The organism is Bacteroides sp. GM023 (assembly GCF_014750685.1).
Classification (GTDB): domain Bacteria; phylum Bacteroidota; class Bacteroidia; order Bacteroidales; family Bacteroidaceae; genus Bacteroides.
On the sequence record NZ_JAAXGE010000001.1, the window covers coordinates 403,699 to 461,369 of the forward strand.

Annotated in this window: 40 protein-coding genes and 1 pseudogene (2 of these 41 only partly in view); 24 read left to right on the forward strand and 17 right to left on the reverse strand. The window is 43.6% G+C overall.

The genetic code is table 11. The features are described from left to right. The 3 genes in view from HC965_RS01475 to HC965_RS01485 are tightly spaced (at most 33 nt apart) and all read right to left on the reverse strand, a layout consistent with a single transcriptional unit that may run on beyond the window. A protein-coding gene (locus HC965_RS01475; RefSeq protein WP_370539959.1) for a RagB/SusD family nutrient uptake outer membrane protein crosses the window boundary here: on the reverse strand, window positions 1-1,314 show its 5' portion. 21 nt of this gene lie to the left of the window's left edge; 1,314 of the gene's 1,335 nt are visible here — the first part of the coding sequence; the start codon lies at window positions 1,312-1,314; its stop codon lies beyond the left edge, outside the window. 21 nt (window positions 1,315-1,335) lie between these two features. Continuing rightward, entirely contained in the window at window positions 1,336-4,686 is a 3,351-nt protein-coding gene (locus HC965_RS01480; protein WP_191029761.1) for a SusC/RagA family TonB-linked outer membrane protein, read from the reverse strand. A gap of 33 nt (window positions 4,687-4,719) precedes the next feature. After that, window positions 4,720-7,353: a zinc-dependent metalloprotease gene (locus HC965_RS01485; protein ID WP_191029762.1), complete on the reverse strand. Its 2,634-nt coding sequence runs from the start codon at window positions 7,351-7,353 to the stop codon at window positions 4,720-4,722. Between the two features lie 196 nt (window positions 7,354-7,549). On the opposite strand from HC965_RS01485, the gene HC965_RS01490 reads away from it, so the two are divergent. The 3 genes from HC965_RS01490 (at window position 7,550) to HC965_RS01500 (ending at window position 12,778) form a co-directional block, all read left to right on the forward strand. Then, entirely contained in the window at window positions 7,550-9,205 is a 1,656-nt protein-coding gene (locus tag HC965_RS01490; RefSeq protein ID WP_191029763.1) for a M23 family metallopeptidase, read from the forward strand. Between the two features lie 24 nt (window positions 9,206-9,229). Continuing rightward, the gene (locus tag HC965_RS01495; protein WP_191029764.1) at window positions 9,230-10,867 is read left to right on the forward strand and encodes a C69 family dipeptidase; all 1,638 of its coding nucleotides are present in this window, start codon (window positions 9,230-9,232) and stop codon (window positions 10,865-10,867) included. Between the two features lie 165 nt (window positions 10,868-11,032). Beyond that, entirely contained in the window at window positions 11,033-12,778 is a 1,746-nt protein-coding gene (locus HC965_RS01500; RefSeq protein ID WP_191029765.1) for a phospho-sugar mutase, read from the forward strand. Between the two features lie 364 nt (window positions 12,779-13,142). Here HC965_RS01500 and HC965_RS01505 read toward each other — a convergent pair whose 3' ends face one another. The 7 genes from HC965_RS01505 to cdd form a co-directional block, all read right to left on the reverse strand. Then, window positions 13,143-14,318: a DUF418 domain-containing protein gene (locus HC965_RS01505; RefSeq protein ID WP_191029766.1), complete on the reverse strand. Its 1,176-nt coding sequence runs from the start codon at window positions 14,316-14,318 to the stop codon at window positions 13,143-13,145. An 80-nt stretch (window positions 14,319-14,398) separates the two neighbouring features. Beyond that, the gene (gene nudC / locus HC965_RS01510; RefSeq protein WP_191029767.1) at window positions 14,399-15,190 is read right to left on the reverse strand and encodes an NAD(+) diphosphatase; all 792 of its coding nucleotides are present in this window, start codon (window positions 15,188-15,190) and stop codon (window positions 14,399-14,401) included. An 86-nt stretch (window positions 15,191-15,276) separates the two neighbouring features. Continuing rightward, entirely contained in the window at window positions 15,277-16,887 is a 1,611-nt protein-coding gene (gene abc-f / locus HC965_RS01515; RefSeq protein WP_191029768.1) for a ribosomal protection-like ABC-F family protein, read from the reverse strand. 643 nt (window positions 16,888-17,530) lie between these two features. Next, window positions 17,531-18,904 carry an FAD-dependent oxidoreductase gene (locus tag HC965_RS01520; protein WP_191029769.1) on the reverse strand — a complete coding sequence of 458 codons (1,374 nt, stop codon included), beginning with the start codon at window positions 18,902-18,904 and terminating at the stop codon, window positions 17,531-17,533. 99 nt (window positions 18,905-19,003) lie between these two features. Further along, window positions 19,004-19,585, reverse strand: coding sequence for a DUF417 family protein (locus HC965_RS01525; RefSeq protein WP_191029770.1), 582 nt, complete (start codon window positions 19,583-19,585; stop codon window positions 19,004-19,006). A gap of 87 nt (window positions 19,586-19,672) precedes the next feature. Continuing rightward, window positions 19,673-20,512, reverse strand: a complete 840-nt coding sequence (locus HC965_RS01530) for an AraC family transcriptional regulator (RefSeq protein ID WP_191029771.1) — start codon at window positions 20,510-20,512, stop codon at window positions 19,673-19,675. A 3-nt stretch (window positions 20,513-20,515) separates the two neighbouring features. Further along, window positions 20,516-20,998: a cytidine deaminase gene (gene cdd / locus HC965_RS01535; protein WP_191029772.1), complete on the reverse strand. Its 483-nt coding sequence runs from the start codon at window positions 20,996-20,998 to the stop codon at window positions 20,516-20,518. Window positions 20,999-21,108: 110 nt separating this feature from the next. On the opposite strand from cdd, the gene HC965_RS01540 reads away from it, so the two are divergent. The 19 genes from HC965_RS01540 to HC965_RS01630 all read left to right on the forward strand — a co-directional run bounded on the left by HC965_RS01540 (window position 21,109) and on the right by HC965_RS01630 (window position 47,298). Beyond that, window positions 21,109-22,014 carry a glucosaminidase domain-containing protein gene (locus HC965_RS01540; RefSeq protein WP_191029773.1) on the forward strand — a complete coding sequence of 302 codons (906 nt, stop codon included), beginning with the start codon at window positions 21,109-21,111 and terminating at the stop codon, window positions 22,012-22,014. Between the two features lie 84 nt (window positions 22,015-22,098). After that, window positions 22,099-23,469 carry an NAD(P)/FAD-dependent oxidoreductase gene (locus HC965_RS01545; RefSeq protein ID WP_191029774.1) on the forward strand — a complete coding sequence of 457 codons (1,371 nt, stop codon included), beginning with the start codon at window positions 22,099-22,101 and terminating at the stop codon, window positions 23,467-23,469. Between the two features lie 166 nt (window positions 23,470-23,635). Continuing rightward, a complete protein-coding gene (locus HC965_RS01550) occupies window positions 23,636-24,883 on the forward strand; it encodes an efflux RND transporter periplasmic adaptor subunit (RefSeq protein WP_191029775.1) in 1,248 nt (415 codons plus the stop codon). Between the two features lie 17 nt (window positions 24,884-24,900). After that, window positions 24,901-25,566 carry an ABC transporter ATP-binding protein gene (locus HC965_RS01555; RefSeq protein ID WP_191029776.1) on the forward strand — a complete coding sequence of 222 codons (666 nt, stop codon included), beginning with the start codon at window positions 24,901-24,903 and terminating at the stop codon, window positions 25,564-25,566. 32 nt (window positions 25,567-25,598) lie between these two features. Next, window positions 25,599-26,888 (forward strand): ABC transporter permease, encoded by a 1,290-nt coding sequence (locus HC965_RS01560; RefSeq protein ID WP_191029777.1) that lies wholly within the window; start codon window positions 25,599-25,601, stop codon window positions 26,886-26,888. 32 nt (window positions 26,889-26,920) lie between these two features. Beyond that, window positions 26,921-28,174, forward strand: a complete 1,254-nt coding sequence (locus HC965_RS01565; protein ID WP_191029778.1) for an ABC transporter permease — start codon at window positions 26,921-26,923, stop codon at window positions 28,172-28,174. Between the two features lie 84 nt (window positions 28,175-28,258). Next, on the forward strand, window positions 28,259-30,871 hold the full coding sequence (locus HC965_RS01570) for an ABC transporter substrate binding protein (RefSeq protein WP_191029779.1): 2,613 nt from the start codon (window positions 28,259-28,261) through the stop codon (window positions 30,869-30,871). Window positions 30,872-31,002: 131 nt separating this feature from the next. Next, window positions 31,003-32,481: a TolC family protein gene (locus tag HC965_RS01575; protein WP_191029780.1), complete on the forward strand. Its 1,479-nt coding sequence runs from the start codon at window positions 31,003-31,005 to the stop codon at window positions 32,479-32,481. 96 nt (window positions 32,482-32,577) lie between these two features. Continuing rightward, a complete protein-coding gene (locus HC965_RS01580; RefSeq protein ID WP_191029781.1) occupies window positions 32,578-33,927 on the forward strand; it encodes a sigma-54 dependent transcriptional regulator in 1,350 nt (449 codons plus the stop codon). Between the two features lie 131 nt (window positions 33,928-34,058). After that, complete coding sequence (locus HC965_RS01585; RefSeq protein ID WP_191029782.1) at window positions 34,059-35,351, forward strand: ATP-binding protein; 1,293 nt, start codon at window positions 34,059-34,061, stop codon at window positions 35,349-35,351. Window positions 35,352-35,446: 95 nt separating this feature from the next. After that, the gene (locus HC965_RS01590; RefSeq protein ID WP_191029783.1) at window positions 35,447-37,999 is read left to right on the forward strand and encodes a DUF5686 and carboxypeptidase-like regulatory domain-containing protein; all 2,553 of its coding nucleotides are present in this window, start codon (window positions 35,447-35,449) and stop codon (window positions 37,997-37,999) included. A 108-nt stretch (window positions 38,000-38,107) separates the two neighbouring features. Beyond that, entirely contained in the window at window positions 38,108-39,397 is a 1,290-nt protein-coding gene (locus HC965_RS01595; RefSeq protein WP_191029784.1) for an inositol-3-phosphate synthase, read from the forward strand. A gap of 90 nt (window positions 39,398-39,487) precedes the next feature. Beyond that, complete coding sequence (locus HC965_RS01600; protein WP_191029785.1) at window positions 39,488-39,967, forward strand: phosphatidylglycerophosphatase A; 480 nt, start codon at window positions 39,488-39,490, stop codon at window positions 39,965-39,967. Window positions 39,968-39,981: 14 nt separating this feature from the next. Next, window positions 39,982-40,449: a GtrA family protein gene (locus tag HC965_RS01605; RefSeq protein WP_191030037.1), complete on the forward strand. Its 468-nt coding sequence runs from the start codon at window positions 39,982-39,984 to the stop codon at window positions 40,447-40,449. Between the two features lie 38 nt (window positions 40,450-40,487). Beyond that, window positions 40,488-41,156 carry a CDP-alcohol phosphatidyltransferase family protein gene (locus tag HC965_RS01610; RefSeq protein WP_191029786.1) on the forward strand — a complete coding sequence of 223 codons (669 nt, stop codon included), beginning with the start codon at window positions 40,488-40,490 and terminating at the stop codon, window positions 41,154-41,156. A 25-nt stretch (window positions 41,157-41,181) separates the two neighbouring features. Then, window positions 41,182-42,117: a phosphatase PAP2 family protein gene (locus HC965_RS01615; RefSeq protein ID WP_191029787.1), complete on the forward strand. Its 936-nt coding sequence runs from the start codon at window positions 41,182-41,184 to the stop codon at window positions 42,115-42,117. A 19-nt stretch (window positions 42,118-42,136) separates the two neighbouring features. Beyond that, window positions 42,137-43,123, forward strand: coding sequence for a lysylphosphatidylglycerol synthase transmembrane domain-containing protein (locus tag HC965_RS01620; protein WP_191029788.1), 987 nt, complete (start codon window positions 42,137-42,139; stop codon window positions 43,121-43,123). 183 nt (window positions 43,124-43,306) lie between these two features. Continuing rightward, on the forward strand, window positions 43,307-44,641 hold the full coding sequence (locus HC965_RS01625) for an ATP-binding protein (protein ID WP_191029789.1): 1,335 nt from the start codon (window positions 43,307-43,309) through the stop codon (window positions 44,639-44,641). A gap of 107 nt (window positions 44,642-44,748) precedes the next feature. After that, complete coding sequence (locus HC965_RS01630) at window positions 44,749-47,298, forward strand: zinc-dependent metalloprotease (RefSeq protein ID WP_191029790.1); 2,550 nt, start codon at window positions 44,749-44,751, stop codon at window positions 47,296-47,298. Window positions 47,299-47,519: 221 nt separating this feature from the next. Here the strand turns inward: HC965_RS01630 and HC965_RS01635 are convergent, their stop codons facing one another. The 6 genes from HC965_RS01635 to HC965_RS01660 form a co-directional block, all read right to left on the reverse strand. Beyond that, on the reverse strand, window positions 47,520-47,969 hold the full coding sequence (locus HC965_RS01635) for an N-acetylmuramoyl-L-alanine amidase (RefSeq protein WP_191030038.1): 450 nt from the start codon (window positions 47,967-47,969) through the stop codon (window positions 47,520-47,522). 11 nt (window positions 47,970-47,980) lie between these two features. Next, a complete protein-coding gene (locus HC965_RS01640; protein ID WP_191029791.1) occupies window positions 47,981-48,313 on the reverse strand; it encodes a hypothetical protein in 333 nt (110 codons plus the stop codon). A gap of 120 nt (window positions 48,314-48,433) precedes the next feature. Beyond that, complete coding sequence (locus HC965_RS01645) at window positions 48,434-48,952, reverse strand: HU family DNA-binding protein (RefSeq protein ID WP_191029792.1); 519 nt, start codon at window positions 48,950-48,952, stop codon at window positions 48,434-48,436. 227 nt (window positions 48,953-49,179) lie between these two features. Continuing rightward, complete coding sequence (gene dnaB, locus HC965_RS01650; protein WP_191030039.1) at window positions 49,180-50,583, reverse strand: replicative DNA helicase; 1,404 nt, start codon at window positions 50,581-50,583, stop codon at window positions 49,180-49,182. Window positions 50,584-50,645: 62 nt separating this feature from the next. Next, window positions 50,646-51,269, reverse strand: a complete 624-nt coding sequence (locus tag HC965_RS01655) for a hypothetical protein (RefSeq protein WP_191029793.1) — start codon at window positions 51,267-51,269, stop codon at window positions 50,646-50,648. A 418-nt stretch (window positions 51,270-51,687) separates the two neighbouring features. Then, the gene (locus tag HC965_RS01660; protein ID WP_191029794.1) at window positions 51,688-51,993 is read right to left on the reverse strand and encodes a DUF4248 domain-containing protein; all 306 of its coding nucleotides are present in this window, start codon (window positions 51,991-51,993) and stop codon (window positions 51,688-51,690) included. Window positions 51,994-52,196: 203 nt separating this feature from the next. On the opposite strand from HC965_RS01660, the gene HC965_RS01665 reads away from it, so the two are divergent. Beyond that, on the forward strand, window positions 52,197-53,138 hold the full coding sequence (locus tag HC965_RS01665) for a site-specific integrase (RefSeq protein WP_191029795.1): 942 nt from the start codon (window positions 52,197-52,199) through the stop codon (window positions 53,136-53,138). 376 nt (window positions 53,139-53,514) lie between these two features. Continuing rightward, window positions 53,515-56,391, forward strand: coding sequence for a hypothetical protein (locus HC965_RS01670; protein WP_191029796.1), 2,877 nt, complete (start codon window positions 53,515-53,517; stop codon window positions 56,389-56,391). 407 nt (window positions 56,392-56,798) lie between these two features. Here HC965_RS01670 and HC965_RS01675 read toward each other — a convergent pair. Next, window positions 56,799-57,671 (reverse strand): annotated as a pseudogene (locus tag HC965_RS01675) (AAA family ATPase) (it continues 875 nt past the right edge of the window).

The window sequence follows — 57,671 nt, forward strand, 5'->3', positions numbered from 1 at the left end:
AGCATCAATAGCTGCCTGAGGGATGCGTAATGTATAACGTGCATCGTCCTCTGCCAAGACATATGTGTTACCGTTCAGTTCTTTTTCAATACGTGGACGAGTAGTACGACGTAAATCAAACCATCGATGCCCTTCGAATGCAAGCTCACGTGCACGTTCTTTTAGAATCTCCGTAATTAATACATCCTGTGTCATAGAATTAATTACATTTTCTTTTTGTATATAGCCTGTTGGAGTATATCGGTTTTCCATAAGTTTTAGCAGCAGTTTACGAGCTTCAGGCAATTTGTTTAGATGCGCGGCAGCTTCAGCTGCATTTAGATAGATTTCTCCTGTGCGGAAAGTGCAGTTGAATTGTGCTGCGCCACTTTTGGAAGAGACGTAATCTCCATCATCATTTATTGTATAATATCTGCTTCGCCTCATATCCTTATTATCTTCATATTCTTTTAGGAAAAATGGTGATAACAAGGATGCCGAAGATGCGTCATCGGTATAAATATTCTCATAAGCTGTGATCATTTCTACTGAACTAAAGTTATTTGGGAGTTTGGACTCACTGTTGTTCAGATTCTCTAGTGTAGATTTTTCTGTTAATACACGCTTGGAAGCATCATAGGAATTTTCCCAATCACCCATATATAATCGTACGCGAGATTCCATTGCGTCTACGGACAATGTAGAGAAACGATAGGAATATTTAGTCTCCCATTCTTTTTGGTGTATGAGTCCACGAGCAGTTTGAATATCAGATAGAATAGCATCATATACTTCTTTTACAGTGTTTCGCGATGGAGTTTCCTCTAAGTCCAAATTCCATTTCAAGGGTATGGATTTGGTATCAGGTGCTCCGCTTTTTGTATATGGTTGTCCATAGAGGTTGACAAGTAGGAAATGTATATACCCTCTTAACAGGTAGGCTTCTCCTACAAGTTGGTCAATATCTTCTTGACTTCCTTCTGTTATTTCTTCCTTTTTGCTTATTACAGCATTGGCGTAATAAATGACGCTATAATAAGGGCCCCAAAAAAACTCTCGTGTACCATCTTTAGAATTTATATCATTCCATTGTTCAATATCCGCATAGTAGTTTTGTGCGGTAGCTCCTGAAGTGACTTTCGCAATGTCTGTGCGGAATTCAGTAACACCTCTATCGTTGAGCTTGGTGCCATATGCTGATGTAAGTAATGCCCTATATTCGGATAATGTATTTGGTATAACTTTTCCTACAGGCTGTATGTCCAGATAGCTATCGCAGGAGGATAACAAAATCCCCCCTGTTAAAGCACAAACTATATTTATTTTCTTTATTATATTCATACTCTTTCTTTATTTTTAAAAATTAAGGCTCAGGTTGAATGTCACAGACTTGGGAACTGGGGTTGAATACAGGTTACCCATTGATTCCGGGTCCATATAATTTTTGTAGCTGGAACCGAATACAAATAAGTTACGGGCTTCCAAGCCGACAGTAGCTCCACTAAGGCTTATTTTATGTAACCAATCGGAAGGTATGCGATAGGCAAGACGTATGTTTTGTAAACGTACATAACTTAACTTCTTTACCCATATATCCAGCGATTTATACACATCTCTTCGTGAATTAAACAGATAGTAATCTGCTGGATTGTAATTGGGAGTTGCTAATGCAGGGAATTTACCATTTGTATTGTTTGGTGTCCATCTATCCAAAATGTCTCTGTTCATGTTGCGTCCCGGATCCAAGTCGGTTATGTCGTATGTAGGCGAAGTACGCACATGCGCTCCTAAGTTGTAGGAGAAATTTATATTTAGTTCCCAATTCCGGTAGTTGAATGTGTTCATAAAACCGCCAGTGTAAGGAGCGTCTGACGTTCCGGCATAACTATAGAAATCTCTCTGTTCTTCTATACTTGGGCCGATACTATACGTACCTTCTCCGTCTTCTTTATCCTTCATTTGGAAAAGATCTTCTACTGTAACTTCTTTACCATCTTTATTTTCAAGATAAATCTGTCCTGTATCCTTATTTATTCCTTTGGTTTTTAGTGCAAAAATTGCGCCTACGGCATATCCTTCAAGACTGGGAGTTACTTGATCTTTATTGGTCATCACTTTCAATACTTTGTTTTGATTATAGGCAAAATTGAACGATGTATACCATGAGAAATTCTTGGTTGTTATGTTGCGTGTCTGCAAGTTTATTTCTATACCTTTATTTTCCATACTTGCCCAGTTGACAGTCATACTGGTAAATCCATTTTCTAATGGTAGCATTTTGTTTCCTATCAGGTCTGTTCCTTTTCTGTAGTAGTAATCTACGCCTAAGTTTATTGCTTGATTCAAAACTGAGAAATCCAATCCTATATTGTAGGACGTTGTTTTTTCCCAACGTAATTTGTTGTTTGGTGCACTATCAATGGAGATTATCTCTTCATTGAATCCAGGTAAAATACTTATATTTTTATAGGTGCCTACTAAAAAGGGTGAAGTATTCTTGTCAATATTTCCTTGTAAGCCATAAGAAAGGCGAAGGGCAAGATTATCTATCCATTTAAATTGGTTGACAAATGATTCATTGGAAAGACGCCACATTCCGCTAACAGAATAAATAGGCAGATAACGATATTTCTTGTCTACTCCGAAAAGATCTGAACCGTCCATACGAATACTTCCGCCCAAAGTATAGCGATTCATTAAGGTATATGAACCATTTGCAAAGAAAGATGCAAATGCATTTTCTTTGTAGCTTTTGCTCTTTAATTTATAACTTTCAGCTTGTTTTTCATCTCTAAATATTAGCTCTTTAAAAGTTAATGTTTTAGGGTCATATCCATATCCGGTGGATGATTGGTTCTCCAACCAGTTTTTACGGATTTCTGATCCTGCCATTATTTGTATATCATGTATATCATTGAATGTATTTTTATATTCTCCTTGAACTTTCCAAGTAATTTGTGAGGTTACGGAATTGGCGGTTTTCAGCATACCGCCTTCAGGAATAAGATATACATTCTTCTTTTGGCTTTCGCTCCAGTATTTTGATTCAACGCGTTGATGGCGCATGTTGAAAGTGTTGTTTCCCGCATACTCTTCTTGGGATAATTGGTCCCATTGTACACCTATTTGTGAAGTGATTTTCCATTGGTCATTAAAACGTAATTCGGCATCGAATATAGAGTTAATGGCAGTAGTAATTGATTCTTTACTGGTGTTCTCACGTTCTTCAAATATGTTAAAACCTTGATCTACATCAGTAACGCTTCCGGTGACAACGTCATAGTCATATAAATAATTGCCATCTTTATCGAATGGATCGAAATATGGATTGGCGATACGTGAATAGTATACGGGATTTGTAAGACCGTAGGCGTCAGTAACAAAAGTTTCGTTTTTACGTCGGTTGGCGAAGATAGAGATACCAATTTTAAGTAGTTTATTGATTTGGTAGGAAGTTTTGCTTGTCAGATTAAAACGGCTCATGCTTACTCCCGGTACATTTCCGTTTTCTTTTGTATAGCCAAGTGAATTGTAATAGGTCACCTTTTCGCCACCACCGGAAATACTGAAATTATATTCTTGTGTAAAAGCATCTCTAAATAATATATCATTCCAGTCTGTATTAATAGTTTTCAGTTGGTTGATTGCATTTTGAGCTTCAGGCGTTAATCCATCCCAACCTTTGTCTTTATATATGTCTACTAGATCATGTTTTTTTAAAATAGCGGCTACACTTCCTTTTTCAGCAAAAACAGGTACTGGATATATACCCCATTTATAGAATGGAGCTTCTTTCATAAGCTGAAGTTCCAAGTCTACCTTTTCTTCTGAATTCATCAGATTTAGCCGGGAAGTATCCAAATTGGGTGCATATGTCAATTTGGTATTGAAGTTGATAATAGGTTTTCCTGTTCTTCCTCTTTTTGTGGTTACTACAATTACTCCATTAGCAGCACGAGCACCGTAAATAGCAGTAGCTGCAGCATCTTTTAGGATTGTGATGCTTTCTATGTCATTTGGACTTAATCCGGCAATGGAAGATTGTCCGATATTGACAATGTCATTGTCCGAAGAGTTAGAATCCATCTTAGGGATATCAGTTCCTTCCAAAGGCATTCCATCCAATACCCATAGCGGGTCTTGTGTTCCATTTAGTGAGGCAGTACCACGAATACGAATACGTGCGGGAGCTCCCGGAGCACCCGAAGTATTGGTGACCGCTACGCCCGCAATTTGTCCGGTCAGTGCCTGATCGATACTTTTGGCAGCACCTACCATTGCGTCTGATAATTCAACTTTTGAAATAGCAGCAGTTAATTTTCTACGTTCCAATGTCTGATAACCCGTAACTACCACATCCGCTAGTGCATGTGCTGAAGGTTGAAGTACAATTCGATAACTCTTTTTATCTCCTTGCAATGCAATTGCTTGTTCTTCAAAACCGATATAGCTACAATGAATACGAGTTACTTTTTCCGGCACGGAAATAGAGAATTTACCATCAATGTCAGTGATAGTACCCAAAGAAGTTTGTGATGCTCCGGCTTTTTTCAAATCGTCCGCATGGACATAAACGGAAGCACCGATCAGAGGTTCATTATCTTCACCGGAAATAACAACTCCGGTAATAGTACGGTTAGCAGCACTGGCGAAAGCCAGTGCGTTCACAAATAAGCATATAATAATGCACAAAAATTTGATTCTCATTAATTGTAAGATAGTTTAATTAATAGGTTTGTTTTACTTGATTCCCAAAGCTGTATTAATACGTAAAATCATATCTTCATAGTGGTAGCGTGTAGCAGTGTCGGAAGTTCCAAGACGATTCTGCAACAACTTCTTGATGCGTAATAACTCACCACGTTTCACAGAAATGGCATCTGAAATACGGTTGAGCTGGCTGCCGTAGAAGTTGAGTACACGCGGAGCGCCCATCCGGTCTTCCTGACGAAGCGCACGTTGTTCGGCTGCATAGCAGCTACAGAAAGGAGTGGCATGGTCAAGCAAGAAATGCTCGTTTGCAATCTTCTTGTTGATTTTCACGGCTTCGGGTTCTGCGGCAGCGGTAAGTAATGCATCCAGGAAATTCTTTTGCAAAGAACGCTCCATCACATTGGGGATACCACCACGTTCGGTAACACCGAAGATATTTTTGTGAAGTCCGTCCATCAGTTCCACTACTGTAAAGGCTTTCTTTCCGTTGACAGATTCATTCTCTATCATACGTATCAGGCGGGTGTTGCCAAGCAAATCCCAAAGGATATAAGCCTGGGCATTCTTAAGTATTTGAGTAGGAGCGTTCTCCTGTTGACCGATTGGAGTATTGCGGAGCAAGTAAGTATATTCTCCTACTTCCGTATCAAACAACCATTTTGGATAAGTCAATACTTCATTCAGCAAGAATTTCAGTGAAGCCTGTTGCTTCTCTTTTTCTACGAATGTGTAAGTCTTGACGCCATCTCCCACGGTCGTATTTTCGATGTAGATACCACCGATGTTGGCAAGTACATGATATAGATAGTTATTCCACTGGTTGATAACAGCGTAGTAGAGGCGGGATGCTTCTTCGTAAGTCTGTCCCTTTTCTCCCGTTGTAGTCCATTGAAGAATTTGCGGAACAATACGTTTCAGGTTCTCGATACCAAATAAAGAAGAACGAACCGGATCGTCACCTAAGTCCTCATTCTGAGCACGCGGGTCTACAGCGTCACGTACATCCTGCGCTTCGCTGTATTTATAAAGACGGTCTGTATGTTTACTCAGGAAATCGAATAAGAGTTCTTTTTCTTCTTCGGGAGTGCTCTTACCATACCAACGATAACCATATTCAATAGCAAACATATCATAAGGACCGATATGCGGAGAAAGCACTTTCACACCGTCTCCCGGCTGGGCGATATAATTGAAACGCGCGTAATCCATAATGGACGAAGCAGTAGAATTCATTTTGCTGGTAAAAGCTTCAGAACGTAATGAATCTGTAGGGAAAGCCCATGACCCCATCATATTATGACGCAATCCTAAAGAGTGCCCCACTTCGTGGCAGGCTACGAAACGAATGGCATCACCCATCAAAGCATCGGGCAACTGCACATTGCGGGCTTCCGGACAAACAGTTCCGGTCTGCACTGTAATCCATTCGCGTACCATGGACAGTACATTGTGCCACCACATAATATCCGCTTCCAGTATTTCGCCCGAACGCGGATCTAATAAGGAAGGCCCCATAGCATTCTTCTTTTCCGAAGCAGCATAAGTCAGCACGGAGTAATTGACATCATCCATGTCTACATGCATACTGTCAATGATTTCTTTTGCGATAATTGCATTCTTGAAACCGGCTTTTTCGAAAGCGGCTTGCCAGTCCTCGATTCCTTTCTTGATGTACGAACGCCATTGATAAGGAGTCGAATTATCAATGTAGAAAATGATAGGTTTGGCAGGTTCCACAATCTGACCTTTCAGGTAAGCTTCCCGGTCTTCCGGTTTAGGCTCCATGCGCCAACGCGTGATATACTGCGTTTTATCCGTTCTTTGTTGTGCATCGCTGAAAGTCAATAGCGGATTGGTGAAGTATCCGACTTTCTGATTGTCGAAACGTCCCATCATAGGTGTTTCAGGCAATAGAAGGATAGAAGAACTGACTTCCACCGTCACGTACACAGTTGTAGTTCCTTCTGTCACCCTGGTAGTCAGCTCGGAAGTTGCCACGACGTTGTTTGAGAAAGATTTGATAGACAAGATACGTGATAAGTTCTTGATGGCCGAAGTACCCAGGTTAATATTGGTAAATACATTGTTGATACTGGTTTCCGTTCCATCATAAATATCATTCACCTTGATTACCAATGCAGTAGAATCTGCGTTGATCGCTTCGATTTTGAATGCGGCAATCAGTGGAGAGATAAAGTTATCCTTTACTGAGCGGAAGATAGCATCATTTTGGGGAGCCAACGGCAATGGACGTTGTTGGCGGAACATCAGTTTGCCGCTTGCCTTGTCCCATTCCATGCAAACCATCTGATTTTCATAATTTACTCCACGGTTTACACCTGCATCATTCAGTTCGGCAGGAACTCTTTGCAGCTTATTGACAACTAATAAATCGCGTCCTAAAAGTGATGTGGGAACTTCAAAATAATAATCATTCTTCTTTTGATGTACGGCAAACATACCTTTCGTTGTTTTGCTGTCTTCCACTAATTTTTCGTAGTCGCTTTTACTCTTCTCTTCTTTTTCTTCTGGTTTCTTCTTTTTCTTTTTAAACCAACTCAGATTTTCTGTAGCGGGGGCAGTTGCAAATGCCGAGTGCGCTTCACCACCCAGCAATATACATGCAATGACCGCTGCCATTACTTTTACATACATTCTCATTGAGTCCTATATATTTAATTATATTTAAAAAACGGACACAAAAGTACCAATATAAATAACATAATGGATACATATTTGCAATGAATCTAATAATTAAAAGAAATATTAACTAGATTCTTCGGACATCATTCTCCTCGGATATTTCGTAATTTAGTTGGAATAGTGTACATTTGCGGGGAGTAAAAAAGTGAATGGAATGATAAAACAATATATCACTGCTTTGATGCTGGCTTGCTGTGTCGGAGTTTATGGACAAGAAAAAAAGCAAGCGTCCTTTGTCCCCCCTTTTGATTTTCCTCTTACATTGAGCGGAAATTTCGGAGAAATCCGTTCCAACCACTTTCACGGTGGGCTGGATTTTAAAACCGGCGGAGTGATAGGCAAGCCTGTACGCGCTCTTGCTGACGGGTATATTTCACGTATCCGTGTCACCAATGGCTCGGGATATGTACTCGATGTTTGTTATCATAATGGCTATTCTACTATCAACCGCCACTTGAACGGTTTTACTTCTCCCATTGCCGAAAGAGTGGAAAAACTTCAATACGAGAATGAAAACTGGGAAGTGGAAATTATTCCCGAACCGGATGAATATCCGGTGAAAAGCGGTCAACAGATTGCATGGAGCGGAAATACCGGATATTCATTCGGTCCGCATCTTCACCTGGATGTATTCGAAACAGAATCGGGAGATTATATCGATCCAATGCCTTTCTTTCAGTCAAAGATAAAAGATACTCGTGCTCCAAAAGCCGATGGCATTCTATTTTTTCCGCAACCGGGCAAAGGTGTAGTGGATGGGAAACAGCAGACTAAGACTATACTTCCGAACAGTGAACATCCGGTGGAAGCATGGGGTGTGATAGGCACAGGCATCAAGGCATATGATTACATGGATGGAGTCAACAATCATTATGGAGTATATTCGGTTGTCCTCACAGTAGACGGAAATGAAGTATTCCGCAGCACGGTAGATCGTTTTTCTCAGGAAGAAAACCGGATGATAAACTCATGGACGTACGGGCAATATATGAAATCTTTCATTGATCCCGGAAATACTTTACGTCTGTTGAAAGCATCGAATGATAATCGTGGTTTGGTGACGATTGATGAAGAACGGGATTATCAGTTCCTGTATACCTTAAAAGATGCCTTCGGAAATACTTCCAAATATAACTTTACCGTGCGTGGACGGAAGCAGCCGATTGAACCTTTGAACCATCGGGAGAAATATTTCTTTGCCTGGGATAAGACGAATTATCTGCAAGAGCCGGGATTGAGCCTGATCATTCCGAAAGGAATGTTATATGACGATGTTCCTCTTAATTATCAGGTGAAAGCCGACAGTGGAGCAGTGGCATTTACTTATCAGATAAATGATAAATCCATTCCGCTTCATTCAGGTTGCGAGCTTCGTATCGGTCTGCGTAGAAAGCCGGTAGCTGATACTACAAAATATTATATAGCCCGCGTGACTCCGAAAGGTGGAAAATATAGCGTAGGCGGAAAGTACGAAGACGGCTACATGAAAGCATCTGTCCGTGAATTGGGAACTTTCACTGTCGCTATTGATACGATACCGCCCGAAATTATCCCTGTCAATAAGAATCTGTGGGGAAAGAATGGAAAGATTGTCTATCGGTTGAAAGACGAGGGAGCGGGTATTGCTTCTTATCGGGGAACGATTGACGGAAAATACGCGCTCTTCGGGCGTCCTAATATCGTGAAATCCTATTGGGAATGTAAACTTGACCCGAAACATGTAAAGAAAGGTGGTAAGCATACCGTTGAATTTACAGTAACCGATCATTGCGGGAATGAAACGGTAGCTCGTGAGACTTTTATTTGGTAATTATTAAAAGTGAATCATATATTTATGAAGAGAAGAATTTTTCTGTGTGCTGCCATACTGGTGGCGGCTGTGGCGAATACTTTCGCCTGTACGAATCTGATAGTCGGTAAGAACGCTTCCACCGATGGCTCGACCATCGTTTCCTATTCTGCCGACTCGTACGGCTTGTTTGGAGAACTGTATCATTATCCGGCAGCTACTTATCCGAAAGGAACCATGCTGAAAGTGTATGAATGGGATACCGGTAAGTACTTGGGAGAAATCGAACAGGCACGTCAGACTTACAATGTGACCGGGAATATGAATGAATATCAGGTTACAATTGGTGAAACAACTTTCGGCGGACGTCCCGAACTGGCGGATTCTACTGGAATTATTGATTACGGTAGTTTGATTTATATCGGCTTGCAACGTTCGCGTACTGCCCGTGAAGCCATTAAAATAATGACTGAACTGGTGCAGCAATACGGTTATTATAGCGGAGGAGAATCTTTCACCATTGCCGATCCGAACGAAATATGGATTATGGAAATGATTGGTAAAGGTCCCGGTATCCGCGGAGCTGTCTGGGTAGCCGTACGTGTACCGGATGATTGTATTTCGGCTCACGCCAACCAGTCCCGTATTCATCATTTTGATATGAACGACAAGGAAAATTGTATGTATTCTCCCGATGTTGTCTCTTTTGCGCGTGAGAAAGGTTACTTCAACGGAGTGAACAAGGATTTTAGTTTTTCGCTTGCTTACGCTCCCCTTGATTTTGGTGCACGCCGCTTCTGTGAAGCCCGTGTATGGAGCTATTTCAATAAATACACGGACAACGGAAATGAGTATCTTCCTTATATTGAAGGAAAAACAGATACCCCTATGCCTCTTTTCGTAAAACCGAAACATAAGCTGTCTGTGCAAGATGTAAAAGATATGATGCGCGACCATTATGAAGGAACTCCGCTTGACATCTCCAATGATTTCGGAGCAGGCCCTTATAAAATACCGTACCGTCTTTCTCCTTTGAATTTCAAGGTCGACGGACAGGAATATTTCAATGAACGTCCTATTTCTACTCAACAAAGCGGTTTTGTATTTGTTGCACAAATGCGGGCTAATATGCCGGACCCGATAGGCGGTGTACTTTGGTTTTGTGTGGACGATGCGAATATGGCGGTATTTACTCCTGTTTATTGTTGTGCCACTAAAGCGCCGGTATGTTACACACGTGTGGACGGAGCCGATTATATTACTTTCTCATGGAATTCAGCTTTCTGGATTTTCAACTGGGTGTCTAATATGGTTTATCCGCGTTATGACTTGATGATCGGTGATGTGCGTGAAGCGCAGAAGGAAATGGAAACTACCTTTAACAATGCGCAGCAAGGTATTGAAGATATGGCGGCCAAACTGTTGGAAAAAGATAAAAATGCTGCAATTGATTTCCTGACCAACTATACCAACATGACTGCCCAAAGCACCTTCGATACATGGAAACAATTAGGCACTTTCCTGATTGTGAAGTATAACGACGGAGTAGTGAAACGTGTGAAAGACGGACAGTTTGAGCGTAATTCTATCGGACAACCTGCCGGAGTGCTTCGTCCCGGTTATCCGAAGGAATTCTTGCAGGAATATGTCAAACAGACCGGAGACAGATATTTGGTAAAATAAGAATTGAGAATTGAAAATTGAGAAATAACGGCAATCAATTATTTTTTAATTTTCAATTCTCAATTTTCAATTGAATAACTAGGAATTATAAACTTATTATTTTACATTTGTGTGCTCAAGAAAATGGCAATAAATAATTCATTAACCATATAAATAACAATCGAAATGGAAAATCAGGAACTAATCAAACAGGTCACTGAAAAAGCCGAAAAATGGCTGACCCCGGCTTACGATGCTGAAACTCAGGCTGAAGTGAAACGCATGTTGGAAAACGATGATAAAACCGAATTAATTGAAGCTTTCTACAAAGATCTCGAATTTGGTACAGGCGGTTTGCGTGGTATCATGGGTGTAGGTAGCAATCGTATGAATATCTATACGGTAGGTGCTGCCACTCAGGGACTTTCCAACTATCTGAAAAAGAACTTCAAAGACCTGCCGCAGATTTCTGTAGTAGTGGGTCACGACTGTCGTAACAACAGCCGTCTGTTTGCAGAATCTTCTGCTAATATCTTCTCGGCTAACGGCATCAAGGTATATCTGTTCGATGATATGCGTCCGACTCCGGAAATATCTTTCGCTATCCGCCATCTCGGTTGCCAAAGCGGTATTATCCTGACTGCTTCCCACAATCCGAAAGAATATAACGGTTACAAGGCATATTGGGATGATGGCGCACAGGTATTGGCGCCGCATGATAAAGGTATCATCGACGAAGTAAACGCTATTGCTTCTGCTGCCGACATCAAATTCCAGGGTAATCCTGATTTGATTCAGATTATCGGTGAAGACATCGACAAGATTTATCTGGATATGGTGAAAACAGTTTCTATCGATCCGGAAGCTATCGCACGTCACAAGGATATGAAGATTGTTTATACTCCGATTCACGGAACAGGTATGATGTTGATTCCTCGTGCATTGAAGATGTGGGGATTTGAAAACGTATTCACTGTGCCCGAACAGATGGTTAAAGATGGTAACTTCCCGACTGTTGTATCTCCGAATCCAGAAAACGCGGAAGCGCTTTCTATGGCTGTGAACCTGGCCAAGGAAATTGATGCCGAACTGGTAATGGCTTCCGACCCGGATGCTGACCGTGTAGGTATCGCTTGCAAGGATGATAAGGGCGAATGGGTACTTATCAACGGTAACCAGACTTGTATGATGTACCTTTACTATATCCTGACTCAATATAAACAACTGGGTAAGATTAAAGGCAATGAGTTCTGTGTGAAGACAATCGTTACTACTGAACTTATCAAGAAGATTGCTGATAAGAATAACATCGAAATGCTCGACTGCTATACCGGATTCAAATGGATTGCACGTGAAATCCGTCTGCGTGAAGGTCAGAAGAAGTATATCGGTGGCGGTGAAGAAAGCTACGGATTCCTTGCCGAAGACTTCGTTCGTGATAAAGATGCCGTATCAGCTTGCTGCTTGATTGCTGAAGTTGCTGCATGGGCAAAAGATAACGGTAAGTCACTGTATCAACTACTGCTCGATATCTATGTAGAATACGGATTCTCTAAGGAATTCACAGTCAACGTAGTGAAACCGGGTAAGAGCGGTGCCGAAGAAATCAAAGCGATGATGGAAAACTTCCGCGCTAACCCGCCGAAAGAATTAGGTGGCTCTAAAGTAATCTTGAGCAAAGACTATCAAACTCTGAAACAAACAGATGACAAGGGAAATGTAACTGCAATTGATATGCCTGAACCGTCTAATGTTCTTCAGTATTTCACAGAAGATGGCAGCAAAGTTTCAGTTCGTCCTTCAGGAACAGAGCCTAAGATTAAGTTCTATATGGAAGTTCAGGGTGAAATGGGTTGCCGCAACTGTTTTGCTTCTGCCGAGTCTGCTGCAATGGAAAAGATTGAAGCAGTGAAGAAGTCATTGGGTATCTGATTCAGTTTCTTCTGATAGTTTCAGAATAGAACGATAATAAAATAGCGCCTCTATAATCTTTTTGAAGAGTATAGAGGCGCTTCTTTTTATCTGTGTATCGCCTTGATTTCCCCTGTTTTTGGGCATTTAGCCCGGTTTAGTACAGAACTTTCGATTCCTTTGCATTCTTTAAGTACACTTTCTAATCATTCTTAGGGAAATCTTGTTGTATTGGCATCATCTCAATTTCAACAGGCAGGCTACGGATACACATGTTTTGTTGATGCTTTAGAGTGATACGTTCAGTTTCATATTCATAAGTTGTTCGTTTGTAGTTTGAGTGTATTTCGTAGCCTGCTTTCTTTATTTGATAAGTACCTTTCCGTTATTTCTTGCTTCCTATCCAAGTCCATTTATGCCATATCGTTTCCAGTGGTCCTTGTTTGTGTTTGGACAACCACCATTTACAGAACTGCACTTGCAATATGAGAAGGATGATACCGATTAATAAACTAAGACTGTATCCACAATAAGGGGCCAGGTAGAATCCGAACGGGAAATAGATGATAGCTCCCAAGATAGACTGGGAGATGTAGTTTGTCAAACTCATCTTTCCGTAAAAGCGTAAATTGGAAACAGCTTTCTTGAACTTGTCTTTCTGATAAAGCAGGATGAAAGAAGCCACCAATACAATAGTAAATGCAAATTTTTGCCACATATCAAAAGCTGTACCTACTGTGTTCTGAATCAGGCTACTGTCACTTTGCATAATCTGTTCTTTCAGCGAGTAGAGCGGAGCGAAACTGATAGCTGCAATGATAAGTGCTTTTATCCAAAATTTCAGATGAGATTCGGTAGTAACGAATAATTCTTTGCGTCCGATATATAAACCAACCAGGAATAGTCCGGCTGTTTGTAAGAAACGTCCGGCACCAACAGCCCAAAGCAGACTGGCTTTCTGTCCTAATGTGATATTACCTATAAAGAAGTCCCAAAAGTTTCCACCTTTCGTGTATTCGGCTACTTCGGCATACATGGCTCCGACTTGCAAGTCGGGTAGCGTATAGGCAGGATTGAAAAGACTCGCAATGTAGTGATACCATTCAATAGGTTGCAACAGGAATATGATAGCGGTAATCAAAATGGCCTTGTCGCTCCATTTGCGTACGATAAACAATACGAGGGCGACTATTGCAAATAGAAGAAGTACATCTCCTGCCGGGAAAAAGGCTGCGTTCAGTGTTGCGAATCCAACCAGTAAAACCATTCTCCATAAAAAACGATAACCGAAATCTTTTCCTTTCAGCTTCTGATTATGCGATTGAATATAGAAAGTAAATCCAAAGAGCAGAGCGAATATGGCATAAGATTTTCCCGCAAACAGAGAGAATACTGCATTGAGCACTCCATTGTCTAAAATGGTTAGCCATTCGGGAGAATTCTCCGGATAAACCGGGAAAATAAAATGCTCCAGGTTGTGTACCAGGAGGATTGCCATAACGGCAAAACCTCTAAGAGCGTCTACTACCTCAATTCGTGGTGTTTTCGTTGATAATTCCATGGTGTTATTAATATTTGGATAATTCGCTTTTAGTGAATTTATTATGTACTAAGGACACTGTTTCCATGTACATATGAAATCTAAACATATACAGGATTATCTATCCACCAGTCAATCATCTTCCGTGCAAGACTTAACTTCCGGGGAAGCTCCGGTAAATTATCTCTTGTATAAAAGTCGCCCGAACTTAATTCTTCATCCTGAAGTTCTATTTCCCCACCGGCATAATCAGCAATAAATCCGACCATCAATCCGCTAGGATAAGGCCAGGGCTGGTTGCCGAAATAAGTAATATTGTTCACATCCAGTCCGGTTTCCTCTTTTACTTCGCGGGCAACACATTCTTCCAGTGTTTCACCAGTTTCGAGGAATCCGGCAACGAGACTGTTGAATGTTCCTTTGAAGTTGCGGGCATGGACAAGAAGCAAAGAATCTTCTTTCCGTACTAATACAAGAATGGCGGTAGAAATGGCGGGATATACTTCCCGTCCACACTTCGGACAGCGCTTCATTATAGACTCTTTCTGCTCCATAGGTGTACCGCAGGCGGAACAGAAACGGCTGTTTCTGTCCCAGTGCAGAATCTCATGTGCTTTCCCTGCTGTCTGATAATGAGACAGCGGGAGATACTCATAAGAAGCACGAAGCCCGATCATCACATATTGCTCTGATTCTTCGAAGGGTGAAGACAGAGAGAAAGACTTGCAATTCTTTCCCTCCAATGTTGTGACAGTATGTATCGTAGTTTTTTCTTTGATAACGATAGGCGGAATTTCTCCGCAGGGAAGGGCAAATGTACCGTTCCCTTTCTTTTCAAGAAGCAGTTGGTCTTTATAAAATATAAACCACCATGATTGCGCTGTTTGACTCATTTTATTTTTATTCTTTTACTTCGCGCTGCGAAGTTATAAAAAACTGTATTGATATTTGAGACTTTATCGGATAAAATAACAATAGATTAACTTAATACAATACGTTGGTCGACACCAATCTCACGGATGAAATAATTATCGTGAGAAATAGCGATGACAGTACCTGTATAATTTTTGATGGTATTGGTGATGATTTCAATACTTTGTATATCCAGGTTATTGGTCGGTTCGTCCAGGATAAACATATCCGGGGTATTGTTGCTAATCATCAGGCAACAGAAAGCGAGACGCATCTTTTCTCCGCCGCTGAGTTTCCGGCAGGACTTATCCCATTCGGAAGCCGGGAAAAGATAACGGTTCAGGATAATCTTGATTTCATGTTCCGGTAGGTTACGGGTATTGAAAGCATAAGCCTGCTCCAATATCGTGTGCCGATCATCAATAATAGAATATTCCTGATTGAGATACACAGAAGTGAAATCTGCCCGGATCAGAGTTCCTTCCGCGGGTTGGAGTTGTCCGGTGATTAATTTTAGGAGTGTTGTCTTTCCGCTGCCATTGGCTCCTTCGATACGGAGACGATCTCCGCTTTTTAATTGGAAGTTGAGAGGAGTCTGCCAAAGCGGTTGCTCCGGCGGATTCTGTTCGGAATGATAGCTGAAGTTGATATCCTTTGCTGTCACCAATATCTTTCCGCTATGAAGGGATGAACTGTTGAAATCTGTTTTCAATGCGGCGGTCGGTGAAAGCGAACCTCGAAGTAGGTTACGTTCATCGGTCAGCTTCTCGGCTTTTTCCTGATGAACGCTGTTCAGCTTACTGGTACTTTTTTCCGATTTCCCCTGCAATGCGTTTAATACGATCCGTGGAACCCCTTTTTTCATATTGGCTTTTTCACCGCGTACATTCTGTTTATCTCTTCGCTCGGCAGTCTCACGGGCTACTTTGCGGGCCATCCGCAAGGCTTTCTCTTTTTCTTCAATGCGCTGTTGTAAAGCCTGTTGCAGAATGGCTTTTTGCTCTTTGTAAAATTCGTAATTTCCACCATAATAGTTGATTTGGTGCTTTTCCAGTTCACATATCTCGGGGAGAATATTAAGCAATGTACGGTCATGGCTCACTACTAACAGGGTAGAACGGTATTTCTCCACCCAGTCATACAAACGTTGCCTGCCCGAAACATCAAGATGATTCGTCGGTTCATCCATAAGAATGACAGATGGATTATGAATATCCATGCCTGCTAAAAAAACACGAGTCTTTTCTCCGCCACTAAGCAAATGCATCGGGTGGGATAGGGGAAACTGCCCTAATCCCCACAAGTCAAGGGCGGCGACGGAACGTTCTTCGATATTCCAGTCGTCGTCCAGTAACGTGAAATTCTCTGTTGAGGCATCTCCTGCGAGAATAGCGTGCAGAGCTTGTTGCTTGCTGTCTATATGCAAGACTTGTGCGATAGTTAATGAATCATATTGTCCGAAATGTTGCGGAATGTAATAAAGGTCGTCCGGTCGGACAATGACACCTGAAGAAGGCGATAATTGTCCGGCAATAATTTGTAGCAGAGTGGACTTGCCACAGCCATTGTTACCGACTAATCCCAATTTCTGTCCCTTACTGATGGAGAAATTGAGATCACTGAATAATACTTCTTTATCCGGGTGGATATAGCTGATTTGTTGAATACTTATAGGCATAATTGACCATTGGGTTTGAGGTTGAAAACTAGTGAAGATAATCACGGGATAGGGGAACGACAAACACAATACAGGCTAAACAACACGAAATTCGTGATGCTTAACATTATAGAAAAAGCATATAAGAAAAGTGATGTTTACTAGAAGTGTTGTCTTACTCAGTAATTCTCATTGTGGTAGGTATATAGTTTAACTTGTCGGCAAAGATAATACTTTCCGGCAGACTTCCTTCTATTTTATGGCAAAAAAAGATTTTGTAGAACAATCCCCTGAGTTCAAGTTATCATTTAATTCGTTTCCGTATGGGTTTTGAATTAACTTGAGTTCACGTGTATTTATATTAGCACACAGACATTAAGATGCAATATTCAGATTGTTAAGACATAGCAATCGGAGTATATAGGGATGACATATTAATGATTATAAGATTGAATGTACGAGATGCTCATCTCGTCATGTATGACATGCTCATCTGGTACTGCACGAGATGCTCATCTGGTACTGCATGAGATGCTCATCTCGTACATTCAATCTAACTGAGATTTATATGCTATCTATTAATGAAACACACGTTATCCTTTAATGAACAGCGAGATAGCTACAAATGGCTGACAAGTTAACAATTACTTCCTTTCCGTACCGGTTATACATCAAATAATTGGTTTAATCCTTCGCTCATACTAGGATGCGTAAAGATGAAATCGCGCAGGAAAGTGGCATCCTGCCCTGTCTTCATCGCCATGGCTACGATATTTATAATCTCCGAAGCATCAGCGCAGAATAGGGTACATCCCATAATCTTCCCATTATGATTGTTAATGATAGCTTTCAGCATACCATCCGTCTGTTGCATTGTACGTGAACGGACAACGGAAGTTGCCGGCAGTCGGGAGACTTTAAACGAATATCCTTTTTTCAGCGCTTCTTCTTCGGTAATGCCGATATGTGCCAATGGCGGATCAATAAATACAGCATACTGAACAGGATCACGGTCGCCAATATCACGTTTCTTGTCTCCGAAGAGTTGGTCGCGGATAATCCGGAAATCGTCCAGTGAAAGATAAGTAAATTGCGGCCCGCCTTTCACATCTCCCATAGCCCATACATGAGGAACGGTAGTGCGTAACTGGTCGTTTACTACGATAGCTCCGTGAGCATCCACCTCTATTCCCGCAGCTTGCAGATTTAATCCTTCAATCATCGGTTTCCGTCCGGTTGCGATAAGGATAGCATCTCCGTCTACAAAGTATGGAGTACCGTCGGATACATCCGAGTATGCCAGCGTCACTCCATCATTCGTATCATGGATAGACTGCGCACGTGCATTCAGATGGATTTCTATACCTCTCTTTTCCATCACCTCTTTGGCACTCTTGGCAATATCCTGATCGTTGTGGGGCATAAACCGATTGCCGCCTTCGAGAATAGTCACTTTACTGCCGAATCCGGCATACATCGAAGCAAATTCCAGTCCGATATATCCGCCGCCGACAATAATCAAATGTTTGGGCAGGACATTCATATCCAGAAGCGTGGCACTGGTGTATACATGCTGGCTTTGCTGAATGCCGTCGATTGCCGGAACAATAGGAGTAGAACCAGTATTAATGAAAATTTCTTTTCCTTGCAGTTCGATGTCTCCGTCAGGGAGCGTTACCTTGACAGCACCGGGAGATATGAAAGAAGCCGAACCTGTATAAATAGTCACATTCGGACGCTTGCTCAGTCTCTCATAATTGTTCCCTCTAAGAAAAGAAGTAAGGCGATTTTTACGGGCAACAGCCTGTTTGTACATATTTGCCTGTTTCGGAAAATCCCCGTGATAGAGCAGGGACGAAATCTCTGCTTCGTGTATCAGCGTCTTTGTCGGGATACAGGCAATGTTCGGACAAGAACCTCCATACATCATGTTGGAGCGTTCAACGATGGCAACTTGCCATCCACGGTTTGAAAGTTCGGCAGCCAGGGTCTTTCCCGCCTTGCCGAACCCTATTATAATTGCATCATATTGTTTCATAACCTCTTTGATTAACGATTTGTATTAGACTATATAACAGTCTGAAAATACGATTTGTTCCGTAGTACAAAGAAGTCAGAACCCTCTACAGTAGTTTGATTAGTCTTTTTTAAGTGTTTTCAGTACGCGTTGTGACGAGTCGGACAGAAGTACTACGGCACCGGCTAAGATAACAATATCTTTAATCACCAACCGCCCCGCGCCGGACAATAGCGGAAAGCCGAATTCTCCACTTCCCAGGTTAGGAACCCAGACTTCGGGAGTCGTGACGAGGAAGGAGAGCGTGCCGAGCGTCATTATGATAGCCAGGGTATCACCTATCAATCCCGCTTTCGAGGAGAAGATTCCCAAAAACACAAGAATACCGATGCTCATGATAAGAGCTCCCAGCCCATAAGAGAAAACATACGTATTGTTCGCTTCATGCCATGCACGATTTTCCGGGACGAAAGCACCTTCCGGATTTTTATGTTCTTTGTATTCGGGAGCCCCTTTAGCATAGAAGAAACTCATGAATGGACTATTGGCAACAAACGGAACAATCCCGTCGGCTTCATAATGGAAATACTTCAATCCGCCTATCCATACGAATACCACCAGGATAGCTACACGAATAAACTTGATACCGAAACTTTTCAGACTTGAAGTGAAGGTCAGTAAAGCGATAAATTTCTCTTTCATTTTGTTGGGTTTTAATTGGTTTAACTTACACCGCAAAGGTCGTGCATTTCCAATAACCCCCAAATGGCAATACTTCCGTATCGCTTATCAATTCTTCCCTTCCTGCGTATTTCTGAACTGTACGGCACTCTGCCCGGTCATATTTTTAAAGAAACGGCTGAAAGAAGCCTGATCTTCAAAACCCAGGATGTCGGCAATCTCCTTGGCACTTTTGTTACTGTAAAGCAAGAGCCGTTTGGCTTCCGCTTCCACCCGTTCGTGAATTACCCGGAGTGGGGAAGGCAATTTGCAAGTCGAAAAGATGTTCGACAGAGTCTTGGGAGACTTATGCAACATATCAGCATAGTCCTGTACCTGCTTCTTCGTCCGGTAATGCTCGTCAACCAAATTATAATACTGGCGTACAATCTCGAAACCGGATTCTTTTTCGCGGGTAATGTTCATTCGATGACGCGCGATGCGGGTGCACTGGATGATAAAACGTTTCAGCAATATACGTAACATCTCTTCCTGCAAACTGTCGGAGACGGTGAACTCGTTTTCCAATGCTGCGGTGATAGTGTCCAGTTCCTTGCGCTCCTTCTCATTCAGCGTAAAACGGATAAGATGGGATGAACCGTTGAACAGGAAGCCACTGCATGATACTTCATGGTCGTTGCCGTAAATACAGTAGAAGTTACTGTTGAACAGTAAAGTCAGGTAATCTCCGTCGATTGATTTGAATTCGAGATGTTGCAGGTGAGTCAGTGAAATCACCTCATCTTTGGTAAGCACCATTTCTTGATGGTCTATCTCTACTGTGATACTTCCGTTGCGTATCCATATGAACTTATAAAGTCCTTTTTCCTTTTGTAATGCTTTCTCTGCCAGATAAGAATCCGTAAGTGCGAGAGTCCCTTTTAGTTTTGTGTGATATTGCTGTAACATAGTTTAATCCTCCATTGCTGATGCGTCAAATGATAGTGGCAATAAATCGCCTATACTTTTTATTTCGTAAATACACTCTTTGCCATAAAGTAAGATACGTATGGGTTGACCATATCGCTTTTCCGTTTCCAGGATTACTTGCCGGCAAGCGCCGCAAGGGGGAATCGGATTGTCTATAAAGTCCTTTTCCGTTCTTGCCGCAATGGCAAGAGTAACGACTGGTTGGTCGGGATACTGGGAATTGGCGTAGAATAGAGTCGTACGTTCCGCGCAAAGTCCTGATGGATAAGCGGCATTTTCCTGGTTCGTTCCCGTTACGACGGTTCCGTTGCCCAATAGTGCAGCGGCACCCACCGAGAAGTGGGAATAAGGAGCATAACTGCGTGCAGTTGCATCCATGGCAGTTTTCATAAGTGCCTGGTCGGCCTCATTCAATTCATTATATTGATATACTTTAATAACTGCGGTAATTATGAGGTCTTTCATACGCGTTGAGGTATTGGTTTCTACAATTAATGTTACAAAGTTAGGAAAGAGATTGATAATCCCAATTATTTTTCAGATTTTTGTGTCCTGTAATCCACATCTGAATTAAAATGGCGAACAAATTGTATAGACTTGTCTTTTTAACTACCGTATTCTTTTTTGCCGTAGGAGCGCAGGCACAGAAACGGAATGCCCGATATATAGAATATATAAATAAGTATAGTGACCTGGCTGTCGAACAAATGAAACTTCATAAGATTCCGGCGAGTATCACGTTGGCGCAGGGGCTGTTGGAAAGCGGTGCCGGATACAGCCAGTTGGCACGAAAGAGCAACAACCATTTTGGTATCAAATGTGGCAGCAGTTGGCGGGGACGTACAGTGCGCCACGACGATGACGCACGCAACGAATGTTTCCGCGCCTATAAGCATCCGCGTGAATCTTACGAAGACCATTCCGATTTCCTTAGGAGAGGTGCCCGCTATGCATTTCTTTTCAAGCTCGATATTACCGACTATAAAGGATGGGCACGCGGATTGAAAAAGGCAGGATATGCTACCGACCCTTCCTATGCTAACCGTCTGATTACGATTATCGAAGATTACGACCTGTACAAATATGACCGCAAAGGCGTATATTCTGAGCGCAAGTTGCAAAAGAATCCGTGGCTGATGAGCCCTCATCCGGTATATATTGCCAATGACATAGCCTATATCATTGCCCGCAACGGCGATACCTTTAAAGATTTAGGCAAAGAATTTGATATTAGCTGGAAGAAACTCGTGAACTACAATGACTTGCAGCGTGACTATACTTTGGTGGACGGAGACATCATCTACTTGAAGAGTAAGAAGAAAAAAGCATCCAAACCTCATACTGTATATATCGTAAAAGATGGAGATTCCATGCATGGCATTTCACAGAAATATGGTATCCGTCTTAAAAACCTGTATAAGATGAATCGCAAAGACGGCGAATACGTTCCTGAAGTGGGGGATCGTCTGCGCCTGCGATAAGCCGCTCGTTTCATAAAAGTTGATTATTGCAAAAACTTATTGACCCGTTCCGATGTTATTATTTAGATAAAACATGATTGGAATATGAGTCTTAACATTGCAAAAACTAATAAGAAGCGTGTCGTCATAGTAGGCGGTGGTTTCGGTGGTCTGAAGTTGGCTAACAAGTTGAAAAAGTCAGACTTTCAAGTCGTCTTGATAGATAAGAACAACTATCATCAGTTTCCCCCTTTGATATATCAGGTGGCTTCGGCGGGTATGGAACCAACTTCCATCTCCTTCCCCTTCCGCAAGATTTTCCAGCATCGGAAAGATTTCTACTTCCGTATGGCGGAAGTGCGTGCCATTTTCCCGGAAAAGAACATGATACAGACTTCCATTGGAAAAGCTGAATACGACTATTTGATTTTGGCGGCAGGTACTACCACCAATTTCTTTGGTAATAAGCATATCGAAGAAGAAGCCATGCCGATGAAGAACGTTTCTGAAGCAATGGGACTGCGAAATGCTCTCTTGGCTAATTTGGAACGTGCGCTCACTTGCTCCACAAAACAGGAACAGCAGGAATTACTGAATATTGTTATCGTCGGCGGTGGTGCCACCGGAATAGAAGTGGCAGGAATACTTTCTGAAATGAAACGGTTTGTACTGCCGAACGATTATCCTGATATGCCCAGCAGCCTGATGCACATCTATTTGATTGAAGCAGGGCCGAGATTGCTAGCCGGAATGTCGGAAGAATCATCGGCACATGCAGAGAAGTTTCTTCGCGAAATGGGCGTGAATGTATTCTTGAATAAACGGGTAACTGATTATCGCGACCATAAAGTCATACTCGAAGACGGAACAGAGATTGCTACACGTACCTTTATTTGGGTGAGCGGTGTTATCGGAGTAACTATCGGAAATATGGATGCCTCGTTGATAGGTCGCGGCGGACGTATCAAGGTAGACCAGTTCAATCGCGTAGAAGGAATGGAGAATGTATTTGCTATCGGCGACCAATGTATTCAGTCGGCCGACGAAAACTATCCGAACGGACATCCCCAATTGGCGCAGGTTGCTATCCAACAAGGCGAACTGTTGGCAAAGAACCTGATACGACTTCAGAAAGGGAAGGAGATGAAACCTTTCCATTACCGTAATTTGGGTTCGATGGCGACAGTGGGACGTAACCGTGCCGTTGCAGAATTTAGTAAAGTAAAGATGCAAGGCTGGTTTGCCTGGGTGATGTGGCTGGTAGTCCATCTGCGTTCTATCCTTGGAGTGCGTAATAAGGTAGTCGTTCTTCTCAACTGGATATGGAATTATTTCACTTACGACCAGTCCATGCGTATGATTGTCTACGCCCGTAAAGCAAAAGAAATCCGTGACCGTGAAACGGTGGAAGCAACTACCCATTTGGGTAAAGACCTGATTCAAGAGAAGCAGGCTCCTCCACAGGAGACGAAATAATAATGATATTACCATTTTCTGAACGGTAAATTCGTACAGGGTGTTCGATTTCGGACACCCTTTCTTTTTCTCTATTCTCTACTAATCAATGACTTACGGTTTTGGCACGGATTTGGTATATGAGATGCCGGATTAATACATGATTAAAAATCGTAAAAGATAAGATATGGACAGAGAAATTCCCAAAGAGGTGCGTAAGAAAGAACGCAATAAAAAAATAATTCGTTATTCATCCATAGGGGTGGCAGGCGTTATTGTGATTAGTGTACTTATATCCGTATTGAGGGCAGGGGTGGAGAAGAAAGACCTCGTCCTTTCCACGGTCGATAAAGGAGTCATCGAAGTGAGTGTCAGTGCTTCGGGAAAAGTAGTCCCGGCATTTGAAGAAATCATCAATTCCCCTATCAACAGCCGTATTGTCGAAGTTTACAAGAAAGGCGGCGATAGTGTAGATGTAGGCACACCGATTTTAAAGCTCGACCTGCAAAGCACAGAGACAGAATATAAGAAACTGTTGGATGAAGAACAAATGCGTCAATATAAACTCGACCAACTTCGTGTCAACAATCAGACCAAACTCTCCGATATGGCAATGCAAATTAAAGTTTCGGCTATGAAGTTGAGCCGGATGAAAGTGGAACTAAGAAATGAACACTATTTGGATAGCCTGGGAGCCGGGACTACGGATAAGGTACGTCAGGCGGAATTGAGCTATAATGTTGCCCAACTGGAATACGAGCAACTTCAACAACAATATAAGAACGAGAAAGAAGTAGCCGCCGCCGAATTGAAAGTGCAGGAACTGGATTTTAATATTTTCCGCAAGAGCCTTTCCGAAAAGAAACGTACTTTGGATGATGCGCAAATCCGCTCTCCGCGCAAAGCCATCCTTACCTATATTAATAATCAGATTGGCGCTCAGATTTCAGACGGCGAACAGGTAGCTATTATTTCCGATTTGAGCCACTTTAAAGTTGAAGGCGAGATTGCAGATACATATGGTGACCGAGTAGCTGCCGGTGGAAAAGCGGTAGTCAAGATAGGAAGCGATAAACTGGAAGGAACAGTCAGCAGTGTGACACCTCTTTCTAAGAATGGGGTTATCTCTTTCACTGTACAGTTGAAAGAGGACAATCATCGCCGCTTGCGTTCAGGGTTGAAAACAGATGTTTATGTGATGAATGCCGTAAAGGAAGATGTGATGCGTGTGGCTAACGGCTCTTATTACGTGGGACGTGGCGAATATGAACTTTTCATCTGTACCTCGGAGAATGAGATGGTCAAGCGTAAAGTGCAGTTAGGCGATTCCAACTTTGAATATGTAGAAGTGATGAGCGGTCTGCAACCGGGTGATAAAGTGGTTGTCAACGACATGAGCGCATATAAGAACAAGAATAAATTGAAGATTAAATAAATTAAATACTAGAAGTTATGATAACATTGAACTCTCTTTCCAAGATTTACCGTACGGATGAGATTGAAACGGTGGCATTGGAAAATGTGAATCTGACGGTGGAACGTGGGGAATTCCTAAGTATAATGGGGCCTTCAGGATGCGGAAAATCCACTCTGCTGAATATTATGGGATTACTTGACGCACCTACCGTGGGAACGGTGGAAATCAACGGAACCCGTACCGAAGGGATGAAGGACAAGGAACTGGCAGCCTTCCGTAACAAGACGCTTGGTTTCGTATTCCAGTCTTTCCATCTGATTAATTCACTGAGTGTGATGGATAATGTGGAACTGCCGTTGCTCTACCGCCGTGTCAGTAACAGTGAACGCAGACGACTGGCACAGGAAGTCCTGGAAAAAGTGGGATTGAGCCATCGTATGAATCATTTCCCGACACAGCTTTCCGGCGGTCAGTGCCAGCGTGTAGCTATCGCGCGTGCGATTATCGGTAATCCGGAAATAATCCTTGCCGATGAGCCGACAGGTAACCTGGACTCCAGGATGGGAGCCGAAGTAATGGAGCTTCTTCATCGTCTGAACAAAGAAGACGGACGTACCATCGTAATGGTAACTCACAATGAAGAACAGGCGAAGCAAACCTCACGAACTATCCGTTTCTTCGACGGACGACAAGTACGATAAATTCTTGTGAAATATAATACAACGATATAATAATGATAAGACTTTACTTCAAACAAGCATTCAAACTGTTGGGGGAAAATAAGTTACTTTCTTCCATTTCCATCATAGGTACGGCATTGGCTATCGCTATGATTATGGTGATTGTAATCACTTTGCGTTCGACGATTGCTCCTTTTGCACCGGAATCTCATCGTGACCGTATACTCATTTTCCGTTATGCCGGACTTCAGAATAAATCGAATGCAAACTGGCAGAGCAACGGCCCTGTCGGATATAACACGGCAAAGGCTTGTTTCAAAGAAATGACTGTCCCCGAAGCAGTCAGCATCACCAGTGCTTTTCAGGAAACGATGCTGGCAGCCAAGCCGGCAGGCGAAATGGAAAGTTGCAGCGTACTGCAAACGGACGATGCCTTTTGGAAAGTATTCGAATTTGATTTTGTATCCGGCAAACCGTATGATAACGCCGATTTTGATGCCGGAGCAGCGAAAGCTGTCATATCCGAAGACATGGCGCGGCGGCTGTTTGGGACATCTGAAGTCGTAGGAAAAACATTCCTTCTGAATCACACGGCCTATCTTATTAGCGGCGTAGTACATCCTGTGTCCAAATTGGCACGATACGCTTATGCGCAAGTTTGGATTCCTCTAAGTTCGACGGATGCTTTCACGGCAACCTGGGGTGATGAAGGTATCATGGGGATGGTTGCTGTATTCATCCTGGCCAAATCAGAAAAAGATTTCCCCGCCATTCATAACGAAGCAGACCGCTTGCGGGCTGTGTATATGGCAGGACACCCTAATTTCGATTTGCTCTATCGCGGTCAACCCGATACATACTTTGTAGCTGCCCAACGACATTCTGCCAATAACCCTCCGGCAGTGAAACAAGCCGTACGACAATACATCTTGACGTTGCTCGTCCTCCTGATTGTTCCTGCGGTCAACCTGTCCGGTCTTACTTTGTCACGTATGCGCAAGCGTCTCTCCGAAATAGGAGTGCGGAAAGCCTTTGGTGCTCCAAGAAGAGAATTAATGATGCAGGTACTTTCTGAAAATATGCTTTACTCACTTTTCGGTGGTGTTCTCGGATTAATATTAAGTTATATTGCCGCTTTCCTTCTCGGAGGAATGCTATTCTCCGTAGATTTCATGTCTAATGGAGTGAGTGATTTACGGACAATGTGCGTCGACCTCTTGTTCGACCCTGTTGTATTCCTGTTGGCATTCCTTGCCTGCTTCCTGCTCAATCTGTTGAGTGCGGCTATCCCGGCATGGAGAATCACCCGTACCAATATTGTAGATGCCATAAATGAAAGATAACCCGAACAGTCAACTTATTAATTCAAAAGAAGATGCAACTATTAAAACAAGTATGGAATGAACGCCGGTCGAACGGATGGTTGTGGGCAGAGTTATTAATTGTTTTTGTGGTCCTGTGGTTTGTGGTCGACTGGACTTATGTGACGGCACGTACTTATTACGAACCGGTGGGGTTTGACATAACCGATACCTACTACCTGGAACTGAGCCTGAAAAACAATAAAAGCGACTCATATATTCCGAAAGATAAAAAGAATACGACGCTGGGGCAGGACATTACCGAACTGACAAACCGTCTTCGTCGGTTACCGGAAGTGGAAGCTGTTTCCGTATCCTCCAATGCACGTCCTTATATCGGAAGCAATTCGGGTATGATGCTACGCATTGACACCATCGTCCGTAATCCGTTGCGGCGTCCGATGACTCCCGACTTTTTCCAGGTATTCCGTTATCAGAGTGCGGATGGCCGTGGCTACCAGCCGTTGGTACAGGCTTTGAAGAATGGAAATGTGGTGGTTAGTGAAAATTTATGGCCCGATGATTTTAAGGGTGACCGCACCTTATTGGGCAGGGAAGTGGTAAATGTGGATGATTCTACCGAAGTATTCAAGATAGGCGGTGTCTCGACCAAGGTACGTTATAACGATTTTTGGCCTAATTATAGTGACCGTTATATAGCTATCGCTTTCCCCGAAAAGGAAATGTCCGGACTGAACGGTGAGTTTTATCCTTCAAATATAGAAGTCTGCCTGCGGGTGAAACCGGGAACTGCCAAAGATTTCTCGGAGCATCTGATGAACCTGTCGGCCAGTCAGTTAAGTGTTGGCAATCTGTTTATTCTGAAAGTACACGACTATGAGAATATACGCAATGACTTCCAGCAGGGAAGTTACAATCAGGTGCAGGTTCGTTTTTGGATGATGGGTTTTCTGTTGATGAATATCCTGTTAGGTATTGTCGGTACGTTTTGGTTTCGCACGCAACACCGTCGTTCTGAACTGGCGCTTCGGGTTGCAGTCGGTTCCAGCCGGATGCAACTTTGGAATCGTCTGAATAGTGAAGGATTGATGTTACTCTCGTTGGCTGCTTTGCCAGCCGCTATCATTTGCTATAATATAGGGTATCTTGATTTGATGGATGGATATATGGAGTGGGGAATTGTCCGTTTCCTTATAACGTTTGCCATTAGCTACTTCCTTATGGCTTTGATGATACTGGCCGGTATTTGGTTCCCTGCACGCCAGGCAATCCGTATTCAGCCGGCAGAAGCATTGCGCGAGGAATAAAAATCTAAGGCTATTTGCATTGTTTTCAATATAATAACTTATCTTTGTCCGCATAATACTGAAAACAATGCAGGCCTTTTGCTTATGAATCGACGATATTACTGTTTGTTTGTAGTCCTCTTTTTGGCTGTCTTTGCTCGGGCGGCAGCTTCGGAAGGTACATTCAATATACTCTTCATCCAGTCTTATACTTCGCAGACTCCTTGGCATAGCGACCTTAATCAAGGTCTTGTGAAAGGATTCAAGGAGAATGGGGTGAAGGTGAATATTACGACAGAATATCTGGATGCCGATTTTTGGGCATTCAGCTCAGAGAAAGTTATCATGCGCCGTTTTTGCGAACGTGCCCGTGAGCGGAAGACCGATTTGATTGTAACTGCGAGTGATGAGGCTTTCTACACTCTCTTTGCTTGTGGAGATTCGCTGCCCTTACAGATTCCCGTTGTCTTTTTCGGTATCAAATACCCCGACGAGAAACTACTCACTACCCATCCCAACGTCTGCGGATTTACAGCCAATCCAGATTTTGATGTCATCCTGCGTCATGCACAAAAGATATTTCCCCGGAGGAAAGAAGTCATTTGCGTGATAGATAATAGTTTTCTGAGTAATAAAGGTCTTGAAGACTTTACTGAAGAATGGGAAATCTTTCAAAAAGATAACCCTGATTATGAAATGAAAGTCTATAATACTCAGAATCATACTACCAGTCACATCATTTCGGCAATCTGTTATCCGCGCAATAGTTACGGACGTGTCGTTGTCGCTCCTAAATGGTCGCCTTTCCTTTCGTTTGTAGGTAAGAACTCCAAGGCTCCGGTATTTGCCAGTCAAAATGTAGGATTGACCAACGGTGTCTTTTGTGCCTATGACAGCGATGCCTATGCCGCCGCCATGATGGCAGGTCAAAGAGCCTCGCAGGTGTTGAAAGGAACATCTCCCCGGGATCTCGGAGTGACAGAAGCCGATCAAGGATTTATATACGACTACAAACAACTGGAATATTTCCATGTCGATCCTGATAAAGCGCTTGCTGCCGGAGGAACGATTGTTAACGAACCCTATTGGGAGAAATATAAATTTCTTTTCATACTTCTTTATCCGTCTATCCTTGCTTTGTTGATAGCATCTATCGTATGGCTGATGCGTGCCAACCGCCGTGAGTCCAAACGACGGATGCAAGCTCAAACCCGCCTGTTGGTACAAAACAAACTGGTAGAGCAGCGCAATGAATTCGATAATGTCTTTCATTCCATCCGTGATGGCGTGATCACCTATGATACGGATCTGCATATCCATTTCACAAACCGTTCCCTGTTGAAAATGCTCCATCTACCCAGCGAATCGGGAGGACGTTTTTATGAAGGAATGATGGCAGGCAGTATTTTCACTATCTATAATGAAGGTAAGGACATTCTCCATACTATGCTGAAGCGGGTAGCCCGTACGGGAGAAAGCATACAAATACCCCAAGGTTCCTTCATGAAAGAAGTACACAGCGATAATTATTTCCCGGTTTCCGGGGAAATCGTTCCGATTCATTCAAAAGGAGGAATTACGGGTATGGCTCTTTCTGCACGCAACATCTCGGACGAAGAAATGCAGAAACGTTTCTTTGACATGGCATTGGACGAAAGTTCCATCTATCCCTGGCAGTTTGATATGAAAGCCAACTGCTTTGTTTTCCCGCAAGGTTTCCTTGTGCGGATGGGATATGACGAATCGGTTACTACCATCTCCCGTGAAGAGATGGATCGTACCATCCATCCTGACGATTTGAAAGAAATACGCCCGCTCTTTAATAAAGCATTGACAGGAGAAAATCAAAGTCCCCGCCTGAATTTCCGTCAGCGTAATGCTAACGGCGAATACGAGTGGTGGGAATATCGTTCTTCCGCTATCAGCGGTTTGACACAAGATTCACTGTATGGTATATTAGGCGTGTGTCAAAGCATCCAGCGATATAAGACTGCCGAACAGGAAATGAGAGAAGCGCGTGATAAAGCTCTCCAGGCAGACAAACTGAAATCTGCCTTCCTTGCCAATATGAGCCACGAAATCCGTACTCCATTGAATGCTATCGTAGGATTCTCCGATTTGTTGAGTGACACAAGCGGATTCACGGAAGAAGAAGTCGTCCAGTTTATCGCGACTATTAATAAGAATTGCAGTCTGCTGCTGGCGTTGATTAACGACATTCTTGACCTGTCACGTATCGAATCGGGCACCATGGAATTCGCGTTTGCGGAACACAACCTGCCTTTACTGCTGAAGACCGTTCACGATTCACAACGACTGAATATGCCTTCGGGAGTAGAACTGGTGGTACGTATGCCTGAAGGTGATAAGAAATATCTGCGGACAGACAATGTCCGCTTGCAACAGGTAGTAAACAACCTGATTAATAATGCTGCTAAATTTACGAGCAGCGGATTCATTACCTTCGGCTATGAAGAAGATGAAGCACCCGGATACACCCGTATCTTTGTGGAAGATACCGGAGTCGGCATCTCGGAAGAAGGCATCCGCCATATCTTCGAACGGTTCTATAAAGTCGATAACTTTACTCAAGGGGCAGGACTGGGATTGAGCATCTGTCAGACTATTATCGAACGTTTGAGAGGAAGCATCTCCGTGACTTCCGAAGTGGGCAAAGGCACTCGTTTCACCGTGCGCCTTCCTAATTACTGCGAATAGAAGCGAACGTTCGCTTTTGCGTATAGTGTCCGAAAATGAACACCCGCCTTATTCTATAACCGATTGATAATAAATACTTTATTCTTTTGGCACATCGTTTGATTCTCCTTAGGTGGAAAATACTGTGCATAATGAAAAAGAAAAGTATATTATTAGCTCTTGCCGCTGCTTGCCTTCCATGGGCACTGTCGGCACAGAAAGAAAGGGAGATAACCTTAAATGAAGCCATCGCAATGGCACGTTCACAATCCGTCGATGCGGCTGTTGCCCTGAATGAACTGAAAACCGCCTATTGGGAGTACCGCACCTTCCGTGCCGACCTTCTGCCGGAAGTCAACCTAACCGGTACTTTGCCCAATTACAATAAATCATACAGTTCTTATCAGAATTCAGACGGTTCCTATGGTTTTGTCCGCAACAACACATTAGGACTTACCGGAGACATCTCCATCGACCAAAACATTTGGCTGACAGGCGGTAAACTCTCGCTGACCTCTTCTCTCGACTACATCACCCAGTTAGGCGGAGACAACGACCGTCATTTCATGTCTATCCCCATAGCCCTGAAACTTACGCAACCCATCTTCGGAGTGAACAACATCAAGTGGAACCGGCGCATTGAGCCGGTACGTTACGCAGAAGCGAAAGCCGCCTTCATCACTGCTACCGAAGAAGTGACGATGCGTGCCATTACCTATTACTTTAATCTCCTGCTGGCAAGAGAAAATTTAGGCACTGCCAAACAAAACCGGATGAACGCCGACCACCTCTACGAAGTAGCCCTTGCCAAACGTAAAATGGGGCAGATTTCCGAAAACGAACTTCTGCAACTCAAACTTTCCGCGCTGAACGCAAAGGCAGCTCTGACAGAAGCGGAAAGCGACCTCAACGCCAAAATGTTCCAACTTCGTGCCTTCCTGGGTGTCGGAGAAGATGAAATACTCAGCCCTGTCATTCCCGAAGCCGTAGATGGTTCAAAGATGGAATACAATATGGTACTGAACAAAGCGCTGGAACGCAACTCATTTGCACAGAATATCCGTCGCCGTCAGTTGGAAGCCGACTATGAAGTAGCTACGGCACGTGGCAACCTGCGTAGCATCGACCTCTTTGCCAGTGTAGGATATACCGGAGAAAACCGTAATTTCTCTGCTGTTTACAGAAACCTGCAAGATAACCAAATAGTACAGGTCGGCGTCAAAATACCCATTTTGGATTGGGGAAAGCGACGCGGCAAGGTGCGTGTAGCCAAGAGCAACCGCGATGTAGTGCTTTCGAAGATTCGTCAGGAAGAGATAAATTTCAATCAGGACATCTTCTTGCTGGTGGAGCATTTTAATAACCAGGCACAACAGTTATCCATTGCCAAGGAAGCTGACACCATCGCCCAGCAACGTTATAAAACCAGTATTGAAACCTTCCTGATAGGCAAAATCAATACCCTCGACCTGAACGACGCACAAAACTCCAAAGACGCGGCCAGGCAAAAACACATTTCCGAACTTTATTATTACTGGTATTATTTTTATCAGATTCGTAGCCTGACGCTTTGGGATTTCCGTACCAACACCGAACTGGAAGCCGATTTTGATGAAATCATACGACAATAAAAGTGATGAGAACGATGCCGGTTGGTATTTTTTTGTAGCTTTGCATGATCGTAAACAGTAAGACGATCCCTTTTGATAAATAAAGAAACATGAACCATGATTCTGATAATTGACGACGACAGCGCAGTGCGCTCTTCACTCAGCTTCATGCTGAAGCGTGCAGGATATGAGGCACAAGCAGTTCCCGGCCCCCGGGAAGCTATGGATGTAGTACGTTCCGTGGCTCCTGACTTAATCCTGATGGATATGAACTTCACCCTTTCTACAACGGGTGAAGAAGGGTTGACCCTGCTCAGGCAAGTAAAGATATTCCGCCCCGAAACTCCGGTAATATTGATGACCGCCTGGGGAAGTATTCAACTCGCCGTACAGGGAATGCAGGCGGGAGCTTTTGACTTCATCACAAAACCATGGAACAATGCCGCCCTGTTGCAGCGTATCGAAACAGCTTTGGAACTCTCCGCCACTCCCAAGGAAGCCACGCAAGAACAAAGCGACTCTTTCGACCGCAGCCACATCATCGGGCGCAGCCAGGGACTGACAGACGTATTGAATACCATTGCCCGCATCGCAAAGACCAACGCTTCCGTATTGATTACAGGCGAGAGCGGCACAGGTAAGGAACTTATAGCCGAAGCAATCCATATCAACAGCCAGCGTGCAAAGCACCCGTTTGTAAAAGTGAATTTGGGTGGAATCTCCCAAAGCCTGTTCGAAAGTGAAATGTTCGGGCATAAGAAAGGATCTTTTACCGACGCTTCCGCCGACCGTATCGGACGTTTCGAGATGGCGAACAAAGGAACTATCTTCCTGGATGAAATCGGTGACCTCGACCCATCCTGCCAGGTGAAACTGTTGCGAGTCTTGCAAGATCAAACCTTTGAAGTGCTCGGCGACAGCCGTCCCCGTAAGACCGACATCCGCGTAGTCTCCGCCACCAATGCCGACCTGCGTAAAATGGTGGGCGAACGTTCTTTCCGCGAAGACCTGTTCTACCGTATCAACCTGATAACAGTAAGACTGCCCGCCTTGCGCGAACGCCGCGAAGATATCCCGCTACTGGCACGTCACTTTGCCGACCGCCAGGCAGCAGCCAACGGATTACCTCACACCGACTTCTCCGCTGACGCCATGCAATTCTTGAGCCGTCTGCCTTTCCCCGGGAACATTCGCGAATTGAAAAACCTGGTAGAGCGTACCATACTGGTAAGCGGTAAACCCATCCTCGACGCTTCCGATTTCGATGCCCAATATATCCGTCACGATGATGCAAGGGCAGCCGAAGGCACGTCTTTGGCTGGCATGACCCTGGATGAAATAGAACGTCAAACCATTCTTCAGGCTTTGGAACGTTATAAAGGAAATTTGAGCCAGGTAGCTACGGCATTGGGTATCAGCCGCGCCGCCCTCTACCGCCGTCTCGAGAAATATAATATAGCTGTATAAAATATGTATAAATTTAGGCACGGATTACGCGGATTACACGGTTTTTTTTATATGGTTGCGTAAAAACAACCGTGAAATCCGTGTAATCCGTGCCTAACAATATAAAAACCAATTATTAAACACAGATAAACGTGCGTATAAAAGGACTCTTTTACATACTTGTCTTTCTGTTACTTGCATTGGGTGGAGTGCTGCTCTACCTTTCCAGTCAACTGAACACAGTCTTCTTCTACATAGGAGAGGGGTTGATTCTTTTCATCCTGATTTATCTGACGTTTTTCTATCGTAAGCTCGTAAAGCCATTGAATACCATCGGCAGTGGTATGGAACTGCTGCGCGAGCAAGACTTCAGCAGCCGCCTTAGTCCGGTGGGACAATATGAAGCTGACCGTGTCGTGAATATCTTCAACCGCATGATGGAGCAACTCAAGAACGAACGTCTCCGCCTGCGCGAACAGAATAACTTTCTCGATTTGCTGATTAAAGCCTCTCCGATGGGAGTCATCCTTACTACCCTCGACGACGACCTCTCCGAACTGAACCCGATGGCACTGAAAATGCTGGGTGTCCGCCTGAAAGACATACAAGGCAAGAAGATGGAAGAAGTCGACTCGCCATTGGCAAGAGAACTGGTGAACATTCCGAAAGGCGAGACAGTAACCGTCCGCCTGAACGACTCGAATATCTACCGCTGCACCCATTCTTCCTTTATCGACCGTGGATTCCAGCATCCTTTCTTCCTGATAGAAAGCCTGACGGACGAAGTGATGAAAGCCGAAAAGAAAGCCTACGAGAAAGTAATCCGCATGATAGCCCATGAAGTGAACAACACGACCGCCGGCATCACCTCGACACTGGACACCGTAGAACAAGCACTTTCCTGCGAAGAAGGAATGGACGACATCTGCGACGTGATGCGCGTATGCACCGAACGCTGCTTCTCCATGAGCCGTTTTATCACCCGCTTTGCCGACGTTGTGAAAATCCCCGAACCCACCGTCTCTCCCGTCAATCTGAACGACCTCGTCTTTACCTGCAAACGCTTCATGGAAGGAATGTGCAACGACCGCCGTATCAAACTCTGCATGGAAATAGACGAAACTCTGAAAGACACAATGCTTGACGCCGCCCTGTTCGAACAAGTACTCGTAAATATCATCAAGAACGCTGCCGAAAGCATTGAAACCGACGGTGAAATCAAGATTCGCACCCTGTCTCCCGCCACTATTGAAGTGGCAGACAATGGAGCGGGAATCAGCAAGGAAACGGAAGCGAAACTATTCAGCCCCTTCTTCTCAACCAAACCGAACGGGCAGGGCATCGGACTCATCTTTATTCGCGAAGTCCTGATGCGCCACGGGTGTACCTTCTCTTTGCGAACTTATGCCGACGGATTGACCAAATTTCGGATTGTTTTTCCTTAATTGTGTCAAATAAGAACAGTTCTTCCGTCAAATAGACCTTTTTTTGTCCTCAAATACACGTACCTTTGCCCCGCTCAATTCAATAGGATATAGGTATGAGACTAATGGTGAAAGGTATATCGACGCTCTTTCTTTTATTGACTATCAGTATTCCGCTTAGTGCACAATATGTGATACAAGGCGTGGTAACTGATTCTCTGACAAAAGAACCCCTGCCTTATGCATCTGTACGTCTGAAAGACACGACCGAAGGAACTACTACCGGAAGCGACGGACGCTTTTATTTCAAAACCAACCGTTCCGAAGCAGTACTTGTGATTTCTGTTATCGGCTATAATGACGATAGCCGGAACGTTCGTCCTGCCCGTAATGCATCCTACAAAGTAGCGCTTTCTCCTACTTCGTATGACCTCTCCGAAGTGGTGGTGAAACCCAAGCGCGAACACTACCGGAAGAAAGACAATCCCGCCGTGGAGTTTGTCCGACGGATGATTGAAAGCCGCGACAACCATTCCCCTTACGAGAAAGACTTTTGGCAGCGCGAACGTTACGAAAAGACCACCTTCGCATTGAACAACTTCGACGAAGAGAAGCAGAAGAAATGGCTGTACCGCAAATTTGACTTCCTCACCGACTATGTAGACACCTCTGCCGTCACCGGAAAACCGATTCTGACCGTATCAGCCCGCGAACTGCTCGCGACGGACTATTACCGCAAATCCCCCCGTTCAGAAAAACAATGGGTGAAAGGACGCAAACAGGCGGGTGTGGACGAATTTCTCTCCAAACAGGGAATGCAGGCTGCCATCAACGAAGTCTTCAAGGACGTGGATATTTACGAAAACAATATCTCCCTGTTCACAAATAAGTTTGTCAGCCCCCTATCCCGTATCGGTACAGGATTCTATAAATACTACCTGATGGATACGTTGCAGATTGCCGGTGAGCCTTGTGTAGACCTTGCCTTCACTCCCTTTAATTCCGAATCCTTCGGCTTTAACGGGCATCTCTATGTCACGCTCGACTCTACCTACTTTGTCAAACGTGCCGTATTCAACTTCCCGAAAAAGATAAACCTGAACTTTGTAGATTATATGTTGCTCGAACAGGAATTTAAACGTGCCGAAGACGGTACGCGCCTGCTCGACCACGAAAGCATCACAGTTGAATTTAAACTGACCGAAGGACAAGACGGTATCTTTGCCCGTCGCGTGGCGGATTACAGCAACTATACTTTCACGCCCACCGCCGAAGCGGACAAAGCCTTCACCAAGCCCGAACGTATCATCGAAGAGACGGAAGCCCTGGCACGTCCTGAATCCTTTTGGGCGGAGAACCGTCCGCAAGCTGCCATCTCCCAGCAGGAGAACTCCGTAGACCGGCTGATGGCACAACTACGCGGCTATCCGGTGTACTACTGGACGGAGAAAGTACTTTCCATTCTCTTTACCGGATATATCCCCACGTCCAAGGAAGCCCCTCTATTCTATATCGGGCCGATGAATGCCACCGTCAGCGGCAACACACTGGAAGGCGTCCGTATCCGTGCCGGAGGTATGACCACCGCCTGGCTCAATCCGCACCTGTTTGCCAAAGGCTATGTCGCCTATGGTTTCAAGGACGAAAGGGTGAAAGGACTCGCAGAACTGGAATACTCCTTCAAGAAAAAGAAAGAATACGCCAACGAGTTCCCCATTCATTCACTGAAATTGCGTTACGAATCCGATGTGAACCAGTACGGGCAAAACTATCTGTACACAAGCAAAGACAACGTATTCCTCGCCCTGAAACGTGAGAAAGACGACCGTATCGGCTATACGCAACAAGCAGCGCTCACCTATACCAATGAGTTCTACTCAGGTTTCTCTTTCCAAGTGACGGCACGCAGACAAACGGATGAATCCACCTATCTCATCCCTTTCCTGCTGAAACAGGGCGATACCTATACTCCGGTAAAAGATTTTTCTACCAGTGCCGCAGAACTGAAACTTCGCTACGCCCCGAACGAGAAATTCTTTCAGACCCAATGGAACCGTTTCCCCGTCTCCCTGGATGCCCCTGTGTTTACACTGTCGCATACCATCGCCGGGAAAGGAATCCTGGGTAGTGACTATACATACAATCATACCGAAGCCGGTATCCAAAAACGATTTTGGTTCTCCGCCTTCGGCTATACGGATGTGATATTGAAAGCAGGCAAAGTGTGGGATAAAGTACCGTTTCCGTTACTTATCATGCCCAATGCCAATCTTTCCTATACCATCCAGCCCGAATCCTACTCATTAATGAACGCAATGGAGTTTATGAACGATGAGTACTTCTCATGGGATGTTACCTACTTCCTCAACGGATGGCTGTTCAACCGCGTCCCGTTGTTGAAAAAACTGAAATGGAGGGAAATAGTTTCCTGTCGTGGACTGTACGGACATTTGAGCGACAAGAACAATCCTGCTTTTAGTGATGATTTGTTCGCTTTTCCGATAGCAGACACCCGGACAATGGGAAAAACGCCTTACGTAGAAGCGGGAGTAGGTATTGAAAACATTTTCAAGGTGTTACGTTTGGACTACGTGTGGCGGCTTACTTATCGCGACTCGCCCGGAATTGACAAGTCCGGTTTGAGAATAAGTCTCCACATGACCTTTTAAAAGTTAAATCCTGCTAATTGCAATGTTTATATGGCAAATAAAGCTCGTTTTAGTAATTAATTAATCTTATTTTTGCATCAATTTTAGTTTAATTTTAATAGAATAGAAATGAAACAAGAAATTAAACCCGCTACCGGACGTCTTGGCGTGTTGGTAGTCGGAGTGGGTGGTGCGGTAGCAACCACAATGATTGTAGGTACACTAGCCTCTCGCAAGGGACTGGCAAAACCGATAGGATCTATTACCCAGTTAGCCACAATGCGCATGGAAAACAACGAAGAAAAACTCATCAAGGACGTTGTGCCCTTGACAGGTTTGGAAGATATTGTTTTCGGTGGATGGGATATTTTCCCGGACAACGCATATGAGGCTTCTATGTACGCTGAGGTTTTGAAAGAAAAAGACCTGAACGGAGTAAAAGACGAATTGGAAGCTATCAAGCCGATGCCGGCTGCTTTCGACCACAACTGGGCAAAACGTCTGAACGGAACACACGTCAAGAAAGCTGCTACCCGCTGGGAAATGGTGGAACAACTTCGCCAGGACATCCGCGATTTCAAGGCTGCCAACAACTGCGAACGTGTTGTCGTGCTTTGGGCTGCAAGTACTGAAATTTACATTCCATTGTCTGACGAACACATGTCACTCGCTGCTTTGGAAAAAGCAATGAAGGAAAACAACACTGACGTTATTTCTCCGAGTATGTGTTACGCATATGCTGCTATCGCAGAAGGTGCTCCGTTCGTAATGGGTGCTCCAAACTTGTGTGTGGATACTCCTGCTATGTGGGAATTCTCCAAGCAGAAGAATGTACCTATCTCAGGTAAAGACTTCAAGAGCGGTCAGACATTGATGAAAACCGTATTGGCTCCGATGTTCAAAACCCGTATGCTGGGTGTGAACGGTTGGTTCTCTACCAATATCCTCGGCAACCGTGACGGTGAAGTGCTCGATGATCCGGACAACTTCAAGACAAAAGAAGTCAGCAAACTGTCTGTAATCGACACTATCTTCGAACCTGAAAAATATCCTGATCTCTACGGAGATGTTTATCATAAAGTACGTATCAACTACTATCCGCCCCGCAAGGACAACAAAGAAGCATGGGACAACATCGACATCTTCGGATGGATGGGTTACCCGATGGAAATCAAGGTAAACTTCCTTTGCCGCGACTCTATCCTTGCTGCTCCTATCGCACTCGACCTTGTATTGTTCAGTGACCTGGCAATGCGCGCAGGAATGTGTGGTATCCAGACTTGGTTGTCATTCTTCTGCAAGAGCCCGATGCACGATTTCGAGCACCAGCCCGAACATGACTTGTTCACTCAATGGAGAATGGTAAAACAGACATTGCGTAACATGATCGGTGAAAAAGAACCTGATTATTTGGCTTAATTCGGGAAGATGTTCCTGAAAAATATATAAACTTTCCCCTTCTTCAGTAAGGGGAAAGTTTTGTTATTCTTATACACTCTATTGTAAGAAATGAAAAGACCACCCTTTTTACCTGTTATTATAGGCACGGGCTTTGGCTCCGGTTTTTCTCCTTTTGCTCCCGGCACGGCTGGGGCGTTGCTGGCTTCTATCATTTGGATTGCACTTTATTTCCTGTTTCCCTTTTCTACCGTTTTATGGATTACTGCCGCTTTGGTGATTGTATTCACGTTCGCCGGCATTTGGGCTGCCGATAAGTTGGAGGCTTATTGGGGTGAAGACCCTTCGCGTGTGGTAGTGGACGAGATGGTGGGAGTGTGGATACCGCTGTTGGCAGTTCCCAATGATGAAAATTGGTATTGGTACGTGATTGCGGCATTTGCGCTGTTTCGCATCCTGGATATAACCAAGCCGTTGGGCGTGCGCCGCATGGAGAGCCTGAAGGGCGGAGTAGGGGTAATGATGGACGATGTCCTGGCAGGAGTGTATAGTTTCATTTTGTTAGCGGGAGCGAGATGGGTGATTGGCTAAAAAAGATTGCGCGGATGATTTCGCAGAAAGGTGGCATCTTCATGTTCTTGAGGGCGCAACTTTCGGCTCAGATGGCAACTATCGCAGACTTTCTCGTAACGATTCTTCTGGTAAGGCTGTTTGATGTCTACTATGTATATGCTACCCTGGCGGGAGCTATCTACGGGGGAATTGTCAATTGCATCATTAATTATAAATGGACTTTTAAATCTAAAGGCAAAAAAACGAATGTAGCTGCCAAGTTCATCATCGTATGGGTTTGCAGCGTTTGGCTGAACACATGGGGGACATATGCGCTGACGGAGTCTTTGGCGAAGATTCCCTGGGTGCGGGATACGCTCAGCCTGTATTTCGGTGATTTTTTCATTATACCGAAGGTGGTAGTGGCAGTAATCGTTGCGCTGTTTTGGAATTATAATATGCAGCGTCTTTTTGTTTACCGGAATATAGATGTAAGGAGTTTATTCGGAAAAAGAAATTGAAATAAACAGAAGATTTAGATATAAACAGATTTAGACACATGAATTACAGAGATTATTTACAACAGCTGATTTATAAGATTATCAATCCTTTGATACATGGAATGATTAAAATAGGAATAACTCCTAACTTTATCACCACTACCGGATTTATCCTGAATATAGTAGCGGCGGGTATGTTCGTATACGCCGGAGTCTATGGAGAGCAGAACGATCTCGCCATTATCGGATGGGCAGGCGGTGTGATTCTGTTTGCCGGACTGTTTGATATGATGGACGGACGCGTAGCCCGCCTGGGTAATATGAGTTCCAAGTTCGGCGCGCTTTACGACTCGGTGCTCGACCGTTACAGTGAATTGATAACATTCTTCGGCATCTGTTATTACTTGTCAATGAAAGATTATTATCTCTATGCTCTTATCGCTTTCGCGGCCCTTATCGGTTCGCTGATGGTGAGCTACGTCCGTGCACGTGCAGAAGGGTTGGGGATAGAGTGTAAAGTAGGATTTATGCAGCGTCCCGAACGCGTGGTGTTGACAGCTCTCGGTGCTTTATTCTGTGGCATATTCAAGGATATCACCGCTTTCGAACCGATTCTGATTTTAATCGTCCCATTGGCTTTTGTTGCCCTTTTTGCCAATATCACGGCCTTTGTGCGTGTGAGACATTGCTACAAAGTGATGACGGCGAACGAACAGAAGCAAGCGTAAACCTCTCTCCAAAATATAAAACAGAATGATAAAGAACAATCAAAAGCCAACAAAGAAAGAGACTTTGACTGTAATCATATGTATGGCTCTTTTTCTTGTGCTGACAAGTATCTTCATTGGATTTCGCTCCGAACATCTGATGATAGCGGTATTCTACCTGGTCTTGTTTTTTTCGGGACTGCCCGGACGCAAACTGGCAGTAGCCCTGCTACCTTTCGCCCTTTTTGGAATCTCGTATGATTGGATGCGCATTTGCCCCAACTACGAAGTGAATCCGATTGATGTAGCCGGACTCTATAATTTGGAAAAATCCCTCTTTGGAGTGATGGATAACGGTGTCCTGATTACTCCCTGTGAGTACTTTGCCGTGCACAACTGGCCGATAGCCGATGTCTTTGCCGGAATATTCTACCTCTGCTGGGTTCCTGTTCCTATCTTATTCGGTCTTTGCCTGTACTTCAAGAAAGAAAGAAAAACTTACCTTCGCTTTGCGATGGTATTCCTTTTCGTCAACCTGATTGGCTTTGCGGGTTATTACATTCACCCGGCCGCTCCACCCTGGTATGCCATCAATTACGGCTTCGAACCGATACTGAACACTCCGGGCAATGTAGCGGGATTGGGACGCTTCGATGCTTTCTTTGGAGTATCTATCTTCGATTCCATCTACGGACGCAATGCGAATGTTTTTGCGGCAGTGCCTTCACTGCACGCGGCTTATATGGTCGTAGCCCTGGTGTATGCTATCGTCGGCAAATGCAAATGGTATGTGATTACCCTTTTCTCCATCATTATGGTGGGTATCTGGGGAACAGCCGTTTATTCTTGCCATCACTACATCATTGATGTATTGCTCGGTATCGCCTGCGCACTAATCGGCTGGCTGGTATTCGAATATGTATTGATGAAAATCCCCGGATTCAAAAGATTCTTCGACAGATACTATACCTATATAAAGTAAATATACAGGCAGCGACATAGTGAAGAACAAATACCGTAATATATTCCTCGCCTTCGGCATCATCGCCGTCCTTGTCATGATATTCACTTTCGATATGGATTATCACGAACTTTGGGCGAATCTGAAGCGTGCAGGGATATATTTACCTTTGATACTATTGCTATGGCTGTTTGTCTACCTGATTAATACCACATCCTGGTATATCATCATCCGCAGTGGCGGCAAGATTGGTTTCTCATTCGCCCGGCTCTATAAATTCACCGTAACAGGCTTTGCGCTTAATTATGTGACACCGGTCGGGTTGATGGGCGGTGAGCCCTATCGCATCATGGAGCTGAAACCTTACATAGGTATAGAAAGGGCCACTTCCTCCGTGATTCTCTATGTGATGATGCATATTTTTTCTCATTTCTGCTTTTGGTTAAGCTCCGTGCTGCTCTACGTCTGCCTGTATCCGGTAGGGTGGGTGATGGGGATTATCTTGGGAACTATTACCCTATTCTGCCTGCTGATTACTATCCTTTTTATAAAAGGTTACCGGCATGGAATGGCAGTAGCCTGCGTCCGCATGGGCAGCCGTATTCCTTTTCTGAAAAAGAAAGTACTTCACTTTGCCGAAACCCACAAAGAGAAACTGGAGAATATAGACCGGCAAATCGCCCTTCTCCATCAACAGAAGAAACGTACCTTTTATGCGGCTCTCTCCTTAGAATATACAGCCCGTGTCGTCAGTTGTCTGGAGATTTGGTTGATTCTGAATGTGCTCACTACCAACGTCAGCTTTGCCGACTGTTGTCTGATTGCCGCTTTCTCCTCTCTGCTCGCCAACCTTCTGTTCTTTTTGCCGATGCAGTTGGGCGGACGTGAAGGCGGCTTTGCCCTTGCCGTGGGCGGTCTTTCCCTTTCCGGTGCTTACGGAGTCTATGCTGCACTGATAACTCGTGTACGCGAGATGATTTGGATTGTTATAGGACTGGCCCTGATGAAAATAGGGAACAAAAGATGATTATTTGACAAAAAGAACTTCCGTGATTTGTACGTGCGAAGCGGATGACGGAACACTTGCCCCATATTTGAAACAAAATAGCATCTGTTTTGCCCCATTTTTGGAACAAAATCAGATGAATTTTGCCCCATATTTGAAACAATTTTATATCTTTGTTGTTGTAAATCAATAAGTTTATAGTAAATGTTTAAAAGGGATATATTAGTTCATTTGGAAAGTTGGAAGGCCGATACACATAGAAAGCCTTTAATACTGCGTGGGGCAAGACAGGTTGGCAAGACAACAGTCGTTAATGAATTTGGAAAACAGTTTGATAATTATCTTTCTTTGAATTTGGAAAAGAAAGAGGCTTCTGCTTTGTTTGAACTGACTATACCTTTGAAAGACTTGATGCCATTGATTTTTGCTCATTGCGGTAAAATCAGGAAAGAAGGAAATATACTACTTTTTATTGATGAAATTCAAAACTCGGCGAAAGCAATAGCATTATTGCGTTATTTTTATGAAGAACTGCCGGATATTTATGTCATTGCTGCCGGTTCATTATTGGAGAATCTGATAGATGTACGTGTTTCTTTTCCGGTAGGGAGAGTGCAATATATGGCGTTGCGTCCTTGTTCATTCCGTGAATTTTTAGGAGCTATTGGAGAAAACGCTTTGTTGCCTGTTTTAGATAAGCCTGAAGTCACGATTGCCTTTCATGAACGTTTGATTGTATTGTTTAATATCTATACATTAATAGGAGGAATGCCGGAAGCGGTGCAACTCTATGCGGAACGGCGGGATATTTTATCTTTAGAATCTATATACGAGACTTTATTGCAAGGCTACCGTGATGATGTAGAGAAGTATGCACAAGGAAAACAGCTTCCGGAAGTTATTCGTTTTATTTTAAAAGAGGGATGGCATAAGGCGGGGCAAGCTGTGACTTTAGGAGGGTTTGCAGGTTCGTCATATAATGCACGTGAAGTTGGAGAAGCTTTTCGTTTGTTGGAAAAAGCTATGTTATTAGAACTGGTCTATCCCACTACGTCAACTGAAGTTCCTGCTACGCCGGAAATGAAGCGTATGCCTAAGCTGATATGGTTGGACACAGGTTTGGTAAATTATGCTGCACAGGTGCAAAAGGAAGTTCTAGGAGCAAAAGATATAATGGATGCTTGGCGTGGTATGGTAGCAGAGCAAGTTGTAGCGCAGGAACTTTTGACATTGACGGATAAAGTGAGTCAGAAACGTAGTTTTTGGATACGGAATAAAAGTGGCTCTAATGCGGAAGTTGATTTTGTTTGGGTACAGAACTCAATGATTTACCCTATTGAAGTAAAATCCGGACATAACGCGCATCTACGTTCTTTACATTCATTTATGGAGCGTTCCTCACAAACTGTTGCAGTCAGGGTCTGGTCACAATCTTATTCGGTAGACGAAGTAAGGACTGTGAATGGAAAAGAATTTAAATTATTGAATATTCCATTTTATCTCGTTGGTAAATTAGATGCTATATTGCGGCAACTTTAATCCCTCGGGGAAATTTATCATCTTGCTTTGTGAAATAGTGTTGGATAGTTTGGTCAGCTCGTGCGAATAGTTAACTTTGCACTTAACTAATTCTTAAAAATAAACGCATGAGAAGACTAACTACCCTTTTGTTGCTCCTGGCAATGTTGATTCCAACTGCCGGAGCACAGTCTACCGACATCTTTAAAAAGAAGAAGAAAAAGAAAAACAGCAAGACGGAAGTTGTGGACAAAGCCAAAGCCGACTCCATAGCCAAAGCGAAAAAAGACCCCTTGCAGCCTTATGCCAAAGTAATCACCGGCAAGGCAAAAACAATGAATGGTTTCTTCAAAGTACACAATGTAGAAGGAAAATACTTTTTTGAAATAGCCGATTCCTTGCTCGGACGTGATATCCTGATTGTGAACCGGGTTGTAAAAGCTCCCGTAGATAAACAGAAGCGTAAGGCAGGCTATCCGGGCGACCACATCAGTGATGAAGTGATACGCTTTGAAAAAGGGCCCGACAATAAACTATTTATACGTCAGATTTCTTATTTGGAACACTCCGCAGATACGCTGGGATTGTATCAGGCGGTATTGAACTCTAATGTTCAGCCCATCGTAGCCGCTTTCCCTCTGAAAACTGCCCGTACGGAAGGCGCAACAAAGAACTACGTGATTGAAATGACCGACTTTATCCGCAAGGATGGTGAAATGTTCTCATTCTCCAGCACTGCCAAGGATAATATCGGAGCTTCTGCGATGATGGCCGATGCCAGTTATATCGACACGCTGAAAGCCTTCCCGCAGAATATCGAAATCCGCACCGTACGTACCTTCCAGCGGAAGCCGCCTATGGGAAGCGCATTCGAGAAGATGATGGCCGCCTACTATAACTCTACCGGCCCGATGACATACGAACTGAACAGTTCTATGCTGCTACTTCCCAAAGAGCCGATGAAGCCTAGGTTGTATGATAGCAGAGTGGGATATTTCGCAGTCGGTTACAAGGACTTTGATGAAAACCCGCATGGTGTGAAATACAAAGCTAACATCACCCGTTGGCGTCTCGAACCGAAAGACGAGGATAAAGAGAAATACCTGCGCGGCGAACTGGTAGAACCGAAGAAGCCGATTGTAATCTATATTGACCCTGCCACTCCCAAGAAGTGGGTTCCTTACCTGATTCAGGGTGTCAATGACTGGCAGGCAGCCTTCGAGAAAGCCGGATTCAAGAATGCCATCATCGGCAAAGAAGCTCCGACGGATGATCCGACCTGGAGTCTGGAAGATGCGCATCACTCGGCTATCGTCTATAAACCTTCTGATATTCCAAACGCAAGCGGCCCTCACGTACATGACCCCCGCAGCGGTGAAATCCTGGAAACGCATATTAACTGGTATCATAACGTAATGAGCTTGCTCTACAACTGGTATATCGTACAGGCCGGAGCTATTGACCCGGGTGCACGCAAACCGCAGTTTGACGATGAACTGATGGGTGAACTGATTCGTTTTGTTTCTTCCCATGAAGTAGGACACACATTGGGGCTGCGCCACAACTTCGGTTCTTCCGCTACCGTCCCGGTAGAGAAATTGAGAGATAAAGCCTGGGTGGAAGCTAACGGACATACTCCGTCTATCATGGACTACGCCCGTTTCAACTACATCGCACAGCCCGAAGATAACGTGTCACGTGCAGGAATCTTCCCCCGTATCGGTATATATGACAAATGGTCTATTGAATGGGGATATCGTTGGATGCCGGAGTTTGAAACGGCTGAAGCTGAAATTCCTTACATGAACAAGTGGATTATCAGCAAGCTGAAAGAAGACAAGCGTTATACATTCGGTACGGAAACCGACAGGGATGACCCTCGCAACCAAAACGAAGACTTGGGTGACGACGCAGTGCTGGCAGGCACATACGGCATCAAGAACTTGAAACGTATCATGCCCGAAGTAATGAATTGGACATATGAGCCGAACGAAGGTTACGGAAAAGCAAGTTCCTTATATTATAATGTGGTAGGACAATTCTCCTTGTATATGGGACACGTGGCAACTAATGTGGCAGGTATTTACAGTACTCCTATCTCGGTAGAACAAACCGACATGAAAGCCATAGAGTATGTACCGAAAGATATTCAGAAGAAAGCAGTAGCTTTCTTGAATAAAGAATTGTTCACTACACCTACCTGGCTGATGGATAACAAGCTGACCGAAAGAGCAGGGGTGAATACATTCAATCTGATATTCCGTGTGCAAAGCAATATCTTGAAGCGACTTATTAGCAGCCGCACATTGGATAAAATGACAAACAATGAATTGATGAACGGCAATAAGGCTTACACTGCCAACGAGATGTTCCTCGACTTGAAGAAAAGTATTTGGAATGACTTGAGAGGTGGAAAAAGACCTGACCTTGCTCAACGTGGCTTGCAGAAAACCTATGTCAACTCATTGATTTTAATGCTTGAGAAACCAAAAGGTTCCGGTGGAGCACTTTCTTCTATGATGCCTGACTCCCCATCCGAAGCGCCCGCCATCGCGCGTGGTCAACTGACAGACCTTAGAAGAGAATTGGCTGCTGCCGCAAATTCTTCAAGTGGTATCTATAAGAGTCATTATCTGAATTTGAAGGCGTTGATTGACGCTGCATTTGAAGCAAAATAAAGATGTTTTTGTGATTAGAAAAATATCTTTTGAATATAAATAAGAGGAAGTAGGATTCCTCTTACAATGAAATCACCCTCGTCACAGATAACTGTAGCGAGGGTGATTGGGTTTTGGAAATGTAGGTTTTAGATACACTTTAGATATGTAGGCTTTAGGTATGTAAACTTTAGATACGTAGTTTTTGACATATCAACTTTGAGTATATTGACTTTAGAGATTTATACTTTGCTCCACTGAGTTGCGGCATCAAAACAGGGACAAGCCTTAATCCATTCTTCCGGCTCAATCTCACCATTCCCATTCAAGTCCGGACTTAAATCCCTGTGTCCGCATACCCGGCAATCCGGATAATCCTTCAATAACGTGAGAATCAATACCCGCAGAGAATGTTTCTGCCACTCGGTGCGTGTATCTTTCGGTCGTCCTTTGTTGTCAAGTCCGCCCTCATAGCAGATACCGATACTTTCACTGTTGAACCCTTTCGCGTGTGCCCCGATTCTCTCTATCGCCCGGGTAGACTTAATATCTCCATTCTTGCGAATATAGAAATGATACCCTGTTCCGTTGAATCCCCGTCTGCGATGGCAGACATCAAGGTCATATTCCGTAAAGTCCTTGTCCTCACGTGTAGCGGAGCAGTGGACTACTATTAGATTTATAGCTCTCATCATTTCCCGTATCAGGCTTCCTTTAGAATGAGCCCCGAACCTGCACCCGAACCCGCACCCGCATTGCTGCGCTGTGCACATTCCTTATTAACGCACTGCAAAGCAGACGCCTGTGCCAACTGCCCCCTCAATGAGAAAATCTCCGTATGCATTTCTTTCACTCGCGAACTAAGGTCGAAATAATCCTTCAACACCTTTTCCAACTGCTGCATCAGAAATGTATATTGGTCTTTCACCAGTTCACTGAACTCTTTGACTTCCTGCGCCATGACCTTGCGTTTCTTGCGATTACCGCCCAAAAAGGGGAGTATCGTCATGATAATCTCAATAATTTTATCTAGCATTTTTTTAATGAAGAATTAAGAATGAATAATGAAGAATTGGGAATTAATGCGAATCAGTCGTTCAATGACGAATCAGTCATTCAATGACCGATTCGCATTAATAATGGAGAAAACAATCGCTTATGCTGCCGGGTCCGGAGTCTCCCCGCCATCACCGCCGCCGCTATTTCCACTTCCGCCGTTTCCGCCATCGGAACCACCACTTCCGTTTCCTTCATCCTTTCCTGCCAGGACGAAATCCACATTATTCTCACTTCGGGTAGCGGTATGACTGGTATTCACCAGGTGCAGCGCCTTATCAGCTACAAACCGCACATTCACCCTGCGGATACTGCGCACCGTGCAATCCTTTTCCTTCTCCGTCCCCTCACTGCTCAACGTGATATGGAACGTGCCCAATCCATCAACCTTCACCTTATCGCCCTGAGTAAGCGACAGGCGCAACTGCTCTACAAAAGCCTCGATAGCATGCTTCACATCTCCTGCCGTAAGCGAAGAATTGGCTTCGATGGCATCCGCCAGCTTGTTGACATCCATCACTCTCACAGTACCCGATTTTTGGCGTACATAATACAACATCTGTGAATCTTCCTGACTCACATACTTTCTGCGCTGATAGCGCTCTACTAATACATTCATAAATTGAAAAAGTTAAGGTTTAAGTAATAATATTTCTTTCTTGTTGCAATATTACAAAGATACAAAATATAGAAGGCAAAGTCAAGTGTTTTGCTCTTTATTTATTCAATAATTCAGAATATTATTGATAATGTGTAATATGTGATATATGTAATAAATATTATAATAATATATATTGTAATATTATTAATTGGTATCCTATTCACATCTATCAGATACCTGTTTTATCATTTGGCATGCTTCATTAAATACTCCAATGGCGGAACATAATCCGTGATTTTCGTCATTTCGGGATTATGTCGGAAGTAAGCGTTCCCCGTCTCCCCATTACGCTGTTTGGCAACGATAACCACGCCCAGCCCTTCCGTCGGATAACCGCTTTCCTTATCCGTCGTAATCCTTGCCAGGGCAGGGCGGTAGAGCAGCATCACGATGTCCGCGTCCTGCTCGATAGCCCCGCTTTCCCGCAACTGGCTCAATTCCGGCCGCCTGTCTATATGCCCCTCCGCCAAGCGGTTCAACTGACTAAGCAATATCACCGGTATATCCAGCTCCTTCGCCAACAACTTCGCCTTGCGGGCAGCTTGCGCCACTTCCTGCTCCCGGTTACGGTTGTTCTGCCCGGTCGACATATCGCAAAGTTGCAGATAATCGATAATAATCATATCACACGCACCCTGACTCCGCAGCAACCGTGCGCTGGAACGCACATGCTCCATGTTCACCACCGTACTGTCATCCACGTGTATCGGCAACCGTGCGAGGTTGGCAGCCGCCCTGCGTGCATCCGCCATTTCCCCTTCCTCAGGCGTCCCCGTGCGCCACCGGCGGGCACTGATTTCACTCGTCGCCATCAGCCACCGGTCTGCCAACTGTTCCCCCTGCATCTCAAGACTATACACCGCCACCGCATGCCCCGCCATCGCCGCGCTTCGCGCCATATGCAGCGCGAGAGCCGTCTTCCCCACCGAAGGACGTGCCGCAAGCACTATCAACTCTCCGTTCTGCCATCCGGACGTCATCCGGTCCAAATCCGTCATCCCCGTGGGAATACCGGTAATCCCATTCACACTTTTTGCGATACGACTTTCAGCTTTCGCCATCGTGTCAGCCATCAACGTATCCATATCCCGCATACAATTATTATGCCCGAACTCACCCTCCAACCGGTCAAGCAAATTGTGAGCGTCTACCAGCGTATCCGCAATATCCATCGTCTCGTCGAGCGAACAGGCGAGCAACTTGTTAAGCCCAAGAATCATCTCCCGCCGCAAATACTTCTCATGCACAATCTGCGCATGATATTCAATATGTGCCGAACTTGCCACCCTGCTGCTCAACTGCGTGATTCCGAACGGCCCGCCCGCTTCTTCGAGCTTCCCCCTGCGGGCAAGCTCTTCCTTCACAGTCAGAATATCAATCTTCGTCCCCGCCTGATACATAGCGAGCAACGCGGCATAAATCACCTGATGCCGCATGACGTAGAACATTTCGGGGCGTAATTTATCCGCAATCAGCGGCATGGCTTCCCGTTCTATCAGGCAGGCTCCTATGACGGCTTCCTCCACTTCGGGAGCCTGTGGCGAAACCCTGTCTTCAGTATTCACTCTAGGGGGAAAGGTAGTATTCATTTTTGAGGAAAGATTAGTTTTCATTTTAGTAGGGAGATTAGTCTTTATTTTCAGTAGGAAAGTTAATATTCATCGAGGAAAGCTTTGTTTGCCAGGTAACTACCAGCTTGCAAGAGATATTTGAAATTAGTCTGGTGGAAATAATACTCCTCGATATGGTCGATGGCGAGTTGTTGCTCCTTGCTGCTTAGTTTTTTCCATTCGCGTTGAGCCTTGGCTATATTTACCTTTGGGAGTTGGGTGGTACTGTGATATTCGTCCCAAAAAACACGAAACTTCTCGTTGACTGTTTTCTTTTTCTGTTTGTTGTCATCGAACTTGCCCATCCATTTGTCGTATTCCACCACCCGGATATGCAGTGAAGCGCTATCGGGATGGGTGATGATTTCGATGACTCCCAGGCTGTTCAATCCTTGGAAGAAGCGGAATGTCCGTCCGACAGACCAGTGGAAGATGTGGCTCCAGTCTCGATAGCTATACAGGCTTTCTCCCCGTTTGCAAGGATAGTCTGTATACTGGCGGCTGTTGTATAGCGTATCCGAATAATTGACTTTCATAAGAATTTTCAGAAAGGCTTCTATTTCTCCTTCCTGGACGTCTTGCTCTTCTATCTGTTGTTGCAGTAAGGATTTAGGTATGATGAGGTAGCCATGCTCCATCATCGTTTGAAAATTGAACTTATTCATTGGTGACTATTTAAAATTTTCGGTAAAAGTACAACTTTGGTTTGGGGCTGTCAAGTGGCGGGATTTTGTCCGGATGATGGGGGATTGCAGCGGACGATAATAGATGAAAATAGCTGATTTTTTCTCCTCGGACAGTACGATTGTGGAAAGTGAAAGGGCAGAGCCTGTGATTACGATAAACAGAACTTCTGTTTCTGTCAAACGGAACCTCTGTTTGGGGGAATTAGAGGTTCTGTTTGGGATAAAAAAACGGCTATTTTTGCTGAACACTCCGTGGAACACCTTTTTGAGTTTGTAAGTAGCTATTTCATTGATAGTTATCTTCGCTGTGTGGATGGCTCCTGAACGCGGGGTGGAACACGTAATAAATAATAAAAGATAAATTATATATTAAAAAATATATAGTTCGATTTTCCGTTTATTTCTGATTTTTGTTTTCGTTTTCATCGGTGCGTTTGATGTCAATCGGCAAGGAGGCCTTGGGTGGCCCCCAATGGCAGTAGAGGATTATCTGCATTTCCGGGCTTACGTCAATTGTCTTGTCTGTGAAACCGGCCATTGCCATTTGCTCGTTTAATGCTATATTTGCCTTTATGCAGGCACGCATTTTTTTACTGGCTGCACTGGGACCTGATAATTCAGGAAAATAATCCATTGCCAGTTCGGATAGATGCCTGAATCCATTAATGTTGTAGTTTTCAGTAACTACTTCAATCATTTTCATAATGATGTTCTTTAATTTTTTAAATGACTTTTTGTTTTAAAAAAGCGATGCAAATGTATGAAAATATATTCAATGAATTGCAATGTTTATTTGATTTTTTATGTCCATAATTTTGTGCGTGTAAAAAATATATATACAACTCTGATTTGTTACTAAAGTAAATTGTTTTATATGTAATAATTAATTATTTAATTTTTTTATTGATGAAGAAGGGAAATATGGTTTCTTTTATGAAACAAGTTTCAGAAGAACTGAAACGTAGTGGGAATTTAGGTACTGCTCATGTATATAGGAGTAGTTTGAATGCAATTCTGACTTTTTGTGGGACGGAGCATTTACAGTTCAGGGAAATCACTCCCGAATGGTTAAAGTGCTTTGAGGGTAGTCTTCGTGAACGTGGATGCAGTTGGAATACGGTATCCACATATCTTCGCACGTTGCGTGCTGTTTATAACCGTGCCGTTGACCAGCGTATAGCTACGTATGTTCCGCAACTGTTCCGCTCGGTTTATACAGGTACGCGGGCAGATCGTCGCCGGGCATTGGATGGTGAAGATATGCGGTTGATGTTCACGTGTCTTTCATCAAAAGTCGCTACTCTTGCCATGCGGCGTGCGCAAGAGATGTTTATTTTGATGTTCTTGCTCCGTGGTCTGCCATTTGTCGACTTGGCTTATCTTCGGAAAAGTGATTTGCACGGAAATGTCATCACGTACCGCCGTCATAAAACGGGAAGCCAATTGTCGGTGACTCTGACGCCGGAAGCCATGATTTTAGTACAGAAGTACATGAATCGTGATGCGGTATCTCCTTATCTATTCCCGATTCTTCATAGCGGAGAGGGAACGGAAGAAGCGTATCGTGAATATCAACTGGCTTTGCGCAGCTTTAACTATCAACTGGCATTGGTAGGACAGCTGTTAGGACTCCGGGAACGATTGAGCTCGTATACCGCCCGCCACACCTGGGCTACTACTGCTTATTATTGCGAAATCCATCCGGGGATTATCTCCGAAGCGATGGGACATTCATCTATCACTGTAACTGAAACGTATTTAAAGCCGTTCCGGAATCAGAAAATTGATGAAGCAAATAGACAAGTCATTGATTTTGTAAGACGCACGGTAGTAGGAGTAAGTGCTTGAAATTAAGACCGTTACTTCGTAGGTAACGGGAATAAATTTCGGTGCAAATATGAGCATATTTCTTAAAACAACCAAACGAAATCACACATTTTTTCCAATAAACCATTCAAAAGTAGAACTAGGACAAATAAAACACGCGGATTCTTTGTATTAGGGCTTTGTTAACTTCTAAATTTTGCAAAAGATTTCCTTCCCCTCTACTGCTTTTCAGAAGCAGGGGTAAAAATGTTTCATCGCATATCGTATCATTTTCTAGTATTGACTACTCCAAAAGAGCAGGCACAAAGGTTTTCCCGTTACCTACGAAGTAACGGGGCGTCTATTATTGAAACTTAGTGTTTAATAATATATTATTAATGTAATTTTTTAAGTAGTTATGAAAAGAAAATTTGTAAAAGTGATGCTCTTCGGAGCGTTGACGCTTGCAGTAAGTACAACTATAACAAGTTGTAAGGACTACGACGATGATGTGAAAAATCTGCAAGAGCAGATTGACAAGATCAACTCAGGAAGTCCTGTTAGCATTGAGGACATGAAGACCGCAATTGCTGCCGCTAAAACAGAATTGGCTACAGAGATTGACAAACTGTCTAAAGCTCTGGAGAACAAAGATGCATCAATTAAAGCGTTGGAAGATGAAATTGCTGATTTGAAGACTAAACTGTCGGCAGCGCAAGGGGATGCAACTGCTGCTAAAGAATTGGCGACAGCATTGTCTGCGAAACAAAATGAACTGAAACAATTGGTAGATGCTAATGACGAAACTCTCACAGCTCTGAAAGCAAGCTATGATAAGCTGACTGGTGCTGAAGGTGATCTTGCTACCTTAAAGAAATTTGTTGCCGATTATCAAGCTAATAGCATTATCAGCGAATATGCAAAATCGGATGAATTGTTGGCTGGTTTTATCAACAGTACAATTGCGGGACAACTAGAGGGGAAAGGTCTTGTAGAATATATAGAGAATGCTGTAAGTACTTCCATAGCAACAAAGCTTGCTAAAATAAATCAAGACATTGAGGCTATCACCGGAGAAAATGGTGCTTTAGCTCAGTTAGAGGATAAATTGGACAAGGCTCTGGAAGGTGATGATAATAATAAGGGAATAAAAGACCGGCTTAATGATTTGGAAGATACTAAGAAAGTTATTGACGACTTCTTGAAGGCTCATCCTGAACAATATACAGACTTTGCTGCTATCTTAAATCAGATTGAAACATTGCGTTCGAATTATGAAACGATGTTCACTCCGGCAAGTTTGCAGTCAAAAGTGGAAGAAGCCTTGAAGTCCGTTCTGGAAGATGCTGATTTTACCTTTAAGAGCTTGGTTGAAACTGTAAAACAACATGGTCTTGACATTGAGGCTATAAAAGAAATGGTACAAAGTGTAGTTTATGTTCCGAAAAATGTAGCAGGAACTGAAGAATTTACTACTCTGTATGCAAAAGCAAATCCAGCTGCAGAGTTTGGTATTATATCTCGTAGTAAAGATTTAGCTGTTAAATTCCGTGTTTCTCCTGCTAAGGCAGCCCTAGGATTTGAGAACGGAAAATACACAACTCTTTTGGATGCGCAAGCAATAACCCGTTCTACAAGCATCTTTGAAGTTGGCGAAATAAGTGTAGAGAAAGAGAATGGAGTGCCAACCGGTATTATAACTGTTCCTCTGATTGCCACTTCTGCTTCCACGGATTATGCTTTGTGTCTGATGATTCAGAGCAAAGAAGTAGGAACTGAGGTCGCTTCTGACATTACTTCAAGCTATTTCCCTGTGTTAATGACAGAGAAATATATGACTGATGTTCAATATGTGACAGCAGAAACTGGTCGTGATATTATTTATAACGAGAAAGAATCTAGTTTGATATTCGGAGATAATAAGGCTCAAGAAAAGTATGGTAAGACTCAAGCTAAGCTATATGACGATGAAGCTACTGCCGAAACAAATGCAGGTGCTTTTGAAGATGTGCCTGAAGGTATCAAAGGCATCTTTAATACGAAGTTTGAGTTGAGTGGTGATAATGCAAGTTACTTCCAGATTGTTCCGACTACCGGAGAGGTGAAATTATCATCCTCTGCCTTCAATCAAATCGGATTGGTAGGACAAACAGTAGATGTTGTTGCAAAAACCACGGTTGCAGGTATTGATGATGCATTCTCCACAACTCTAACAAGTGGCGATGCAGTAAAAATTGCTCAGAAGTCTGAAAATCTTACTCCTAATTATTCTTTCAATGTTAATTGGGATAATACTGATGAACAGACATTAGATATCAATATGGTTGATTTGTATAATAAGGGTGCGATTACAGAAGCTGCTTATAAGGCATTGGCAACAAGTGCGTTTGCAAAAACTGCTGATAAAGGTGTTGACTTTACTGTAGGGGCTGATAATGTATTGACAGTAACTGTTCCTCAAGGAAAAGTAGCCGGAACTTATAAACCGAAAGTTGTGATAACTGTATCTGATGTGAAAACAATTACTGTAACAGCTACTGTTACAATAAAAGCTTTGACTGATGTTGCTTTGACTGAACCTGCTGCTAATGTGAAAGTAGATGCAGGTGTAACCGGAGGTAATGCTGCAACTGCTATTGCTGTAGAAGTAGGTGATGTGTCTACACTGTTCTCTAATTATACCGAAATCAATGATAAGGTCACAGCGGTAGGTGGTTCAATTAGCTTCTCGGTAGAGGGGGATGGTGCATCTTTGGTTGGTCAAAAACTGACTATAACGAAAGACTGTACTGGCCTTGTGAAAGTAATAGCTACCGTAAAATGTGGTGAAGCGAAAGATGCGAAGTATACTGCAACTGTTTATGCTGATTCTAAATTGAGTGGAAAATGGACAGTACCTGCTGCTGCATCGCTTGCTAAAACTATATCTCCAGAAAAGACTGCTAAAATTGAGAACATATTGACAGGCTTTATTTGGAAAGATTATAGAGATAAAGTTATGTGGAAAGATGGTGAAGCTGTTGCCGGAGATGATTCTAACGGATTTGCAAACTCTGTAGCTGACCCTCTTGATATTTATGGTCTCGAAGCTCCGACAGTAGAATTGACTGGTGCTAATGCTGATAAGTTTAAGCTTTCTGCCGATTATAAAGAACTGTCGTATTCTGACAAGGGACAAAATTTGGCGTCAAGAGAAGGTTTGTCAGTGACTATTAAAGTTACTGTTAACTCTCCTTGGGGTGGTGTAATTCCTGCTGAAGGCATTACTACAACAATGACTGTTACAGTTAAGTAGGATAAGTATTGTAAAAAGGATATCTCCCTGTGTTTTTTCTTATTTTATTATAGGAATAGGGAGATGTTTCTTGAAACAAGAATAAGAGATCGTACTTACGAAAGGTCGATTTCTATCCAATAAAACCTTTCTCCGCCTTTTATGGTGAAGAAAGATGGCGAGAAGCAACAGATTCAAGAAATTTGCTTGTGAAGGTCAATCCTTGCAATCTGTTCTTCTGTAGACAAGGGATGCCACCCTTATTTCCCACTGGCATCTCTTGGAATATTCTCAGAGCATCTTCTATGTTGCGCTAGAATTAATATGCTAGTCCCTTATTTCCCTATAGATAAGGAGATGTTTTGAGAACACAGAAAGCCCGGGCTTGCGAAAGTCCGGACTTTTCATATCTTTTTTTTTACTGAATATTAAATCTCCTCACATACCACCATCTTCATTCCGTGATAAACAACAACGATTTTGTGCAAAGTAGTTGTACCGATTGCTTTTTGCACCGTTTCGCTGTCAGCGTAGCGTTTGGCTTGTGCGATAGCTTCCTGTCGGAGTTGTTCTACCTTTTCATCACTGTCCTTTCCTTTGGCATACTTTAGTTCAATAATATATGAATGAAGCATGTCTTTATATATATCCAATAAGGGAAACATGAAAATATCGGCATATCCTTCCTGATTTTCCTGCTCGGAAATAGGACGATAGAAACGGTTCTGTGCAGTCATCGCCAATGTAAATCCATGCACGTACGCTTCCCCCTTTTGCTTGTCACGCTGGGAAGAGTAGCGGTGCAGACATTCGGCGATATAATTGAAGTAGGCTTTCCAGTCACCACGATAAGCCATGGCAGATGCTAGTTTTCCTTTTTCCCAATTATCAGAACGGAGGTCTGCTTCATTGTACGTATCCAGCAAGTAACTGTACAACTGTTCGCGCACTACTTGATTAGGAATAACCAACTTCGTTTCTCCTTCCAAAGTTCCACTGATAGTCAACATTCCAAAATAGAATAACAAACTGATAAAGTTATCCGGCTCTGCAACTGTTTCGGCAGGAAAACCCGTTTTTAACTCACCAGTGATGTAACCTTGTTGCACCAATGTTTGGATAGAGATGCATCATGGGCGAATTCTTTGTCTTTACGGATAAGCATTCGTAGTTTGTTATAATCTACGCGGATGTTTTCTTCTACCATATTGCGAGGCATGTATCCTCCGTTGCGAATGTAATTATCCACAAAGTAGAGTACCATATTGGAATTGTACATTGTGGTGCTTCCGTAGCTTTCC

Bases quoted from the DNA above. Each gene is read 5' to 3' on its own strand.
- HC965_RS01530 (WP_191029771.1), bottom strand. From the start codon at position 20,512: ATGTTACAGCAATATCACACAAAACTAAAAGGGACTCTCGCACTTACG.
- HC965_RS01560 (WP_191029777.1), top strand. From the start codon at position 25,599: ATGATAAGACTTTACTTCAAACAAGCATTCAAACTGTTGGGGGAAAAT.
- HC965_RS01525 (WP_191029770.1), bottom strand. From the start codon at position 19,585: ATGAAAGAGAAATTTATCGCTTTACTGACCTTCACTTCAAGTCTGAAA.
- HC965_RS01640 (WP_191029791.1), bottom strand. From the start codon at position 48,313: ATGCTAGATAAAATTATTGAGATTATCATGACGATACTCCCCTTTTTG.
- abc-f (WP_191029768.1), bottom strand. From the start codon at position 16,887: ATGCCTATAAGTATTCAACAAATCAGCTATATCCACCCGGATAAAGAA.
- HC965_RS01520 (WP_191029769.1), bottom strand. From the start codon at position 18,904: ATGAAACAATATGATGCAATTATAATAGGGTTCGGCAAGGCGGGAAAG.
- cdd (WP_191029772.1), bottom strand. From the start codon at position 20,998: ATGAAAGACCTCATAATTACCGCAGTTATTAAAGTATATCAATATAAT.
- HC965_RS01540 (WP_191029773.1), top strand. From the start codon at position 21,109: ATGGCGAACAAATTGTATAGACTTGTCTTTTTAACTACCGTATTCTTT.
- nudC (WP_191029767.1), bottom strand. From the start codon at position 15,190: ATGAGTCAAACAGCGCAATCATGGTGGTTTATATTTTATAAAGACCAA.
- HC965_RS01480 (WP_191029761.1), bottom strand. From the start codon at position 4,686: ATGAGAATCAAATTTTTGTGCATTATTATATGCTTATTTGTGAACGCA.
- dnaB (WP_191030039.1), bottom strand. From the start codon at position 50,583: ATGAATACTACCTTTCCCCCTAGAGTGAATACTGAAGACAGGGTTTCG.
- HC965_RS01575 (WP_191029780.1), top strand. From the start codon at position 31,003: ATGAAAAAGAAAAGTATATTATTAGCTCTTGCCGCTGCTTGCCTTCCA.
- HC965_RS01595 (WP_191029784.1), top strand. From the start codon at position 38,108: ATGAAACAAGAAATTAAACCCGCTACCGGACGTCTTGGCGTGTTGGTA.
- HC965_RS01660 (WP_191029794.1), bottom strand. From the start codon at position 51,993: ATGAAAATGATTGAAGTAGTTACTGAAAACTACAACATTAATGGATTC.
- HC965_RS01645 (WP_191029792.1), bottom strand. From the start codon at position 48,952: ATGAATGTATTAGTAGAGCGCTATCAGCGCAGAAAGTATGTGAGTCAG.
- HC965_RS01605 (WP_191030037.1), top strand. From the start codon at position 39,982: ATGATTTCGCAGAAAGGTGGCATCTTCATGTTCTTGAGGGCGCAACTT.
- HC965_RS01610 (WP_191029786.1), top strand. From the start codon at position 40,488: ATGAATTACAGAGATTATTTACAACAGCTGATTTATAAGATTATCAAT.
- HC965_RS01655 (WP_191029793.1), bottom strand. From the start codon at position 51,269: ATGAATAAGTTCAATTTTCAAACGATGATGGAGCATGGCTACCTCATC.
- HC965_RS01580 (WP_191029781.1), top strand. From the start codon at position 32,578: ATGATTCTGATAATTGACGACGACAGCGCAGTGCGCTCTTCACTCAGC.
- HC965_RS01490 (WP_191029763.1), top strand. From the start codon at position 7,550: ATGATAAAACAATATATCACTGCTTTGATGCTGGCTTGCTGTGTCGGA.
- HC965_RS01590 (WP_191029783.1), top strand. From the start codon at position 35,447: ATGAGACTAATGGTGAAAGGTATATCGACGCTCTTTCTTTTATTGACT.
- HC965_RS01665 (WP_191029795.1), top strand. From the start codon at position 52,197: ATGAAGAAGGGAAATATGGTTTCTTTTATGAAACAAGTTTCAGAAGAA.
- HC965_RS01565 (WP_191029778.1), top strand. From the start codon at position 26,921: ATGCAACTATTAAAACAAGTATGGAATGAACGCCGGTCGAACGGATGG.
- HC965_RS01570 (WP_191029779.1), top strand. From the start codon at position 28,259: ATGAATCGACGATATTACTGTTTGTTTGTAGTCCTCTTTTTGGCTGTC.
- HC965_RS01635 (WP_191030038.1), bottom strand. From the start codon at position 47,969: ATGAGAGCTATAAATCTAATAGTAGTCCACTGCTCCGCTACACGTGAG.
- HC965_RS01630 (WP_191029790.1), top strand. From the start codon at position 44,749: ATGAGAAGACTAACTACCCTTTTGTTGCTCCTGGCAATGTTGATTCCA.
- HC965_RS01670 (WP_191029796.1), top strand. From the start codon at position 53,515: ATGAAAAGAAAATTTGTAAAAGTGATGCTCTTCGGAGCGTTGACGCTT.
- HC965_RS01545 (WP_191029774.1), top strand. From the start codon at position 22,099: ATGAGTCTTAACATTGCAAAAACTAATAAGAAGCGTGTCGTCATAGTA.
- HC965_RS01615 (WP_191029787.1), top strand. From the start codon at position 41,182: ATGATAAAGAACAATCAAAAGCCAACAAAGAAAGAGACTTTGACTGTA.
- HC965_RS01500 (WP_191029765.1), top strand. From the start codon at position 11,033: ATGGAAAATCAGGAACTAATCAAACAGGTCACTGAAAAAGCCGAAAAA.
- HC965_RS01625 (WP_191029789.1), top strand. From the start codon at position 43,307: ATGTTTAAAAGGGATATATTAGTTCATTTGGAAAGTTGGAAGGCCGAT.
- HC965_RS01505 (WP_191029766.1), bottom strand. From the start codon at position 14,318: ATGGAATTATCAACGAAAACACCACGAATTGAGGTAGTAGACGCTCTT.
- HC965_RS01600 (WP_191029785.1), top strand. From the start codon at position 39,488: ATGAAAAGACCACCCTTTTTACCTGTTATTATAGGCACGGGCTTTGGC.
- HC965_RS01495 (WP_191029764.1), top strand. From the start codon at position 9,230: ATGAAGAGAAGAATTTTTCTGTGTGCTGCCATACTGGTGGCGGCTGTG.
- HC965_RS01555 (WP_191029776.1), top strand. From the start codon at position 24,901: ATGATAACATTGAACTCTCTTTCCAAGATTTACCGTACGGATGAGATT.
- HC965_RS01485 (WP_191029762.1), bottom strand. From the start codon at position 7,353: ATGAGAATGTATGTAAAAGTAATGGCAGCGGTCATTGCATGTATATTG.
- HC965_RS01550 (WP_191029775.1), top strand. From the start codon at position 23,636: ATGGACAGAGAAATTCCCAAAGAGGTGCGTAAGAAAGAACGCAATAAA.